Origin of the sequence: Pseudotabrizicola sp., from assembly GCF_030684215.1 — a bacterium.
Lineage (GTDB): Bacteria > Pseudomonadota > Alphaproteobacteria > Rhodobacterales > Rhodobacteraceae > Pseudotabrizicola.
Map to the genome: position 1 here is coordinate 280,118 of NZ_JAUXOV010000070.1, position 55,141 is coordinate 335,258.

60 protein-coding genes and 1 pseudogene (2 of these 61 cut by a window edge) are annotated in these 55,141 nt (G+C 60.7%); 38 read left to right on the forward strand and 23 right to left on the reverse strand.

The annotated features are described in order from the left end of the window. Window positions 1–2,784 carry the 3' portion of a chromosome segregation protein SMC gene (smc, locus tag Q8K08_RS15485; RefSeq protein WP_305250714.1) on the forward strand. It extends 672 nt beyond the left edge of the window, so 2,784 of the gene's 3,456 nt are visible here — the last part of the coding sequence; its start codon lies off the left edge, out of view; it ends in the stop codon at window positions 2,782–2,784. Beyond that, window positions 2,781–3,131, forward strand: a complete 351-nt coding sequence (locus tag Q8K08_RS15490; RefSeq protein WP_304798553.1) for a hypothetical protein — start codon at window positions 2,781–2,783, stop codon at window positions 3,129–3,131. Before smc ends, Q8K08_RS15490 begins: the two co-directional genes overlap by 4 nt. Before the next feature lie 149 nt (window positions 3,132–3,280). Here Q8K08_RS15490 and Q8K08_RS15495 read toward each other — a convergent pair whose 3' ends face one another. Together Q8K08_RS15495 and cbiB are read right to left on the reverse strand one after the other, a co-directional pair. Beyond that, entirely contained in the window at window positions 3,281–4,408 is a 1,128-nt protein-coding gene (locus tag Q8K08_RS15495) for a lytic murein transglycosylase (protein ID WP_370870555.1), read from the reverse strand. 36 nt (window positions 4,409–4,444) lie between these two features. Beyond that, a complete protein-coding gene (gene cbiB / locus Q8K08_RS15500; RefSeq protein WP_305250645.1) occupies window positions 4,445–5,344 on the reverse strand; it encodes an adenosylcobinamide-phosphate synthase CbiB in 900 nt (299 codons plus the stop codon). Window positions 5,345–5,566: 222 nt separating this feature from the next. On the opposite strand from cbiB, the gene Q8K08_RS15505 reads away from it, so the two are divergent. Next, complete coding sequence (locus tag Q8K08_RS15505) at window positions 5,567–5,917, forward strand: hypothetical protein (RefSeq protein ID WP_304800162.1); 351 nt, start codon at window positions 5,567–5,569, stop codon at window positions 5,915–5,917. 40 nt (window positions 5,918–5,957) lie between these two features. Here the strand turns inward: Q8K08_RS15505 and Q8K08_RS15510 are convergent, their stop codons facing one another. Further along, window positions 5,958–7,130: a MalY/PatB family protein gene (locus Q8K08_RS15510; RefSeq protein ID WP_305250646.1), complete on the reverse strand. Its 1,173-nt coding sequence runs from the start codon at window positions 7,128–7,130 to the stop codon at window positions 5,958–5,960. Between the two features lie 172 nt (window positions 7,131–7,302). Between Q8K08_RS15510 and def (Q8K08_RS15515) the strand changes: the two genes are divergently transcribed. The 5 genes from def (Q8K08_RS15515) to Q8K08_RS15535 are packed head-to-tail and all read left to right on the forward strand — an operon-like array spanning window position 7,303 to window position 9,993. Further along, window positions 7,303–7,818, forward strand: coding sequence for a peptide deformylase (gene def / locus Q8K08_RS15515; protein WP_305250647.1), 516 nt, complete (start codon window positions 7,303–7,305; stop codon window positions 7,816–7,818). Between the two features lie 2 nt (window positions 7,819–7,820). Next, complete coding sequence (gene def / locus Q8K08_RS15520) at window positions 7,821–8,321, forward strand: peptide deformylase (RefSeq protein WP_305250648.1); 501 nt, start codon at window positions 7,821–7,823, stop codon at window positions 8,319–8,321. Next, complete coding sequence (def, locus tag Q8K08_RS15525) at window positions 8,318–8,818, forward strand: peptide deformylase (RefSeq protein ID WP_304800154.1); 501 nt, start codon at window positions 8,318–8,320, stop codon at window positions 8,816–8,818. Before def (Q8K08_RS15520) ends, def (Q8K08_RS15525) begins: the two co-directional genes overlap by 4 nt. Further along, window positions 8,815–9,708: a methionyl-tRNA formyltransferase gene (gene fmt, locus Q8K08_RS15530; RefSeq protein WP_304800152.1), complete on the forward strand. Its 894-nt coding sequence runs from the start codon at window positions 8,815–8,817 to the stop codon at window positions 9,706–9,708. Before def (Q8K08_RS15525) ends, fmt begins: the two co-directional genes overlap by 4 nt. Window positions 9,709–9,756: 48 nt before the next feature. Further along, window positions 9,757–9,993 carry a GlsB/YeaQ/YmgE family stress response membrane protein gene (locus Q8K08_RS15535; protein ID WP_305250649.1) on the forward strand — a complete coding sequence of 79 codons (237 nt, stop codon included), beginning with the start codon at window positions 9,757–9,759 and terminating at the stop codon, window positions 9,991–9,993. Here Q8K08_RS15535 and Q8K08_RS15540 read toward each other — a convergent pair. The 8 genes from Q8K08_RS15540 to Q8K08_RS15575 form a co-directional block, all read right to left on the reverse strand. Next, window positions 9,986–10,507: a transcriptional regulator gene (locus Q8K08_RS15540; RefSeq protein ID WP_304804756.1), complete on the reverse strand. Its 522-nt coding sequence runs from the start codon at window positions 10,505–10,507 to the stop codon at window positions 9,986–9,988. The two genes, Q8K08_RS15535 and Q8K08_RS15540, sit on opposite strands and share 8 nt — an antisense overlap. 39 nt (window positions 10,508–10,546) lie before the next feature. Continuing rightward, window positions 10,547–11,203, reverse strand: coding sequence for a trimeric intracellular cation channel family protein (locus Q8K08_RS15545; protein ID WP_304804759.1), 657 nt, complete (start codon window positions 11,201–11,203; stop codon window positions 10,547–10,549). Next, entirely contained in the window at window positions 11,200–11,661 is a 462-nt protein-coding gene (gene rnhA / locus Q8K08_RS15550) for a ribonuclease HI (protein WP_304804761.1), read from the reverse strand. Before rnhA ends, Q8K08_RS15545 begins: the two co-directional genes overlap by 4 nt. Before the next feature lie 58 nt (window positions 11,662–11,719). Then, the gene (locus Q8K08_RS15555; RefSeq protein WP_305250715.1) at window positions 11,720–12,172 is read right to left on the reverse strand and encodes a DUF3429 domain-containing protein; all 453 of its coding nucleotides are present in this window, start codon (window positions 12,170–12,172) and stop codon (window positions 11,720–11,722) included. A gap of 106 nt (window positions 12,173–12,278) precedes the next feature. Continuing rightward, window positions 12,279–12,887 carry a LysE family translocator gene (locus tag Q8K08_RS15560; protein WP_304804766.1) on the reverse strand — a complete coding sequence of 203 codons (609 nt, stop codon included), beginning with the start codon at window positions 12,885–12,887 and terminating at the stop codon, window positions 12,279–12,281. 18 nt (window positions 12,888–12,905) lie between these two features. Beyond that, window positions 12,906–13,859 (reverse strand): 4-hydroxy-3-methylbut-2-enyl diphosphate reductase, encoded by a 954-nt coding sequence (gene ispH, locus Q8K08_RS15565; protein ID WP_305250651.1) that lies wholly within the window; start codon window positions 13,857–13,859, stop codon window positions 12,906–12,908. A 72-nt stretch (window positions 13,860–13,931) separates the two neighbouring features. After that, the gene (locus Q8K08_RS15570) at window positions 13,932–14,369 is read right to left on the reverse strand and encodes a YqaA family protein (RefSeq protein ID WP_305250652.1); all 438 of its coding nucleotides are present in this window, start codon (window positions 14,367–14,369) and stop codon (window positions 13,932–13,934) included. Window positions 14,370–14,480: 111 nt separating this feature from the next. Beyond that, window positions 14,481–15,059 carry an NYN domain-containing protein gene (locus Q8K08_RS15575; RefSeq protein ID WP_304804774.1) on the reverse strand — a complete coding sequence of 193 codons (579 nt, stop codon included), beginning with the start codon at window positions 15,057–15,059 and terminating at the stop codon, window positions 14,481–14,483. A gap of 161 nt (window positions 15,060–15,220) precedes the next feature. On the opposite strand from Q8K08_RS15575, the gene folK reads away from it, so the two are divergent. The 12 genes from folK (at window position 15,221) to Q8K08_RS15635 (ending at window position 24,502) form a co-directional block, all read left to right on the forward strand. Continuing rightward, on the forward strand, window positions 15,221–15,784 hold the full coding sequence (gene folK / locus Q8K08_RS15580) for a 2-amino-4-hydroxy-6-hydroxymethyldihydropteridine diphosphokinase (protein ID WP_305250656.1): 564 nt from the start codon (window positions 15,221–15,223) through the stop codon (window positions 15,782–15,784). Window positions 15,785–15,859: 75 nt separating this feature from the next. After that, window positions 15,860–16,213, forward strand: a complete 354-nt coding sequence (gene rpoZ, locus Q8K08_RS15585) for a DNA-directed RNA polymerase subunit omega (RefSeq protein ID WP_118150331.1) — start codon at window positions 15,860–15,862, stop codon at window positions 16,211–16,213. Window positions 16,214–16,243: 30 nt separating this feature from the next. Continuing rightward, the gene (locus tag Q8K08_RS15590; RefSeq protein ID WP_304804782.1) at window positions 16,244–18,361 is read left to right on the forward strand and encodes a bifunctional (p)ppGpp synthetase/guanosine-3',5'-bis(diphosphate) 3'-pyrophosphohydrolase; all 2,118 of its coding nucleotides are present in this window, start codon (window positions 16,244–16,246) and stop codon (window positions 18,359–18,361) included. 42 nt (window positions 18,362–18,403) lie between these two features. After that, complete coding sequence (locus Q8K08_RS15595; RefSeq protein WP_305250659.1) at window positions 18,404–19,081, forward strand: DUF2062 domain-containing protein; 678 nt, start codon at window positions 18,404–18,406, stop codon at window positions 19,079–19,081. Between the two features lie 214 nt (window positions 19,082–19,295). Continuing rightward, a complete protein-coding gene (locus tag Q8K08_RS15600; protein ID WP_304804037.1) occupies window positions 19,296–19,970 on the forward strand; it encodes a DUF2062 domain-containing protein in 675 nt (224 codons plus the stop codon). 32 nt (window positions 19,971–20,002) lie between these two features. Next, on the forward strand, window positions 20,003–20,755 hold the full coding sequence (locus Q8K08_RS15605) for a pyridoxine 5'-phosphate synthase (protein ID WP_304804035.1): 753 nt from the start codon (window positions 20,003–20,005) through the stop codon (window positions 20,753–20,755). A gap of 66 nt (window positions 20,756–20,821) precedes the next feature. After that, window positions 20,822–21,268, forward strand: coding sequence for a hypothetical protein (locus tag Q8K08_RS15610; protein WP_304803544.1), 447 nt, complete (start codon window positions 20,822–20,824; stop codon window positions 21,266–21,268). Between the two features lie 4 nt (window positions 21,269–21,272). Continuing rightward, window positions 21,273–21,683 carry a holo-ACP synthase gene (gene acpS / locus Q8K08_RS15615; protein WP_304803546.1) on the forward strand — a complete coding sequence of 137 codons (411 nt, stop codon included), beginning with the start codon at window positions 21,273–21,275 and terminating at the stop codon, window positions 21,681–21,683. Window positions 21,684–21,769: 86 nt separating this feature from the next. Then, a complete protein-coding gene (lepB, locus tag Q8K08_RS15620; RefSeq protein WP_304803549.1) occupies window positions 21,770–22,558 on the forward strand; it encodes a signal peptidase I in 789 nt (262 codons plus the stop codon). Continuing rightward, complete coding sequence (gene rnc / locus Q8K08_RS15625; protein ID WP_304803552.1) at window positions 22,555–23,241, forward strand: ribonuclease III; 687 nt, start codon at window positions 22,555–22,557, stop codon at window positions 23,239–23,241. Before lepB ends, rnc begins: the two co-directional genes overlap by 4 nt. Beyond that, window positions 23,238–24,155: a GTPase Era gene (era, locus tag Q8K08_RS15630; protein WP_305250661.1), complete on the forward strand. Its 918-nt coding sequence runs from the start codon at window positions 23,238–23,240 to the stop codon at window positions 24,153–24,155. The genes rnc and era overlap by 4 nt, the downstream gene beginning before the upstream one ends. Window positions 24,156–24,157: 2 nt before the next feature. Next, window positions 24,158–24,502 (forward strand): DUF1491 family protein, encoded by a 345-nt coding sequence (locus tag Q8K08_RS15635; protein WP_304801022.1) that lies wholly within the window; start codon window positions 24,158–24,160, stop codon window positions 24,500–24,502. Here the strand turns inward: Q8K08_RS15635 and Q8K08_RS15640 are convergent. Further along, entirely contained in the window at window positions 24,494–25,099 is a 606-nt protein-coding gene (locus Q8K08_RS15640; RefSeq protein WP_304801019.1) for a Pr6Pr family membrane protein, read from the reverse strand. The genes Q8K08_RS15635 and Q8K08_RS15640 overlap by 9 nt on opposite strands. Window positions 25,100–25,186: 87 nt before the next feature. Here Q8K08_RS15640 and recO point away from each other — a divergent pair, with 87 nt between their 5' ends. Together recO and Q8K08_RS15650 are read left to right on the forward strand one after the other, a co-directional pair. Further along, a complete protein-coding gene (gene recO, locus Q8K08_RS15645) occupies window positions 25,187–25,912 on the forward strand; it encodes a DNA repair protein RecO (protein ID WP_304801016.1) in 726 nt (241 codons plus the stop codon). Between the two features lie 74 nt (window positions 25,913–25,986). Next, window positions 25,987–27,207 carry an MFS transporter gene (locus Q8K08_RS15650; protein WP_304801014.1) on the forward strand — a complete coding sequence of 407 codons (1,221 nt, stop codon included), beginning with the start codon at window positions 25,987–25,989 and terminating at the stop codon, window positions 27,205–27,207. Between the two features lie 169 nt (window positions 27,208–27,376). Here the strand turns inward: Q8K08_RS15650 and Q8K08_RS15655 are convergent, their stop codons facing one another. After that, the gene (locus Q8K08_RS15655) at window positions 27,377–29,044 is read right to left on the reverse strand and encodes an acyl-CoA dehydrogenase family protein (protein WP_305250664.1); all 1,668 of its coding nucleotides are present in this window, start codon (window positions 29,042–29,044) and stop codon (window positions 27,377–27,379) included. A gap of 203 nt (window positions 29,045–29,247) precedes the next feature. On the opposite strand from Q8K08_RS15655, the gene Q8K08_RS15660 reads away from it, so the two are divergent. Continuing rightward, window positions 29,248–30,033, forward strand: a complete 786-nt coding sequence (locus Q8K08_RS15660; protein WP_304801010.1) for a sulfite exporter TauE/SafE family protein — start codon at window positions 29,248–29,250, stop codon at window positions 30,031–30,033. 91 nt (window positions 30,034–30,124) lie between these two features. Here Q8K08_RS15660 and Q8K08_RS15665 read toward each other — a convergent pair whose 3' ends face one another. Next, a complete protein-coding gene (locus tag Q8K08_RS15665; RefSeq protein ID WP_304801008.1) occupies window positions 30,125–31,723 on the reverse strand; it encodes a phosphoenolpyruvate carboxykinase in 1,599 nt (532 codons plus the stop codon). A 360-nt stretch (window positions 31,724–32,083) separates the two neighbouring features. On the opposite strand from Q8K08_RS15665, the pseudogene Q8K08_RS15670 reads away from it, so the two are divergent. The 7 genes and pseudogenes from Q8K08_RS15670 (at window position 32,084) to Q8K08_RS15700 (ending at window position 37,447) form a co-directional block, all read left to right on the forward strand. Then, window positions 32,084–32,785: pseudogene (locus Q8K08_RS15670) on the forward strand (response regulator transcription factor). Next, the gene (locus Q8K08_RS15675; RefSeq protein ID WP_304801004.1) at window positions 32,782–34,488 is read left to right on the forward strand and encodes a sensor histidine kinase; all 1,707 of its coding nucleotides are present in this window, start codon (window positions 32,782–32,784) and stop codon (window positions 34,486–34,488) included. Before Q8K08_RS15670 ends, Q8K08_RS15675 begins: the two are co-directional and overlap by 4 nt. 9 nt (window positions 34,489–34,497) lie before the next feature. Continuing rightward, entirely contained in the window at window positions 34,498–34,920 is a 423-nt protein-coding gene (locus tag Q8K08_RS15680) for an HPr kinase/phosphorylase (RefSeq protein WP_304801002.1), read from the forward strand. Between the two features lies 1 nt (window position 34,921). Further along, window positions 34,922–35,869 carry an RNase adapter RapZ gene (gene rapZ, locus Q8K08_RS15685; RefSeq protein WP_304801000.1) on the forward strand — a complete coding sequence of 316 codons (948 nt, stop codon included), beginning with the start codon at window positions 34,922–34,924 and terminating at the stop codon, window positions 35,867–35,869. After that, on the forward strand, window positions 35,866–36,261 hold the full coding sequence (locus Q8K08_RS15690) for a PTS sugar transporter subunit IIA (protein ID WP_304800997.1): 396 nt from the start codon (window positions 35,866–35,868) through the stop codon (window positions 36,259–36,261). The genes rapZ and Q8K08_RS15690 overlap by 4 nt, the downstream gene beginning before the upstream one ends. Before the next feature lie 2 nt (window positions 36,262–36,263). Then, on the forward strand, window positions 36,264–36,533 hold the full coding sequence (locus tag Q8K08_RS15695) for an HPr family phosphocarrier protein (RefSeq protein ID WP_304800995.1): 270 nt from the start codon (window positions 36,264–36,266) through the stop codon (window positions 36,531–36,533). Window positions 36,534–36,565: 32 nt separating this feature from the next. Beyond that, window positions 36,566–37,447 carry a lysophospholipid acyltransferase family protein gene (locus Q8K08_RS15700; RefSeq protein ID WP_304800993.1) on the forward strand — a complete coding sequence of 294 codons (882 nt, stop codon included), beginning with the start codon at window positions 36,566–36,568 and terminating at the stop codon, window positions 37,445–37,447. On the opposite strand, the gene Q8K08_RS15705 is transcribed toward Q8K08_RS15700, so the two are convergent. Then, window positions 37,444–38,319, reverse strand: coding sequence for a 3-hydroxybutyryl-CoA dehydrogenase (locus Q8K08_RS15705; protein ID WP_304800991.1), 876 nt, complete (start codon window positions 38,317–38,319; stop codon window positions 37,444–37,446). The two genes, Q8K08_RS15700 and Q8K08_RS15705, sit on opposite strands and share 4 nt — an antisense overlap. Before the next feature lie 187 nt (window positions 38,320–38,506). Between Q8K08_RS15705 and Q8K08_RS15710 the strand changes: the two genes are divergently transcribed. Further along, window positions 38,507–39,334: a DUF6473 family protein gene (locus Q8K08_RS15710; protein ID WP_304800989.1), complete on the forward strand. Its 828-nt coding sequence runs from the start codon at window positions 38,507–38,509 to the stop codon at window positions 39,332–39,334. A gap of 52 nt (window positions 39,335–39,386) precedes the next feature. Here Q8K08_RS15710 and Q8K08_RS15715 read toward each other — a convergent pair whose 3' ends face one another. The 5 genes from Q8K08_RS15715 to Q8K08_RS15735 all read right to left on the reverse strand — a co-directional run bounded on the left by Q8K08_RS15715 (window position 39,387) and on the right by Q8K08_RS15735 (window position 42,899). Then, window positions 39,387–40,310 (reverse strand): electron transfer flavoprotein subunit alpha/FixB family protein, encoded by a 924-nt coding sequence (locus Q8K08_RS15715; RefSeq protein ID WP_305250666.1) that lies wholly within the window; start codon window positions 40,308–40,310, stop codon window positions 39,387–39,389. Then, complete coding sequence (locus Q8K08_RS15720; RefSeq protein ID WP_304800985.1) at window positions 40,310–41,071, reverse strand: electron transfer flavoprotein subunit beta/FixA family protein; 762 nt, start codon at window positions 41,069–41,071, stop codon at window positions 40,310–40,312. Before Q8K08_RS15720 ends, Q8K08_RS15715 begins: the two co-directional genes overlap by 1 nt. Before the next feature lie 125 nt (window positions 41,072–41,196). Next, window positions 41,197–41,772, reverse strand: a complete 576-nt coding sequence (locus Q8K08_RS15725) for a cob(I)yrinic acid a,c-diamide adenosyltransferase (protein WP_304800984.1) — start codon at window positions 41,770–41,772, stop codon at window positions 41,197–41,199. Window positions 41,773–41,775: 3 nt separating this feature from the next. Continuing rightward, window positions 41,776–41,982, reverse strand: a complete 207-nt coding sequence (locus tag Q8K08_RS15730; protein WP_304800981.1) for a twin transmembrane helix small protein — start codon at window positions 41,980–41,982, stop codon at window positions 41,776–41,778. A 92-nt stretch (window positions 41,983–42,074) separates the two neighbouring features. Then, window positions 42,075–42,899: an SDR family NAD(P)-dependent oxidoreductase gene (locus Q8K08_RS15735; protein WP_370654140.1), complete on the reverse strand. Its 825-nt coding sequence runs from the start codon at window positions 42,897–42,899 to the stop codon at window positions 42,075–42,077. A gap of 263 nt (window positions 42,900–43,162) precedes the next feature. Between Q8K08_RS15735 and Q8K08_RS15740 the strand changes: the two genes are divergently transcribed. Next, window positions 43,163–45,397, forward strand: coding sequence for a glycosyltransferase family 2 protein (locus Q8K08_RS15740; protein WP_305250670.1), 2,235 nt, complete (start codon window positions 43,163–43,165; stop codon window positions 45,395–45,397). A 27-nt stretch (window positions 45,398–45,424) separates the two neighbouring features. On the opposite strand, the gene Q8K08_RS15745 is transcribed toward Q8K08_RS15740, so the two are convergent. Continuing rightward, window positions 45,425–45,919 (reverse strand): SH3 domain-containing protein, encoded by a 495-nt coding sequence (locus Q8K08_RS15745; protein WP_304797547.1) that lies wholly within the window; start codon window positions 45,917–45,919, stop codon window positions 45,425–45,427. Between the two features lie 142 nt (window positions 45,920–46,061). Here Q8K08_RS15745 and Q8K08_RS15750 point away from each other — a divergent pair, with 142 nt between their 5' ends. Then, window positions 46,062–48,365 carry a DNA topoisomerase IV subunit A gene (locus Q8K08_RS15750; RefSeq protein WP_305250671.1) on the forward strand — a complete coding sequence of 768 codons (2,304 nt, stop codon included), beginning with the start codon at window positions 46,062–46,064 and terminating at the stop codon, window positions 48,363–48,365. A gap of 18 nt (window positions 48,366–48,383) precedes the next feature. Here the strand turns inward: Q8K08_RS15750 and bhcR are convergent, their stop codons facing one another. Beyond that, window positions 48,384–49,199: an HTH-type transcriptional regulator BhcR gene (gene bhcR, locus Q8K08_RS15755; protein WP_305250673.1), complete on the reverse strand. Its 816-nt coding sequence runs from the start codon at window positions 49,197–49,199 to the stop codon at window positions 48,384–48,386. Between the two features lie 151 nt (window positions 49,200–49,350). On the opposite strand from bhcR, the gene bhcA reads away from it, so the two are divergent. From bhcA to Q8K08_RS15780, 5 genes are all read left to right on the forward strand, one after another. Next, window positions 49,351–50,541, forward strand: coding sequence for an L-aspartate--glyoxylate aminotransferase BhcA (gene bhcA / locus Q8K08_RS15760; protein ID WP_304797381.1), 1,191 nt, complete (start codon window positions 49,351–49,353; stop codon window positions 50,539–50,541). 102 nt (window positions 50,542–50,643) lie between these two features. After that, complete coding sequence (gene bhcB, locus Q8K08_RS15765; RefSeq protein ID WP_305250674.1) at window positions 50,644–51,615, forward strand: beta-hydroxyaspartate dehydratase BhcB; 972 nt, start codon at window positions 50,644–50,646, stop codon at window positions 51,613–51,615. 4 nt (window positions 51,616–51,619) lie between these two features. Beyond that, a complete protein-coding gene (gene bhcC, locus Q8K08_RS15770; protein WP_305250675.1) occupies window positions 51,620–52,783 on the forward strand; it encodes a 3-hydroxy-D-aspartate aldolase BhcC in 1,164 nt (387 codons plus the stop codon). Window positions 52,784–52,876: 93 nt separating this feature from the next. After that, window positions 52,877–53,836 carry an iminosuccinate reductase BhcD gene (gene bhcD, locus Q8K08_RS15775; protein WP_304804147.1) on the forward strand — a complete coding sequence of 320 codons (960 nt, stop codon included), beginning with the start codon at window positions 52,877–52,879 and terminating at the stop codon, window positions 53,834–53,836. Between the two features lie 85 nt (window positions 53,837–53,921). Further along, window positions 53,922–54,896, forward strand: coding sequence for a type I glyceraldehyde-3-phosphate dehydrogenase (locus Q8K08_RS15780; RefSeq protein ID WP_305250678.1), 975 nt, complete (start codon window positions 53,922–53,924; stop codon window positions 54,894–54,896). A 91-nt stretch (window positions 54,897–54,987) separates the two neighbouring features. On the opposite strand, the gene Q8K08_RS15785 is transcribed toward Q8K08_RS15780, so the two are convergent. After that, window positions 54,988–55,141, reverse strand: the final stretch of a protein-coding gene (locus Q8K08_RS15785; RefSeq protein ID WP_305250680.1) for a Coenzyme F420 hydrogenase/dehydrogenase, beta subunit C-terminal domain. The gene runs 1,082 nt beyond the window's last position; only the last 154 of its 1,236 coding nucleotides appear in the window; its start codon lies beyond the right edge, outside the window; the stop codon is at window positions 54,988–54,990.

Genomic DNA, 55,141 nt, shown 5'->3' on the forward strand with positions numbered 1-55,141 from the left:
CTGCGCCGGTCAGAGGGCATGCTGTTGTTCCGCCGCTGGCGCGAGGCCGAACAGGCCCGCGCCGAAGCGGAAGCCCAGCTGCGCGACCGGCTGATGGCCGCGGGCAAGGCCGACATGGCCGCCCGCGCAAGTGCCAAGGCGCGCGAGGCCCGCGAAGACGCCCTGCCGCCCAAGCGCGAGGAAGAAGCGGTCGCCGCCGCCATCCTGCAACGCCTTGTCCTGCAACGTGACGCATTGGGTGACCAAGAGGCGCGCGCCATGCAGCTGATTGAAACCCTGCGCGGCCGCATTACCCAGCTTGACCGCGATATGGAGCGTGAGGCTGGGCTGAACCGAGATGCGATTGACACCATCAGCCGTCTGGACTGGGAGATCGAGCAACTGCTGCGTGCCCATGATGGTCATGACGACCGTCTGACTGAAGCCGCAGATGCCGCGCGTGATGCGGGGGCGATCCTGTCAGACCGCGAAACCCTGCTGTCACAGGCCACCGAAGATTCTGCCCGTCTCGCCGCCCGCCATCAGTCAGTGCAGCGCTTGCTATCCGATACCCGTGCGACCGTAGACCGCGCCGAGGCCGAGGCCGCACGTGCCCGTGATATGGTCGCTGCTGCCGACTCCGCCCGCGAAACTGCCGTTGAGGCATACGCCGCTGCAACCGAGGGTCAGGAAGACGCCGCCGCCTTGGCCGAAGCGGCAGAAGAGGCGCTGGAGCAAACCGAAACCGCCCGCGCCGAAGCGCAAGGCCGCGAGGCCGAAGCCCGCGCCGCGCGTGGCGAAGCCGAAGGCGAGGCCAACGCCCTGCGTGCCGAAGTCGCCGCCTTGGCCCGGCTGGTCGACCGCGAATCGCAAGCTGGCCACCAGCTGCTTGACCGCCTGACAGTCGAACCGGGGTATGAAAAAGCCCTCGGTGCTGCCCTGTCAGATGACCTGCGCGCGCCCGAGGTCGGGGCCGAGGCGCCCTCTGGCTGGGCGGTGCTGCCCGGCTATGACGATACTGCGCCGCTGCCCGCAGGTGCGCAACCGCTCGCCAGCCATGTCGGTGCGCCGGGTGTGCTGGACCGCAGGCTTTCCCAGATTGGCCTCGTCGACCGTGCGCTGGGTGCCAGACTGCAACCCATGCTGCAACCCGGCCAACGCCTTGTCAGCCTTGAAGGCGACCTCTGGCGCTGGGACGGGTTTCGCGCCTCTGCCGAAGATGCGCCCTCTGCCGCCGCGGCCCGCCTGCAACAGCTTAACCGGCTTGTGCAACTCAAACTTGATCTTGAACAGGTAGCCGCCCGTGCCGAAGGCGCCAAGCGCGCGCATGAGGCGTTGCAGACCCGTCTTGCCGATCTTGCCCGCGCTGATCAGATGGCCCGCGACGCGCGCCGCGCCGCCGATGCCCGCGTGACAGAAGCCAACCGGGCCGCAAGCCGCGCCGAAGCTGAAGCCTCGATCGCCGGGGGCAAGCTGGAGTCGGCCAGACTGGCTGTGGCCCGCTATGAAGACGAGGCGATGGCCGCCCGCACCCGCCTGCGTGAAGCCGAAGGCTCAAGCACTGACCTGCCCGACCTTGACGCCGCCCGCGACCGGGTCGAAGCCGCCAAGGTCGCGGTCGAGGCCGCGCGTCTGGCCATGCTCACCCGCCGCTCTGCCCATGACGAGCTGCGCCGCGAAGGCGAAGCCCGAGTGCGCCGCCGCCAAGAGGCAACCAAGGAATTGTCCGGCTGGCGTCACCGTCTGGACACTGCCGAAAAGCGCAGCACCGAACTGGCTGAACGCCGCGCGCAAACCGAGGAGGAGTTGGACGAGGCCAGCGCCGCCCCTGAAGAAATCGCTGCAAAGCGCGAGGAACTCTCCGACGCCATTGACACCGCCGAAGCCCGCCGCCGCAAAGCCGCCGATGCGTTGACCGAGGCCGAAACCGCTCTGCGAGAGGCGCAACTTGCCGAACGCGACGCTGAACGCCAGAACGGCGAGGCCCGCGAGGCCCGTGCCCGTGCCGAGGCCCGCAACGATGCGGCCCGCGAGACCGTGGCCTATGCCGCTGAACGTATCGCAGAAGACGCTGACTGCAACCCGGCAGAGCTTTTGGCCTCATTGGCGGTTGATCCTGACAAAATGCCAGATGCAGAAACCCTTGATGTCGAAGTGCAGCGCCTGAAGCGTCAGCGCGAAGCGCTTGGTGCGGTCAACCTGCGCGCCGAAGAAGACATGGCCACAGTCGCAGGTGAACATGCGACGCTGCTCAAGGAAAAAACTGATCTGGAGGAGGCCATCAAGAAACTACGTGCCGGAATTTCGGGGCTGAACAAAGAGGGCCGCGAACGCCTGCTGACCGCATTCGAACAGGTCAACCAGAACTTCGCCACCCTGTTCACCCACCTCTTTGGCGGCGGAGAGGCGCGCCTCGTTCTGGTCGAATCCGATGATCCGCTAGAGGCTGGGCTGGAAATCATGTGCCAGCCCCCCGGCAAGAAACTTGCTACCCTGTCGCTCTTGTCCGGGGGGGAACAGACCCTGACCGCGCTCGCCCTGATCTTCGGCGTCTTCCTCGCCAATCCTGCCCCGATCTGCGTGCTGGACGAGGTGGATGCGCCCTTGGATGATGCCAACGTTACCCGCTTCTGCGACCTCCTTGATGAAATGGCCCGCCGCACAGAAACCCGGTTCCTGATCATCACCCACCACGCTGTCACCATGGCCCGGATGGACCGGCTGTTCGGCGTCACCATGGCTGAACAGGGCGTCAGCCAGCTGGTCAGCGTCGATCTCAAGAAAGCCGAGGCGCTGGTCGCATGATTGACGCGCTGCGGCAGGCGGGCTTTCTGGCCGTAGAGGCCGAAGGTGGCACAATTCACGCCCGCCTCTGGTCCGGTTCGGTCGATTTTACCGCCACGCGTGCTGGCGATCAGTGGCAGCTCGCCCTGCACTGGCCGGTCCGCGCGTCTAAGGCGCAACGCGAAAGCTGGAACGCCAGTCACCCGCATGCCCTGATGGACATCCATCAAGGCGAAACCCGGCTGTTGATGCGCGTGCCCTGTGACAGCCTGCACGCCCTCCACCTCTGGGCCGCCCTCGCCGAACAGGCCGTGGCCCGCCTCACCCGCTGGCGCCGCATGCAACGTCAACCGGGCGAAGGCTACTGAAACTCTGCCGGATTGCTGCTTTCAAAATACTCCGGGGGCGTCCGAAGGACGGGGGCAGCGCCCCCCACGCCCGAGGCAAAGGCCTCTTGGCCGTCGCCGAGGTGACTCCGTGCGGCGTAGCCGCTCCGCCAGATCAATGCGTGCTCAGATCAAAGCGCGTTCAGCAGTGCCATGGTCGGCCAGGCATCGGCAGGGAGGCCAAGGCGCTGTTGTTCCTTCTGCACGGCAGCACGGGTGCCAGAGCCCAGAATGCCGTCGATCTTTCCCACATCATGTCCCCGCGCCGCCAGCTTTTCCTGTAATCGCATCATTTGCGCGTCATCCAACCCCGGCTCTGGATTGCCCGCATCATAGACTGGTGCACCGTCCAGCCTTGTGGCGAAATAGGCGCCGGTCAGCACATAGGTAAAGCTCTGGTTCCAGTCGAACAGCGTGTGAAAGTTTGGATAGGCAAGGAACGCCGGGCCAAACCGTCCCTGTGGCAGGATCAGCGATGCTTCGCCCCCGGCCAGCGCGCCGCTGCGCCCTGTAACCCCCATCGCTTGCCATTGTGCCACCGGCAGTCGCACCTCCAGCCCCGACAGCGCCCAATCCATCTGCGCGGGCACCGCAACCTCGGCCAGCCAAGGCTGCCCCGCCTGCCAGTTGTGGTGCTGCAATAGCCGCGCGCCTGACAGCAGCGCATCGGCAACGGATGTTTTCAGCGTCACATGCCCGTCACCGTCGCCATCCACCCCGCGCGCCAGAATATCGGCGGGCAACATCTGCACCATGCCGATCTCTCCGGCCCAGGCACCCGTGGTGTCGGTGGGCAGATCGCCCTTTGCGTGCAGGGCTATCGCCGCCAGAATTTGCGGCTGAAACAGGTCTGGCCGCCGGCAATCATGGCCCAGCGTCACCAGCGCATCGCGGGTGTTGAAATCACCCTGCACCGCGCCGTAATCGGTCTCAAACGCCCAGAACGCCAACAAGATGCCCTTTGGCACTCCGTATTCTGCCGCTGCACGGTCAAAGATCGCCGCATGTTGCACGGCCAGTGCGCGCCCCTTTTCCAGCCGGTTCTGTGAAATCAGCCGTCGCGAAAAGTCGATGAAATTCATCCGGAACACGCCTTGTGACCGATCCGCCTTAAGCACACGATCATCAATCTGCGCACCCAGCAGATAGCTGCGCGCGGCCTCTACCGGTAGACCGGCGGCGACCGCTTCAGCGGTCATCGCGGCGGCGAAATCCGACAATCGCCCCCCACAGGGGGCAGCAAGGGCGGGGCTGCTCATCAGCAGCAGGGCAAGGGCACAGCGCATCCGGGCAGCCTAGATCAGCGCGACCACGGCAACAAGCGCCAGCATCATCGCCCATGCCCGCCACAGGGCACGGCAGGCGGCGTCCACATCATGCGGCCCCGCATCCCGCCGCCCTTCAGGCCAGACCCATGGAAAATCTGACATCACCCCATGATAGGCGCGCGGCCCGGACAGGGCGATATTCAGCACAACCGCCATCGCCGCCTCGGGCCAGCCTGCGTTCGGGCTGCGGTGCAAGGGCGCGTCGCGCAGAATGGGGCGTGCATTGATATGGCCATGCGAGACTGCGATCAAAAGCGCCGTCAGCCGCGCGGGGATCAGATTCAACAGATCGTCAAACCTCGCAGAGGCCCAGCCGAATTCCTCGTGACGGGGCGTGCGATGGCCGATCATGCTGTCGGCAGTGTTGGTGATTTTATAGACCAGCATAAGCGGCAGCCCCCCGATCAGGAACCAGAACGCGGGCGCGATTACCCCGTCTGACAGGTTCTCGGCAGCGCTTTCAATCGCGGCGCGAGAAACGGCGGCTTCGTTCATTGCCGCTGTGTCGCGCCCGACGATCATTGCCACAGTGCGCCGACCTTCCGTCAAGGAAATACGCAGTGCGTCAGCCACTGATCGGACATGATCGACCAGTGATTTTTGCGCAAGCAGGATCGCGGCCAGAATACCCTCGAGCAGCCCGAAGTCGGGGATCAACGCGATGGCATGACCCAGAGCGTAGGCCCCCAGCACCATCATGGCCAGCGCCGCCACGCCCTTGGCCCGGCGGTGCCTTCCTGCGTTCAGGCGCAGGTCCAATCCCCCAACCACGCTGCCCATCAGCACCGCCGGATGCGGGATGCGGTCCCAGATTGCGCGGGGCTCTCCAAAGGCTGCGTCCAGCAGCATCGCAAGAAACAGGATCATCGCGCTTGTCCCCCCCCTAAGGCAGGGCAAGCCTGCTATCCCAAGGCTTTACACCTCTGATTCGCGGGGCAACAGAGGGTCTGGCCTGCGCGAGTGTTGCAAAATGCGATAAAATCGGCACGTGCGACTGGGATTTGTGATCTTGCGTCTGCATGTCACGCGATTGACTTGATTTTAACCGAATGTGGATCAGAATTTCGAATGTGGGAGCAGGAGGTCGACGTGCTGGAATTTTTGCCGCAAGAGATTCGTGACGGGCTGGATGCCGCGCGCAAGCGTGAGGCAAGGCGCAAATCCCGTCTGCGGGTTCAGGTCGGCGAAGCAGTGTTTCCGGTCCTGCGCTTCTGGCATGACGGTTTTGTGCTTGATGGCGAACTTACCCCGCATCTGCGTGGTCTGGTCGATGTGTACGATGGTGCCAACCACATCTTTCAATGCCTGATCGTTGCCTCAACCATGGAAAACGGCGATCTGGTGTGTGAGTTCAAACGATCAACCGCTGTGCAGGACAAGGCCCCGCTGGATTTCTGGCGTGATGAAAACGCACCCGTAGCCTATCTGCCGCGCGCTTGATCTGTGGCCGGGCAGGGGCCTGATCGGCCCCCGCCAGCTGCTATTGCAAATCGCCAAACGCCGTCTGCAAGCGCGCCACCGCATCCTCAATCCGCGCGCGGGGGGTGGCGATGTTGAACCGCAGATAGCTTTCGCCCCCGGTTCCGAACGTCTCGCCGTGATTGGCGCAAATCTGCGCCGCCTTTTCCACGCGCGCCTTGAATTCAGCAGGTGCCATGCCTGTTCCGGTGAAATCCACCCATGACAGATAGGTCGCCTCCAGCGGCATCGACCGCAGACCGGGAATGGCATTCACGCCTGCGTCAAAGATCTGCCGGTTGCCATCCAGATAGGTCACCAACGCATCAACCCAGACCGCCCCTTCAGGCGAATAGGCGGCTTCGGCCATATGCATCCCGAACGAGTTGCCCGAAATCCCCATCGCCATGATTTTCGACGCAAACTTCGCCCGCAGCGCATCATCTGCAATGATCACATTGCCGATATGCGCGCCCGCGATGTTGAAAGTTTTGGTCGTGGCGGTCAGCATCACCAGCCGATCCGCAATGTCGGGCGCGGCCAGCGGCATGGCAATATGGCGGTGACCCGGCATCACCAGATCATGATGGATCTCATCCGACACCAGAATCAGATCGTGGCGGGTGCAGAAATCAGCCACGCCGCGCAATTCCTCGGCTTTCCAGACCCGTCCGCCCGGATTGTGCGGTGAACACAGGATCAGCATGGATTCGCCCCCGGTCATCCGCGAATCCCAGGCCGCAAAATCTATCTCATAGCGCTCATCCACCAGCGCAAGCGGGCATTCCACCACCACACGCCCCGCCGCTTTGATGGTGCGCGCGAATGCGTGATAGACCGGGGTCATCAGCAAGATCCCGTCCCCCGGCGCTGTATAGGCATCCACCACCAGCCCGGTCGCGTTGACCAGCCCATGTGTGGTGAAAATATGGTCGGGGTTCAGCGCCCAGCCGTGCCGGGTCTGCATCCACCAGCGGATCGACTCGCGGTAGGCCGCATCATCGCCATAATAGCCATAGACTCCATGTGCGGCCATTTTCTCTACCGCTGCCTGGACGCAGGCGGGTGGGCGGAAATCCATATCCGCCACCCACATTGACAGACCTTTGTCTGCGGGCACGCCATACAGACGCTCCATCATATCCCATTTCACGGAATGGGTACCAAAGCGGTTGATCTGGTCGTCAAACTGCATGGTCAGCCTTTTTTCAGAGTGTTCGGAGCAATTACAGGATAATAGGCGCGAAGTCGCTTTGAAAGTGCCGGCCTGATATATGCGGTATCTTGCAGTGGATTGGCCGGGCCGAGACAGCCGCCCGCCCTATCGCCCCCTTGCGCGAATACCCCTTGCGCCGTAAATCATGCCCATGATCCGCCCCATCCTGATCCACCCCGACCCGCGCCTCAAGAAGCCCTGTGACACAGTGGCGGTCTTTGACGGCGATTTGCGTAAACTCGCCGAAGACATGTTCGAGACGATGTATGACGCGCCCGGCATCGGCCTTGCCGCTCCGCAGATCGGTGTGATGCAACGCGTGCTGGTGATGGATTGCATCAAGGATGGCCCGCCGCGCCCGATGGCGCTGATCAATCCGCGTGTGGTCTGGGCGTCGGAAGACCTGTCCAGCTATGAGGAAGGGTGCCTGTCGATCCCCGACCAATACGCCGAGGTGCGCCGCCCTGCCGAGGTGCGCGTCGCGTGGCACGCCCTAGATGGCTCTGAGCAGGAAGAACAGTTCGCGGGCCTTTGGGCAACCTGCGTGCAGCACGAGATTGACCATCTGGAGGGCAAGCTGTTCATCGACTATCTTGGCCCGTTGAAGCGCCAGATGATCACCCGCAAGATGGAAAAGCTGAAGCGTGAACGCGCGCGGCAGGGTTGAGTATGGCGGTTCTCCCCATCCTGCGCTGGCCCGATCCGCGCCTTGCCACGCCTTGTGCACCCGTGGGGGCCGAGGATGTGTCACTTCTTGCCGCTGACATGCTGGAAACGATGTATGCCGCCCCCGGTCGCGGGCTTGCGGCACCGCAGATTGGCGTGCTCAAACGCTTGTTTGTGATGGATGTGGCGTGGAAAGGCGGCCTGCCCGCGCCGCGTGTCGTGATCGATCCGCAAATTCTGTGGCGCTCGGATGACACTGCCACGGGGTCCGAGGGCTGCCTTTCGATTCCCGGCATCACCACTGATATCACCCGCGCCACGCAAATCCGCATGGCATGGACCGACCAGAACGGCCAGCTACATGAGGAAATCCTGACCGGATTTGCCGCGATCTGCGCCCAGCACGAATACGACCACCTTGACGGCGTCGTGACCTTTGACCGCATGGCCCCCGACCTGAGCGCTGCGGTGCAAGCAGCTTATCTGGACCAAACCCCCACATGACCCGCTCCTGTATTCCATGGCCGCACCCGGTGTTGCGCACAAAGGCCGCCGAAGTGGCCGAGATTACCGACGAGATCCGCGCCCTTTGGGCCGAGATGATCGAGGTAATGGATGCCATGCCCGGCTATGGCCTTGCCGCCGTGCAGATCGGTGTGCCGTTGCGGCTGGCGGTTGTCGATTGCTCTGACGCGCGGGGGCAGGCCATCTGCATGGCCAACCCCGAAATCCTGCATGCCAGCGGACAGTTGCGCGAGCATGAGGAAGCCAGCCCGAACCTTCCCGGTGTGTCCGCTGTCATCAAGCGCCCGCGCGCGGTCACGGTGCGCTATCTTAACGATCAGGGCGTGGTCGAAGACCGCGATTTTGTGAACCTCTGGGCGACATCGGTTCAGCACCAGATCGATCATCTGGCTGGCAAGATGTATTTCGACCGTCTGTCGGCGCTGAAACGCAAGATGCTGATTGCAAAGGCGGAAAAGGCGCGCAAACGGCTATGAAACTTATCTTTATGGGCACGCCAGACTTTTCGGTTCCGGTGCTGGAGGCGCTGGCGGCACAGCATGACATCGTTGCCGTCTACACCCAGCCCCCGCGCCCTGCCGGGCGTGGCAAGGCAGACCGCCCCAGCCCGGTGCATCAAAAGGCGCTTGCCCTTGGCTTGTCCGTTCGCCACCCCGCCCGGTTGACAGATCCCGTTGACCAAGCCGAGTTTGCCGCGTTGCACGCGGATATCGCCGTGGTAGTCGCCTATGGCCTGATCTTACCGCAAGCGGTGCTGGATGCGCCGCGTCTTGGCTGTCTGAACATCCACGCAAGCCTTTTGCCGCGCTGGCGCGGGGCCGCGCCCATCCACCGCGCCATCATGGCTGGCGACAGCCACACCGGCATCTGCATCATGCAGATGGAGGCGGGGCTGGACTCCGGCCCGGTGCTGTTGCGGCAGGAAACCCCGATCAACCCGCAGGAAACCACCGCCGATCTGCACGACCGTCTGTCTGCCATGGGTGCTGCGCTGATCGTGCAGGCGCTGGACCAGTTGCCCTTGACCCCGCAGCTGCAACCCAAGCAGGGCATCACCTACGCCACGAAAATCGACAAGGCCGAGGCGCGGATCGACTTCACCCAAACCGCCGAAACCGTTGATCGCCAGATCCGTGGCCTGTCGCCATTCCCCGGTGCATGGGTGCAGATCGGGCCAGAGCGGGTCAAACTTCTCCGCTCCCGCCTAGCCGAAGGCCGCGGCACACCGGGCCAGGTGCTGCACGGCTTTACCATCGCCTGCGGCACCGGCGCCGTGGAGATCACCGAGGCACAACGCGAGGGCAAACGCCCGATGCCCGCCGCCGAAATCCTTAAAGGTCTGCGCCTGCCCACGCATCTGGCCTAGCCAAGCCCGCCCCGGCCCCCCATATTGGCCCCAACAATGGAGGCCACCATGCCCATCATCGCCCTGATCATCATTGGTGCCGCTGCGGGTTTCATCGCCACGCGGATGATGAAACTTGAAACCGATGTGCTGACCACCATTGCCATCGGCGTCTTCGGCGCGCTGATCGGCGGCTTTGCGCTACGCTTCCTGATCACCATCACCGGCTGGATGGCGGGGTTTGTCGGCGCGGTGCTAGGGGCCATGGTGCTGATCTGGCTGTGGAAAACCTATATTGCTAAGTAAGCCGCTTGATCGCGTCTTTCAGCCTGAAGCCTTTGTCGCCCGCCGCCTGCCACAGCATTTGCCCCTGCCATGCCGCAAACAGCAGCGCGGCCGCCTCGCGCCCCTTGGCACCGCCGCCCAAGCGCACAGCCAGTGCTTGTTCGACCCGCACCCGCCATGCCATTGCACGCAGGCGAAGGGTTGGGTCGTCCAGATGCGCGACCAGCAGCGGCAGATCCGCAGCGTCGCCGCTGGTTTCGCTTAGCGCCTTGATCAGCATTTGCGCGCCCTTGACCGACATATCAGACTGCCCTTCGGCCGCATCCGTTGCCCGGTCCAGTGCGTCCCAGCCAGCCAGCAATGCTTCGCGCACCATCCCGTCCTGACTGCCATAGCGTTGCACGAGCGTTGGCGCTGCCAAACCGGTGGCACGCGAGACCATGGCAAAACTTGCCCCCCGCTCGCCCGATTGGGCCAACAGAGTACGGATGGCTGAAAAAACGACGGGATCGGGAATGATTTTTGTTCGTGGCATCGCCTGATTGTAAACGATCGTTCGTCTGTTGGGCAAGCCTTAGCGTTTCGGGGGCAGGGTCCGGGGCGGGCGGGGGCGATATACCGGCAAACGCCAGCCAAACACCAGACTGCCCGCGCGCAGCGTCAGCGTCACCAACGCACAAGTCAGAAGCGCAAATCCGCCCTCTACGCCTGCCAGCCCGGCCAGAACAGCAGCCACACCCCCGGCAAAGGCGCAGGATACATACAGCTCACCCTGCTTCAGCACCAACGGCACCTCGTTGCACACCACGTCGCGCAACAGCCCGCCCATGCAGCCTGTTACCATCCCCATGATCAAGACCACTGGCCAGCCCATGCCTTGACCCAAGGCCGCCGCCACCCCGGCAGGCACAGCGACCGCCAAAGCAAACGCATCCAGCCACAGAATCGCGCGGTAGCGGCTTTCCAGCAGATGCGCTGCAAAGAACACGATCACAGCGGCAAGCGTGGCCACGCCCAGCATCATCGGGTCAACGATCCAGAATACATCGCGGTCCAGCATCACATCGCGCAGCGTGCCGCCGCCCGTGGCTGTAAGGCTGGCAATGAAGATAAAGCCCACGATATCAAGCTGCGCCCGGCTTGCGACCAGCGCCCCGGTCAGCGCGAATACCGCGACGGACGCGTAATCCAAAAAGGGCAAAAGCCATAAAAGGCCCTGCGCCGTGGTCATGGTTTGCCCGGCTTGAAAGGAGCCATTCCGGCGCGGGCCAGCGCATCGGCGCGTTCATTTTCGACGTGTCCGGCGTGGCCCTTGATCCAGCGCCATTCTACCTTGTGCCGCGCCTGCGCCGCCTCCAGCCTTTGCCACAGCTCAATGTTTTTCACTGGCTTGTTGTCTGCGGTTTTCCAGCCCCTGCGCTTCCAGCCGTGGATCCATGTGGTCACGCCGTTTTTCACATAGGCGCTGTCGGTTACGATGATCAGATCTGATGCGCGCGACAACGCCTCCAGTGCGGAAATCGCGGCCATCAGCTCCATCCGGTTATTGGTGGTATCCGGCTCGCCGCCTTGCAATTCGCGTTCTTTGACCACCGCGTCGCCGTCGCGGGCGATCATCAGCACCCCCCAGCCCCCCGGACCGGGATTGCCGGAACAGGCACCGTCAGTATAGGCGAAAAGTTGCGGCATAGGGCCTCCCGTTGCTGCGCAGGGGATAGGCTGCGGGCGCGCAGGGGTCAACGCCCGATCAGCTTGCAATCGGCACGATCAGACAGGCCAGCACCACCAGTGTCAGCCCGGCGCGAAACCGCAGCCACCAATCCGGGGCCGTTCCCATCTTCCAGAAGTGCCAGTCCAGCATGACGAGCCCGACAAAGCCGGCAAAAAGGTTTACCGCCGCGTCGCCGGGGCTGCCGTTAACCATGAAATACGCCCAAAGCGCCGGGGCGACCGACAGGATATAGCCCACTGCCGCCTCTGGCCCATCCGCCTTGGTGGCAAAGCCCCACAACACGCCCGACATGAAAGACAAGATCACCGTGCCATAGGTCAGGCTGACATATGTGCCTATGAACAATGGCCCCACGAACCGACCGCCCCAAGCGGCCAATCCGGGTGACAGCGCGGTTGATGCCCCCCAGACAAAGGGGATCAATCCTGCAATCCCTAGAATAAGCGCCGTTCTGGGAATAGGCTCCAACATATCACCTTCAAAAATCTATCAGGCGGCAAGTGATAGGTTGCTCTGCGACGGGGTCCAGTCATTGAGGGGAAAATGACGGCGCTGTTGCCTCCCTGCCATGCGGTCAGGCGCGCTCCATCGCCAACCGCGCGCCCAGTGCCGCAAAAGATGCGGCAAAGGCCCGACGCATTCCGGTCATCAGGCGGGGCGAGGCCAGCACCGCATCGCGCCCCGACGCGGCAAGCCCGACATACAGCGCAAAGGTCACAAAGGTCATCGCGGTAAACCCGGCCCCCAACTCGACCATGGCCGCCAGACTGGTGGAATCCCCGGCAGGCATGAACTGCGGCAGGAAGGCTACGAAGAACAGCGGCAGCTTCGGGTTCAGAAGGTTCAGCACAATCCCGCGCCAGACCAGTTGACGCGCATTGCCCCCGTGTGACGCCTGCACCGCCATTGATCCGGTCGATTGCAACACCGCGTAGGCCATCCACAAAAGATAGGCTACGCCCGCATATTTGATGGTCTGGAACAAAAGCGCCGAGGTATGCAGCACCGCCGCCAGCCCCGCCATTGCGATGCCCAGGTGAAACACCGTTGCCAAAGTGCATCCACCCGCCGCCCAAAGCCCCGACCGAAACCCGCCTCCCAAGGTGACCGACAGGGTATAGACCACGCCAATGCCGGGGGTGATGCAAACGACAAAGGCGGTCAGCAGAAACTCTGGGCTCATCTGATCACCTTTACGGGCTTATGCAGGCTCGCGCAGGATGCGCGGGACCTTGAATTCGATATTTTCCTGCGCAGTTTCCACCAATTCCACCTTTGTTGTAAACCGCGCGCGGAAGGCGTCGATGACCTCATCCACCAGCACTTCGGGCGCGCTTGCCCCCGCAGTGATGCCAACCGACCGGATGCCCTCCAGCGCGCGCCAGTCGATATCTGTGGCCCGCTGGATCAGTTGCGCATAAGCGCAACCCGCCGCCGACCCGACCTCAACCAGCCGTTTCGAGTTCGACGAATTCGGTGCGCCGATCACCAGCAGCGCATCAATGCGCGGTGCAATCGCCTTGACCGCCATCTGACGGTTCGTGGTGGCGTAGCAGATGTCTTCATGCGCGGGGGCATTGATTGCCGGAAACCGCGTCTTCAGCGCCGCTGCGATATCCGCCGTGTCATCGACTGACAGCGTGGTCTGGGTGATGAACGCCAGCTTGGCAGGGTCGCGCACGACCAGCCCGGCCACATCGGCCACCGTTTCCACCAGCAGCACTTCGCCGGTGGGCAATTGGCCCATGGTGCCCACGGTTTCCGGGTGGCCTTCATGGCCGATCATGATCATCTGCAACCCGTTTTCGTGATGTCGCGCGGCCTCGTTATGCACCTTTGTCACCAAGGGGCAGGTGGCATCTACTGCGATCATCTCGCGCCGCGCGGCCTCGGCTGGTACCGCCTTTGGCACACCATGGGCGGAAAACACCACTGGGCGATCTTGCGGGCAATCGTCGAGTTCTTCGACAAACACGGCCCCTTGGGCGCGCAAAGCATCGACCACGAATTTGTTGTGCACGATCTCGTGACGCACATAAACCGGCGCGCCCCATTTTTGCAGCGCCAGTTCCACGATTTTTATCGCACGGTCCACACCGGCGCAAAACCCGCGCGGGGCGGCCAGATACAGGTGCAGAGGGGGCAGATCGGTCATGGCGGGCCTGTGGTTTGCTCTGCCCCAGAGGTAAGGCGATATGGGCCGCAGGTCCAGCCCCCGCAGCCGCTTTCAGCCCCAGATGCCCAGCCCGATCAGCGCCACCACTGCGTAGCGCGCTATCTTTGCAATCGTGACCAGAACCAAAAAGCGGGGCAGGGGCACCCGCAACGCCCCCGACAGCGCCACGATCAGATCACCCCCCGGTGCCCAACTGAAAAGCAGCGCCCAGACACCCCAACGCCCGAACCAGCCTTCGGCTTTTGCCTGCCGTTCTGGTGTAAGCCCCAGCCAGCGTGCGCCCCTGTCACCCCCCAGGCCCCGCCCCAAGGCATAGGTCACACAAGACCCAAGGATATTGCCCACAGAGGCCACAGCAACCAGCGCCCATACCGACAGCGTGCCCTGCGCCATCAGCGCAAGAAAAACCACTTCGGACTGAAAGGGCACCGGCGTTGCTGCCAGAAAAGCCGCTACAAAAAGCCCTGCAAGCGAGGTTCCGGTCAGCACGGCTGGAAAAAGGGGAAACAAAGGTTCATGCGCGCGGCTATCGCAAAGAAAGTGGTGCGATGCAAACCGGATTGCCCGAATAAAACCGGGGCGCCGTAGCGCCCCGCTGTCTTACTTGACCATTTCCACAGCGTCTTCGCGCTCGCCAAACGGGCGCGGATCACGGGGTGGGCGGCCGATCACATCGCGCAGCTCTTCCAGTTCGATGAAATTGTCACACTGGCGGCGCAGCTCGTCTGCGATCATCGGTGGCTGGCTGCGGATGGTAGACACAACTGACACGCGCACACCCTGCCGTTGCAGACTCTCGATCAGCGGCCGGAAATCCCCATCCCCGGAAAACAGAACGATATGATCCACATGCGGCGCAAGTTCCATGGCATTGACGGCAAGTTCAATATCCATGTTCCCCTTGACCTTCCGCCGGCCCTGGCTGTCGGTGTATTCCTTGGCCGGCTTGGTCACCATGGTAAAGCCGTTGTAATGCAGCCAGTCTACCAGTGGGCGGATCGGTGAATATTCGTCATTTTCCAAAAGCGCAGTGTAGTAGAACGCCCGCAACAGCTTGCCACGGCGCATGAATTCCTGCCGAAGCAGCTTGTAGTCGATATCAAACCCCAGCGCTTTGGCCGCAGCATAAAGGTTTGACCCGTCAATGAACAACGCAAGTCGTTCGTCCTTGTAAAACATTTGTAAATCCCCTCGAAAATCCTGACTTTGTCGCACCAAAATGTGAGTGGTGTGGTGGCTTTGACAATCGGCGCGATGTAAAGACAATGCCAAGTATCAGGTCGAAACTTGGTGCCGCAAGTTGGTCTATACGAAAGTGTAATACTGCCATGAACGACAAGATGCGCGCTTTGATTGCATTCGGCGCCAATCTGCCATTCGGCGCGTCTTTGCCTGCACAAACAATCGCCGATGCTGTCGCGTGTCTTGATGCTCGTGCAGTTAATGTAAAAGCCTGTAGCCGCCTGTTCAAGACGCCCTGCTTTCCAAAAGGCGCTGGTCCCGACTATGTGAACGCTGCGGCAGTGCTGGAGGTGTCGGCAGATATGACACCATTTGCCCTGCTCCAGCATCTGCACGCGGTTGAGGCCCGATTTGGCCGCAGCCGCAATACGCGCTGGGGGATGCGCACGCTGGATATCGATTTGCTCGCGCTGGACAGTCTGGTGTTGCCCGATCCCGCAGGACAAGCGCATTGGCGTGACCTGTCGCCGGATGATCAGGCCCGGCTGTCGCCTGACGAGTTGATCTTGCCGCATCCCAGGCTTCAGGACCGCGCTTTTGTGCTGGTGCCCCTTGCGGATATCGCACCGGATTGGGTTCACCCGATCCTGCAGCGCAGCGTGGTGCAGATGCTGGAGGCACTTTCCGCTAAAGATCGCGCCGAAGTCCGGGTGTTTGCCTGAATCCGGGGTTGTCAAGGCCGGGCATCGCGCGTAAGTACACGCTTTCCATGCCCCCAAGACCAACTGGAGTCGTCCATGGCCCGCGTGACGGTTGAAGACTGCGTTGACAAGGTTCCGAACCGGTTCGAACTGGTGATGCTTGCCGCCCATCGGGCGCGCGAAATCCAGTCCGGCTCGCCGCTGACCATTGATCGCGATAATGATAAGAACCCGGTTGTCGCCCTGCGCGAGATCGCGGATGAAACCCAATCGGCAGAATCTCTGCGCGAACGGATGATCGAAAGCCATCAGACCCAGATTGAGGTTGATGAGCCCGAAGATGACCAGATGGCTTTGCTGATGTCGGGCGAAATTGACCGCCCAATGCAGGACGACATGTCCGAAGAAAAGCTGTTGCGCGCCCTGATGGAAGCACAGGGCGAACTCTAAACCGGGGGGAACCCCGCTTCAGGGGCGATGATGATCGACGTAGAAGACCTCATCGCCCTTGTCCGGAATTACAATCCGCGAACCAATGCCGATCTGATCCGCCGCGCCTACGCGTACGGCATGCAGATGCATGAAGGTCAGATGCGCAAATCGGGTGAGCCGTATTTCACCCACCCCGTCGCCGTTGCCGCCATTCTGACGGAACAGCGGCTTGATGATGCGACCATCGTGACGGCGCTGCTGCATGACACGATCGAAGACACCAAGTCCACCTATACCGAGGTTGAACGCCAGTTCGGTCAAGAGGTGGCCGAGTTGGTCGATGGCGTCACCAAGCTGACCAACCTGCAATTGTCATCGACCGAAACCCAGCAGGCGGAAAACTTCCGCAAGCTGTTCATGGCGATGTCCAAAGACCTGCGGGTGATTCTGGTCAAACTGGCCGACCGTTTGCATAATATGCGCACGATCAAATCGATGCGGGTGGAAAAGCAGGCGCAAAAAGCCCGCGAAACCATGGAAATCTATGCCCCGCTTGCCGGGCGCATGGGCATGCAATGGATGCGTGAAGAGTTGGAGGATCTGTCCTTCAAGGTTCTGAACCCTGATGCGCGCAATTCTATCATCCGCCGATTCCTGACCCTGCAACGCGAAGCAGGCGATGTGGTTCACAAGATCACGGCCGATATCCGGCATGAATTGGAAAAGGTCGAGATAGAGGCCACCGTATATGGGCGCGCGAAAAAGCCGTTTTCAATCTGGCGCAAGATGCAGGAAAAGGATTTGGCGTTTTCGCGCCTGTCCGACATTTACGGTTTTCGCATCATTTGCGCCAATGTGGCAGAATGCTACACCATCCTTGGCGTGATTCATCAGCGCTGGCGCTCGGTGCCGGGCCGCTTCAAGGATTACATTAGCCAACCAAAAACCAACGGCTACCGCTCTATCCACACCACGGTATCGGGCCGCGACGGTAAACGGGTAGAGGTGCAGATCCGCACGCGCGAGATGCACGAAGTAGCCGAGGCGGGCGTCGCAGCGCACTGGTCTTACCGCGAAGGCGTGCGCGCCCAGAACCCCTTTGCCATTGATCCCGGCAAGTGGATTGCGTCGATGACCGAACGGTTCGACGAAGGCGATCACGACGAGTTTCTCGAACACGTCAAGCTTGAGATGTATTCGGATCAGGTATTTTGCTTCACGCCCAAGGGCGATGTGGTGCAGCTTCCCCGCGGGGCAACCCCCTTGGATTACGCCTATTCGATCCACACCCGCATTGGGAATTCCTGCGTGTCGGCCAAGGTTGACGGCATTCGCGTGCCGTTGTGGACACGGCTGAAAAACGGCCAATCGGTCGAGATCATCACCGCCGAAGGTCAACGCCCGCAGGCCAGCTGGATCGACATTGTGACAACGGGTCGCGCTAAGGCAGCGATCCGCAAGTCACTGCGCGAAGAAGACCGGGGTCGCTTTATCAAGCTGGGGCAGGAACTTGCCCGCGCGGCCTTTGATCACGTTGGCAAGAAGGCTAGCGAAAAGGCGTTGCGCACCGCCGCCAAAATGTTGGGCCTGCATGACGAAGAAGACCTGCTTGCCCGCCTTGGGTCTGCCGAACTGACTGCGCGCCGCGTGGTTGAGACGCTTTATCCCGAACTTGCGCGCGCCGATCTGGAGGTGGTGGACGCCGCTCGCCCGGTTCTGGGCCTGTCCGATGATCAGGCTTTCCGCCGCGCGCCATGCTGCCAACCGGTGCCGGGTGAGCGCATTGTCGGCATCACTTACCGGGGCAAGGGCGTTGTGGCTCATGCCATCGACTGCCCGGCGCTGGAAGAGTTTGAGGAACAGACCGAACGCTGGGTTGATCTGGCCTGGCACTCTGGTCGCCACGCTGCGGTGCATACCGTGACGATGGAAATGACGATTGCCAACGATGCGGGCGTCCTTGGTCGCATTTGCACCTTGATTGGCGAGCAGCGCGCCAATATCTCTGACTTGAGGTTTACAGATCGCAAGCCAGACTTTTATCGTCTGATTGTGGACGTTGATCTTCGTGATGTCGAACATCTGCATATGGTTATGACGGCGCTTGAGGCCGAAACCGATGTTGCGCAGGTGTCGCGGTATCGTGATAAAACCCGCAAGCCATAGCGTAGGCAGGCACGGGTCGAGTGGTAAGAAGGGGACTGAGGCGTGGTGTTTCGTCGCCGCAACAAACGGTCATGGCCGGAACGGCTTAAGGCGCTGGTCTATCCGCAAGGCGGATGGATGCGTGCGGGCTATTATGTCTGGCACCGTCTGACGCGACTGCCGGACCCGCCGCACCGAATTGCACGGGGCATCTTTGCTGGTGTGTTCATTTCGTTTACGCCTTTGTTCGGCCTGCATTTCTTTGCCTCGGCTTTTCTGGCCTTTCTGATGCGCGGCAATATCATCGCGGCAATTTTTGCGACGTTCTTCGGCAATCCGATTACCTTTCCCATCATTGCCGTAAGCTCGGTGCAACTTGGGCACTGGCTTTTGGGTACGGGTGTTGATGCTGTCCCCGCCCGTCTTATCCTGACTGCGTTCACCAATGCGGGGGGGGAGATATGGTCAAACATTCTGGCCACATTCACGGGTGATCCAACACAATGGGGCAAATTGCGTCATTTTTATTATGGCCTGTTCAAACCCTATTTCGTGGGAGGAATCATTCCGGGCCTGATTGTTGCGACGGTGTGTTATTATGTCAGTCTGCCGATTATTCTTGGCTATCAGAAGCTGCGTCAAAAAAGACGGCGCGAGCGTGCAGAGAATCTGCGCGAGCGGGCGGCCGCACGTTTGCGCGCCCGGTCTTCGGTCGATGACGGAGCATCCGGGGGAAGCTGAGGCTGTGACGCCCTTCACAATTTGCGTTGGGGTGTTCACGAAACGCTGTTGGGCCGCCTCTATTTCTGGCGTGTCAGTCACATCGAAGTCATGTATTGCGGCTTCTGTCAGGCTATGGTGTCCGCCCAGATCGGGCGCGCCGAAGGCCTAAGCGAGGAACGACGTGGTTTTTAAAAGGCGTGACCGGCGGGGTTGGCTGGCTTGGGTGCGGGAGATGTTCTACCCAACCGGGGGCTTTCGTCGTGCGACCCGCTATGTCATCCACCGCATGCAGCGTTTGCCCGACCGCCCGCACCGTATTGCGCGCGGGGTGTTTGCAGGCAGTCTGATCGGTTTTCTTCCTCTGCCGGGGTTGCAGTTTCTGGGAGCGTGGGGGCTGGCCTTTCTGATGCGTGGCAACATTCTTGCGGCGCTGCTGGCCACGTTCAACTCCAACCCGATCACCACGCCCTTTTTTGCAGTGGGGGCAATCTCGCTGGGGCATTGGATGCTGGGCATCGACACGCCGCTGACCGCCGAGGCCATCGGTGACGGCTTCGGCCGCGCGGGCACAGAGCTTTGGCATAATTTTCTGGCGATCTTTGGTCCCGAACATATGCATTGGGATGGGTTGGCGCAGTTCTGGTCTGATATCTACCTGCCCTATTTCATCGGCGCGCTGGGGCCGGGCATTCTGCTGAGTTTGATCTTTTACTACATCACCATTCCGCTGGTCGAAGCCTATCAGAACGCCCGCAGTGTCAAATTCAAGGAACAGAGTGAAAAGCGCCTGCTGTTGCGCGAAAAGCTGGCGGCGCTGGGCTTGCGCGGTGAGCCGAAGAAGGGCCCTGTGAGAGACCCTGTGACCGATACAAAACAAGGGGATGACGTGCCCCCACCAGCGCCCTAATCTTTACTGGGTGACGACAAGAGGATACGGCCATGACACACAGCGGCAAACTTCGACTTGGGGTCAACATTGACCATGTGGCGACCCTGCGCAATGCACGCGGTTCGGCATGGCCTGACCCGCTGCGAGCGGCGCTGCTGGCCGAGGCGGCCGGGGCCGATGGGATCACTGCCCACTTGCGCGAAGATCGCCGCCATATCCGCGACGGCGATATGGCCGCTCTGAAAGATGGGATCGGCATTCCGCTGAACTTTGAATGCGGCGCAACGGATGAGATGCAGGCAATCTGTCTTGCGACGCGCCCTCATGCCGTGTGTCTTGTGCCAGAACGTCGAGAGGAGCGCACGACAGAAGGCGGGCTGGATGTGGCAGGCGACACCAACCGGCTGGCGGCCTTTGTCGCGCCGCTGCGGGACGCAGGGGCGCGTGTCAGCATGTTTATCAGCCATGACGCGCGCCAGATCGAAGCCTCGGCCCGGATTGGCGCGGCTGTGGTCGAACTGCACACGGGGCTTTATTCCGATCTGCACGCAGAGGGCCGGCTTGAGGCGGCGGAAGCCGAACTTGAGGCGTTGCGCAAGGGGGCGGCCTTGGCCCATAGTCTTGGACTGGAGGTTCATGCGGGGCATGGGCTGACCTTTGACAACGTGGCCCCCGTCGCCGCGATCCCGCAAGTGGTAGAGCTGAACATCGGGCATTTTCTGATCGGCGAGGCGGTATTTATGGGTCTTGGTCCGGCAATCCTGGAGATGCGGCGCTTGATGGATGCGGCGCGGGGTCTGTGAACGGGTCGCTTGGGGCAGAGGGCGAAAGATGAGTATTTGGAAAGCAGCAATTGTCAGAGGCGCGTCATGCGCCTGAGCGGTGGTGCTCTGATGATGTTGCTGGGGACAGCTTTGCCCACAACGGCGCAAGAGGTCGCGGAGTGTGATTGGCGCAGTGCGGCGCAGGCGATTGCCGAGCCGTGGGAGGACAACACGGTGACCTTTGCCAATGGCAGGGTCCGGTTGGCGGTGATGGATGTAATGGAACCTGCTGCCGGAGCCTTTCATTTGTTGATCCTGTCGCCGCCATACGCCGAGTTGGGCGAGCGTCAGTGCCGGATCATGTCGGCTCGGGGCAGCTTTGGCTTTGCCGGGTTGTCACTTGCGGGGGCCACTGCCAGCTATGACCCCGCCACCGGGCTGACCGTCAGTCTGGCGGCAAAGCGTTGGTCTGAGGGGGATGTGTTCAGCGACACAAGGTTGCTTGTCGCCATCAATCAGGCGACAGGTGTTATCAACGGGTTTCTGGAATAGCGACATGATCCTTGGAATCGGCAGTGATCTGGCCAATATCGAGCGGATCGAGGCAACGCTCGCGCGATTTGGCGACCGTTTTCGCAACCGTGTCTTTACCGACACCGAGCAGCGCAAGGCTGGCAGTCGCCCGCATGGGGTTGCGGCAACTTATGCCAAACGCTGGGCCGCGAAAGAGGCCTGTTCCAAGGCGCTGGGCACTGGTCTGCGAATGGGAATTTCCTGGAAAGACATGGCCGTGACCAATCTGGAGACCGGCCAGCCCGTGATGCATGTGACCGGGTGGGCGGCAGAGCGCCTGAACACCATGACGCCTGTCGGGCATAGCGCAGTCATTCACGTCACACTGACCGACGATCATCCATGGGCACAGGCATTTGTCGTGATCGAGGCCCGGCCCGTGACGAAAGGGTGAAGCGCATGCCGCACCACGGGCTGAACTTGACTCGGGCCGGATGCGGGCGCATGTAGCGGCCCGTAGAGCAGCAAGGTGGATGCAGGATGGCCAGCAAGGCGAAAGAAGACGGCGGTATCGTCGAGACGATCAAAACAGTGGTCTATGCATTGTTGATTGCAGGCGTGTTCCGCACCTTGTTTTTTCAGCCGTTCTGGATTCCGTCGGGCAGCATGAAAGACACCCTGCTGATTGGTGATTTTCTGTTCGTGAACAAGATGGCCTATGGCTACAGCCGCTATTCCTGCCCGTTTTCGGCTTGTCCGTTTGACGGACGACTGCTGTTTGGCGAACCAGAGCGCGGCGATGTGGTTGTGTTCCGTCATCCGGTGAACGGGTCGGATTTCATCAAGCGCCTGATTGGCATGCCGGGAGATACAGTGCAGATGCGTGGTGGCATGGTCTATCTGAACGGGGTAGAGGTGCCACAAGAAGCTGCAGGCGTGTTCAGCGAAGTTTATGAGCAACAAGGCCCGATGGGTCATCTTCCGCGCTGTGAGAACGGACCCGTGGGGCAGGGCGATACCTGCACCAAATCGCGCAGCCGAGAGACGCTTCCGGGGGGCCGAACCCATGATGTGCTGAACATCGACACCAATGGCGCGGGTGACAACACCGATGTGTTCACCGTGCCTGCGGGCCACTACTTTTTTATGGGCGACAACCGCGATAACAGCCAGGATAGCCGCTTTGTGCAGGCCGTGGGCGGTGTTGGCTTTGTGCCAGCCGACCATCTGATCGGGCGGGCCGACAGGATCATGTTCTCGTCAGCGGGCCGGTCGATGCTGTACTTCTGGACGTGGCGGTCTGACCGCTTCTTCAAGGCGGTGGAATGAGGCTGTCTGCGGACCTTAAGGCCTTTGAGGGCCGGATCGGGCACCAGTTTGCAACGCCTGAGCTGTTGGTCCGCGCCGTCACCCACGCCTCACTTTCATCGCAGACCCGGCCAGACAATCAGCGGCTGGAGTTTTTGGGCGACCGGGTGCTGGGCCTTGTGATGGCCGAGGCCCTGCTGGGCGCCGATGTCGCCGCATCCGAAGGGCAGTTGGCCCCGCGCTTTAACGCTATGGTGCGCAAGGAAACCTGCGCCGATGTCGCCCGTGCGATTGATCTGGGCGAGGTGATGAAGCTGGGCCGCTCTGAGATGCTGTCGGGTGGCCGGCGCAAAGAGGCGCTCTTGGGCGATGCAATGGAGGCGCTGATTGCCGCCGTCTATCTTGACGGCGGCTTTGATGCCGCCAGGGCGTTGGTCTTGCGGCTTTGGGCCGACCGTATCGGCGCGGTGGACCGCGACGCCCGCGACCCAAAGACCGCGCTGCAGGAATGGGCGCAGGCCCGTGGCATGACCCCGCCATGCTATACACAGACCGGGCGCACTGGCCCGGATCATCAACCGATTTTCACCGTCGAAGTGGTTCTGGACAATGGCGCGCGCGAAACCGCTCGCGCAGGCTCCAAGCGCATCGCCGAACAACAGGCCGCCCGCGCTTTGCTGGCAAGGCTGGAGCAAGAGATATGACAGACGCACCCACCCGCGCGGGCTTTGTTGCCCTGATTGGCGAACCCAATGCCGGCAAATCCACCCTTCTGAACCGCATGGTCGGGGCCAAGATCTCGATTGTGACACACAAGGTTCAGACCACCCGCACCCGTATTCGGGGTGTGGCGATCGAAGGGCCGGCGCAGATCGTCTTTGTCGATACCCCGGGCCTGTTCCGCCCTCGCCGCCGTCTGGACCGTGCGATGGTCAAAGCGGCATGGGGTGGCGCATCGGATGCCGATGTGATCGTGCTGATGATCGAGGCGCACCGTGGCCTGACCGAAGGCGTGCAGGCCATCATCGACCGGATGCGCGATCAGTTGCCGCAGGGTCAGCCGGTAGCTTTGGCGATCAACAAGATCGACCGCGTGAAAGCCGAGGTGCTGCTGGCGCTGGCCGAAAAGCTGAACGAAGCCTTTTCCTTTGCCAAAACCTTCATGATCAGCGCTGAAAAAGGCTATGGTGTCAAAGATCTGCGCGAATGGCTGGCCGAACAACTGCCTGCGGGTCCGTGGTTCTATCCCGAAGATCAAATCGCCGATCTGCCGATGCGGATGATCGCTGCCGAGATGACGCGCGAAAAGCTGACCCTGCGCCTGCATGAAGAACTGCCCTATCAGCTGACGGTCGAGACCGAAAAATGGGAAGACAAGCCCGACGGATCGACGCGTATCGACCAGATCGTTTATGTCATGCGTGATGGTCACAAGGGCATCGTTCTGGGCAACAAGGGTGAGACGATCAAGGCCATCGGCTCTGCCGCGCGGGCGGATATTTCAGAGTTTCTTGACCGCACTGTGCATCTGTTCTTGCAGGTCAAGGTTCGCCCCAACTGGCTGGACGAACCCGAGCGCTATTCCGAAATGGGGCTGGATTTCAAAGACGGCGACTGACCATGCCAGCGCCTGATATCCGCCTGCAAGCGAACCTTTGGGTCTCGGCCTATCTGAACCGTCTGCGGCTGGCCGATATTCCTGCCTATGTCACCCGCAAGGGTGATCCCACCGCCGGCACCGTGCTGGTCAAGGTGGCGCTGCTGGACGGTACTGCCCGCGCCTTTGAGCGTGGTTATGACATGGCGACTGGCTCGCGGGTGTGGCGGCAGATGGCCGATGGACCAGAACCCGAGGTTGACGCCATGCTCACCCGTGCCGGACAGCGCGACCCTGACCTGTGGGTGATCGAACTGGAAAGCAGAACCGGGCGCACCTTGCTGGATGAGGACGGGTTGTCATCCTAATCGCCGCTTTGCCGTGATCAGTATTGCCGAGACGGCCACAAAAGCCAGCACCATCCCGGCGCAATTTAGCGAGACAGACAACCACCCCAAGCGCCCCACATCCAGAAACGGATAGGGCCAGAACCCGGTCAGCGCCCCGCGTGTGAGCGCATAGGTCAGATAGGCCAGCGGCCAGATCAGCGCTGTGCCATGGACCCCTTTGCCCGGCTCAGGCGCAAACAGCAGCCACCAGACCAGAGTCAGCGCTGGCACCGCCGTATGCAATCCCTGATCCGCCCACCACGCCATGCCGACCGGATCGACCAGTCCCGCCAACAGGGTGTGATACACCAGCCCTACCATCACAATCGCCACAGTCACAGCAAAGGCCAGCCGCCCCGGAACCTGCCAACGCATCGCCACCAGCGCCATCATCACCGCCACCACCAGATTGGTCAGCACGGTGAAATATCCGGCCATCGCCCAAAGTGTTGCCGATACCGAAATGCTGCGCATCTCAACATGGCTGGCATCGAACTGCAACCGCAGCGACACGATAGCCAAGGCAAAGATGAAGGCCGCGCTCAGTCGTGGCGGCAAGGGCAGGTCATTGGTCATTTGGAGAGTATCTGGCGCAACGCATTGGGGCTTCAAGCGGAAATGCAGTGCTTGAAGCCCCACGCCGCGCCTGCAAAGATCAGCCCTATGGAATGGCGCGAAGACGGGGTGCTTTTGTCCATGCGACCGCATGGCGAAGGCTCTGCAATCATCGAGGTGTTTACCAGCGGCCATGGCCGTCATTTCGGCGTGGTCCGGGGCGGGGCGTCGCGCAAACGCGCGCCGCTGCTGCAACCCGGCGCGCAGCTTGACCTGACATGGCGGGCGCGTCTGGATGATCAGATCGGCGTGTTTCTGGCCGAACCCGTGCAATCACGCGCCGCCGTGCTGGAAAGCCCGCTGGCTCTGGCGGGTCTCACGGCGGCTTGCGCGCTGTTGCACATCAGCATGCCCGAGCGCGACCCCCACCCGATTTTGTATCGCAGCACGGTGTCGTTGATGGATGCCATGGCAGGCGGAACCGATTGGGTGGGCGATTATCTGCGGTGGGAAATGCTGCTGCTTGATGAGATCGGCTTTGGCCTGGATCTGTCGCGCTGTGCCATAACCGGGCAGCGCGATGATCTGGGCTACGTCAGCCCGCGCACCGGGCGCGCGGTGTCACGCAACGCTGCTGGCGATTGGGTCCCCAGGCTGCTGCCTTTGCCACAGGCGCTGATGGGGCAGGGTCCGGTTACCCTCGCCGACGCGGCGCAGGCGCTGGCCATCACCGGCCATTTCCTTGGCCGGGAACTGGCGTCTGATATGCGGCCAAGCCCGTTACCCGAGTCCCGCGCTCGCTTGCTTGCGCGGATCAATCGCAGTTCGGGCTGACAAACGACGCAAAGTGTCGCGCCCGGATCAGACCTGCCGCCCAATCCTTGGGCAAATGGCAGGCGAGATATGACATGGCCAATAAATTCATTCCCCTTCACCTGAAGCATGCTCCGGCCCCAAAGGTGCAAAGTTTTGCCCTTTTGTCGGGGCTGGAGGCAGCCGTGCGCGGCACCTTGGTTTCGGCCATGCCGCTGGCGGTCTATGACGCACTTGGCAGCGCCGAGGCAACCTCATCGGCCTATTTCGTTGCCGGCATCGTCTCGTTGATCTGGGGCCTCATGGTGCCATGGGCCACGCGGCACATTCCGCGGCGCTGGATGTATACGCTGGGTTGCGGCCTCTACCTGATTGGCATGAGCATTGCGATTGTGGGCACCGGCTGGCTGATGCCCGTTGCGCTGACCTGCCTTGCGATGGCCACGGCGACCACCTTTGTCTGCCTGAACGCCTATATTCTCGACTATATTGACCGCCAGAACCTTGGCCGCAGTCAGTCTATGCAGATGGTCTTTGCCGCCGGGCCATGGGCGATCGGACCGCTTCTGGGAGTCTGGTTGCGCAGCATCTGGGCACCCTTGCCTTTTGTGGTAGCCGGGGCCTGCGCGATTTTGCTGCTGACAGTTTTTTGGGTGCTGCGATTGGGCAATGGCAAACAGATCAGCCGTGCCAAGGGGCCTGCCGCCAACCCGCTGGCCTATCTGGGCCGGTTCTTCGCGCAACCCCGGCTGATTGCAGGATGGCTGTTTGCGGTCATGCGCTCCTGCGGCTGGTGGGTCTATGTGGTCTACCTGCCGATCTTTTGCATCGAGGCAGGCTTGGGCGACAAGGTTGGCGGCGTGGCCCTGTCGCTGTCCAACGCGCTTCTGTTCGCCTCACCGGTGATGCTGCGCTATGCCCGGTCTGCCAGCGTGCGCCGCACGGTGCGCTTCGCTTTTGGCGCCGGTGGCATGTTGTTCCTTGCTGCCGCCGCTGTATCGCCACTGCCTTGGGCCACGGTGCTGTGCTGCATGGCTGCGGCGGTGTTTCTGGTGCTATTGGACATCGTTGGCGGCCTGCCGTTTCTGATGGCTGTGAAGCCGTCCGAGCGAACCGAGATGTCAGCAGTCTACTCCAGCTTTCGCGATGTCTCGGGCATCCTGACCCCAGGGGCTGCATGGTTGGTGCTGTTGGTGGCCCCTTTGCCGGGGATCTTCGCGGCGTCTGGGGTCGGTCTTGTGATAGCTTGGGCGATCTCAGGCCGATTGCACCCCCGCCTTGGTGTGCAGCGCGTGGTGCAGCAGGTGGAAAGATGAGTATTTACGCCAAGATGAAATCAAAAGCGCAGTTCGCCGCCGTTTCATCTTGGTGAAAGTACTCATATTACGACCTTGAGGCCCAAACACGCCAGATGTCCAAGGCCCGATGCCGTTTGCGGAGGCGGCTTCGGGCGCAGTATGAGACCTTTTCAGGCGCGTCGCACGATTAATCCAGCAATCGCCGGGCAATCACCTGCGCTTGAATCTCGGCGGCCCCTTCAAAGATGTTCAGGATGCGGGCATCACACAGGATACGGCTGATCTGATACTCCAGTGCAAAGCCGTTGCCGCCGTGGATCTGCAAGGCATTGTCGGCCGCTGCCCAGGCCACACGCGCGCCAAGCAGTTTGGCCATCCCTGCTTCCAGATCGCAGCGCTTGTCATGGTCCTTTTGCCAAGCACTGAAGTAAGTCAGCTGACGTGCCACCATGATCTCTACCGCCATCATCGCCAGCTTGCTGGCCACGCGAGGGAATTCGATCAGAGCCTGGCCGAACTGCTTGCGGTCCTCGGCATAGCTCAGCCCCACATCGAGCGCGTTCTGCGCGACACCGATGGCGCGGGCAGCGGTCTGGATGCGGGCAGATTCGAAGGTCTGCATCAATTGCTTGAACCCCTGACCCTCTACCCCGCCCAGCAGGTTTTCGCCCTTTACCTTGAAGTCATCAAAGTTGACGGTGTATTCCTTCATGCCGCGGTAGCCCAACACCTCGATCTCGCCACCCGACAGGCCGGGGTCGACAAAGGGCGTCTCGTCCGTGCCGGGGGTCTTTTCGGCCAGAAACATCGACAGCCCACGATAGTCGCTGGTCGCATCCACGCTGCGGGCCAGCACGGTCATCACATGGGTGCGCGCCGCATGGGTGATCCAGGTCTTGTTGCCGGTGATGGTCCAACTGTCGCCTTCGCGCCGCGCCCGCGTGCGCAAAGAGCCGAGATCCGATCCGGTGTTGGGCTCGGTGAACACCGCCGTCGGCAGGATTTCCCCGCTTGCCAGTTTGGGCAACCAATGCGCCTTTTGCTCGGGCGTGCCGCCGCACAGGATCAGCTCCGCGGCAATCTCTGACCGGGTGGCGAGGGAGCCCACGCCGATATAGCCGCGCGACAGTTCCTCGGACACCACGACCATGCTGGCCTTGGACAGGCCAAAGCCGCCGAATTCCTCTGGGATGGTCAGGCCAAACACACCCATTTCCGCCAGCTGGTCGATCACCGACATCGGGATCAGCGCATCCTTGAGGTGCCATTCATGGGCAAAAGGCGTGACCTGTTCGCCAGCAAAGCGGCGGAACTGGTCGCGGATCATCTCCAACTCGTCATCCAGCCCGGTTGCGCCAAAGGTTGCATTGGCGCGGGTGTCACGCATCAGCGCCACAAGGCGTGCGCGGGCGGCGGCGGTGTTTCCTTGGGCCATAAGGGTCTGTGCCGCCGCACCGCAGGCTGCCGGGGAAAGGTTCAGGTCCTGCAAGCGCGCGACCTCTCCCTGGCTCATGGGGATGCCCCCATGAATCTGGTTCAGATACTCGCCGAAAGTGATCTGGAGGATCAGTGCTTCCATTTCGCCAAACTTGCCATCCGCCGTCAGCCGGGTCGCCCAAGCCTGCATCTGGCGCAGGGCTTCGGTATAGGTTGCAAGCCATGCCATCGCATGGGCGGCGTATTGGTGTTCTTCCATCGCGACAGCAGAGATCTTTCCCGAGATGCTGACCATGTCGCGCAGGTTTTCGCGGCCAGCGTTGAACAGTGCCTCGGTTTCGGGCAGCGCTTGCGCCGTCAGCGCCAGCAGGTCTGCCAGCAGCGGCGAAGTGGGGGTCGTCTGTCCGTCATGGGCCATGGCGCGCTTCCTGTCTTTGGATTCTGCGAGTGCTTTTGAGCTAATCACTTTGCAAGTGCAGCGCAACTTAATTTCAATGCAAAGCCATTGGTATGATCGAAAATGTCGCAGGCAATCCTGGCGCGAGCGGTAGGCAGACTGGTTTTGCGGCTGACGCGCAAACTGGGCTTTCCATTTTCGTCGGCGCGCGCAATGCAGGGCACATGATTGAAAACGCCGTCCTTTATGTCTCGGTTGATCAGGGGTTTTGGCCTTTGACTGCTGCTGTTGTCGTTACCTTGCTGGCGGGCTTCGTCAAGGGAGCGGTTGGTTTTGCGATGCCGCTGATCATGATCTCGGCCTTCTCGGCCTTTTTGCCGCCCGAGGTGGCACTTGCAGGGCTGATCTTGCCCACATTAGTCACAAACCTGAGTCAGGCATTCCGGCAAGGGTTTGGTCCGGCAAAGACCACCGCATGGCAATTCAGGCGCTTTTTGATCGGAACGGTGGTATTCATCGCCATTGCTGCGCAGTTTTTCGATCACATTCCACGTGTCGCCTATCTACTGCTTTTGGGCGTGCCAGTCACCGCCTTTGCCGCGCTGCAGCTTGCAGGCGTGCCGCTGGCCCTGCGGCTGGAGCATCGCAGCCGTGCGGAGTGGGGGCTGGGGGTGATTGGCGGGCTTTATGGTGGCGTGTCGGGCATCTGGGGGCCGCCCTTGCTGGTCTATCTCTTGTCGATCAATGCCAGCAAGCTTGATGCGGTGCGTGCGCAGGGTGTGGTGTTTCTGATTGGCGCAGTGGCGCTGCTGGCAGCTCACCTGGGCACGGGGCTTGCCAATGCACATACGATGGCTTTTTCGGCGGCGCTGATTGTGCCCGCGCAACTCGGGATGGTGCTGGGCTATCGTCTGCAGGACCGTCTGCCACAGGCGCGGTTCCGGCGCTGGACCCAGGCGCTTTTGGTGGTGACGGGGCTGAACCTGATTGTGCAGGCACTGGTGGCCTAGGGTAAATGCGCTCTGCGCGGGAGTATTTGGAAAGCAGCAAACGCAAAGCGCCCGCGCATCTGAGGCGCGGGCGCTGTCAGGTCAGGCAGGATCAGCCAATCGCGGCGGCTTTGATGTCGTCGTCGATGTAGGGCACGTACTGGCCGAAGTTTTTCGAGAACATATCAACCAGCTTTTTCGCCTGCGCATCATAGGCAGCAGGGTCAGCCCAGGTGGTGCGGGGATTGAGCAGGGTGCAGTCGACGCCCGTGACAGCCACAGGCACATCAAATCCGAAGTTCGGATCGCGCCGGAATTCGACGCCTGCAAGCGATCCGTCCAGTGCGGCGCTGAGCAGGGCGCGCGTGGCCTTGATCGGCATGCGCTTGCCGGTGCCATAGGCCCCGCCGGTCCAGCCGGTGTTGACCAGCCAGCAGGTCGCGCCCTGTTTCAGGATCTTTTCCTGCAACAGTTTGCCGTAGATCTCGGGGCGGCGCGGCATGAAGGGTGCGCCAAAACAGGTCGAGAAGGTGGGTTGCGGTTCTGTGATCCCCCTCTCGGTTCCCGCTGCCTTTGATGTGAAGCCCGACAGGAAGTGATACATCGCCTGCGCCGGGGACAGCCGCGCGATGGGCGGCAGCACGCCAAAGGCGTCACAGGTCAGCATCACCACATGCTTGGGCGACCCGCCAAGGCCAGTGGTCGAAGCGTTGGAGATCGCCTCCAGCGGATAGGCGCAGCGGGTGTTTTCGGTCAGGGATTTGTCGGCGAAATCAAGATCAAACGTCTCGGGGTCATAGACCATGTTTTCGACCACGGTGCCAAAGCGCGATGTGGTGGCGTAGATTTCAGGCTCGGCCTTTGGGTCGAGGTTGATGGTCTTTGCATAGCAGCCGCCTTCAAAGTTGAAGATGCCGCGGTCGGACCAGCCGTGTTCATCATCGCCGATCAGCGTGCGGTCGGGGGCGGCGGACAGGGTGGTCTTGCCGGTGCCCGACAGGCCAAAGAACACCGCCGCATCGACCGGGTTGCCGATGGCATGGTTGGCGCTGCAATGCATCGCCATCACGCCCTTGCCTGGCAGCAGATAGTTCAGAATCGTGAAGACCGACTTCTTGTTTTCGCCCGCATAGGCGGTGTTGCCGATCAGCACGGTTTTTTCGTCAAAGTTCAGCGCGATCACGGTTTCCGACCGGCAGCCATGCCGTACCGGATCAGCCTTGAAACTGGGGACGTTGATGATCGTCCATTCTGGGGTGAAGCCGTCCAACTCTTCCCGCGCGGGGCGGCGAAGCAGGTGCCTGATGAACAGGCCATGCCACGCCAGTTCGGTGACCACCCGCACATCCAGACGGTGCAGCGGATCGGCCCCGGCGTAAAGGTCTTGCACGAACATGTCGCGGCCCGTCAGATGCGCCAGCATGTCTGCTTTCAGCACGGCGTAAGCATCAGGTGCCATCGGCGCGTTGTTGTCCCACCAGATCGAATCTTCAACCGACGGGGTGCGGACCACGAATTTATCTTTGGGAGAACGGCCGGTAAACTGACCGGTAGAGCACAGGAACGCGCCACCTTTGCCCAGACGCCCTTCGCCACGCGAGACTGCGGCTTCGACAAGGGCAGGCTCTATTTGGTTATAATAGACGTTGCCCAAACCGGTGATGCCGTGTGCGTCAAGGGTCTGATTGGGGTTCACGCGTCCGTGGTTCATCCTGCAAGCTCCCGTTGTCCACGCTGATGTGCGGACTGAATGTCGGTCAGAATTCGGTATCCGGGCCAATAGGATACCGGCAGCCCCCAGGGCCATTGGGGTGCCACAAGCCGCCTATAACACAGGGATGACAGATCGGAACAGGATGCAATGGCACAGTTAGCGCAACCATTGTGAGGTTAGCGCAACCATTTTGGCCCGTTTGGTTGAAGTGAGGCATATTAGCCATTCATTCGCAATTTTCTTGCCAGATAGGAGACGAATGGCTGGTGATTCGTACTTCACTGTTGATTCCGTGACCAGTTCCACAGATCATGGTAGAAAATATAAGAGTTCGGGCAGTCACAAGGAAACTCAATCATGGCAAGGATCGCCCTTGTTGACGACGACAGGAATATCCTGACGTCGGTCGCAATGACACTTGAAGCCGAAGGTTTCGAGGTTGAAACCTACAACGACGGCTAGTCAGCCTATGATGCGTTTACGCGCAAGATGCCTGACATGGCTGTGCTTGACATCAAGATGCCGCGTATGGACGGTATGGATCTGTTGCAGCGCATCCGTCAGAAAACGTCGATGCCGGTAATCTTTCTCACATCCAAAGATGATGAGATCGACGAAGTGCTGGGCCTTCGGATGGGGGCCGACGACTATGTTAAAAAGCCCTTCAGCCAACGCCTGCTGGTTGAACGCATCCGGGCACTTTTGCGGCGGCAAGAAGCGATTGCCACGGGCGAAGTGGCCGTCACCGAAGAAACCAAGATCATGGAGCGCGGCCAGTTGCGGATGGACCCGCTGCGCCACTCTGTGACATGGAAGGGTCTTGATGTTTCCTTGACTGTCACTGAATTCATGCTGCTTCAGGCACTTGCCCAGCGACCTGGTTTTGTTAAGTCGCGCGACCAGCTGATGGACGTGGCCTATGACGATCAGGTCTATGTTGACGACCGCACGATCGACAGCCACATCAAGCGGCTGCGCAAGAAGATGCGATCGGTGGATGATGAGTTTTCCGCCATCGAAACCCTGTATGGCATTGGCTATCGTTACAACGAAGCATGACTGCGATGCCTCATATCGGTCTCAGGGAGACGCAGAAACCAAAGGGCGGTGATGTCCTGTTGAGTGAGGATTGGGTCTCGCCCGAGGGCGATGACCCTGCCTTGCGCAACAGCCGGAACAAGCGGGGGCTTGTGTCTCTCAACCGCTCACCGCTTGCACGCAAGATCATCATTTTCAATCTGATGGCTTTGCTGGTGCTGGTTGCGGGCGTGCTGTTTCTGAACCCCTTCCGCGACAGCCTTGTTATTCAGCGCGAACAGGCGTTTGTGACCGAAGCGCAATTAGTCGCAGATATCTTTGAATCGCGCCTTCCCGCAGAAGGGATAGTCGATATGGGTGAGGACAGCGTGTTTGCGCGGTCCATCGGTGACATCAGTCTAAGCGCCGGAACCTCGATCTATGTCATCGACAAAGATGGCCGTGTGGTTGGCAACGCTACAGGCGCGATCCGCGGGCAGGAGGGGGCGGTGTCCGGCCAATCCACGCTGATTACTGATTTTCTGAATTCCGTCTGGGAAAATTCATCAAAACTGTTCTCGTCAGGCCGCGGGCGTGGGGCGGTTGTTGACCCCGAAAGTCTGGCGCGGGCCTTGTTTCAAAGGGCGATGTCCGGGGAAACCGTGATCAATCTAGGCAAAGGGGCAGAGGGCGGGGCGCTGTTTTCAGTCGTAAGCCCGGTTGAGCGCGCCGGTGAAGTCCTGGCCGTTGTTGCCCTGATCAGCGCCGAGGGCGAGATTGACGCGCTGGTGCGCAACGAACGCGAACAGATCTTGCAGATGTTCCTGTTAGCACTGCTGGTGTCGATCGGGCTAAGCCTTGTGTTGGCCTCGACTATTGCAAATCCCTTGTCCGATCTTGCGGCGGCGGCCGAACTGGGCCACGACCGCGATGCGAGAAAGATGCAGCCGGGGCGTATCAGAATACCGGATCTTGCCGGGCGTCCCGACGAAATCGGGCGGCTGTCTGTCGCAGTGCGCGGCATGGTCGCAGCACTGTATGACCGCATCGACGCCAATGAACAATTCGCCGCAGATGTTGCCCATGAAATCAAGAACCCGCTGGCCAGCCTTCGCTCGGCTGTCGCCTCGCTGCATATGGCAAAGCGCGATGACCAGCGTACCCGGTTGCTGGAAGTGATTGACCATGACGTCCGCCGTCTGGATCGGCTTGTCAGCGATATTTCCAACGCCTCAAGGCTCGACAGCGAATTGGTGAAGGAAGAGGAAGAACAGTTTAACCTTACCAAAACACTGACCAATCTGTGCGAATATCTGGGGCAGCAGGCGGGTGAGAAGGGTGTTGAACTGATCACCGACTTCCCGACGACCCCGATCATGATATCCGGGCTGGAGGCGCGCTTGGCGCAGGTGTTTGTCAACCTGATCACCAACGCGGTTTCGTTCTGCGAAGACGGAGATGCCGTTCGGGTCTGGATGCGCGAGCGTGACAATCGTGTGCTGGTGGTGGTCGAAGACACCGGTCCAGGCATTCCCGAAGAGGCGCTTACGAAGGTGTTCAAGCGGTTTTACTCTGAACGGCCACAAGGGCAGTTTGGCAACAATTCCGGCCTTGGCCTGTCTATCTCGAAGCAGATTGTTGAGGCTCATGGCGGCGTGATCTGGGCAGAAAACATTCGGCCGACCCACGCCGATGCCACATCGGACCCACTAGGCGCGCGGTTCATTGTTGGTCTGCCGGTCTGATCCTGCGCCATGACGGCGCCGCTCACCCTGCACGCGACGACGGTGGCCTTTGACGGGTGCGCGGTCCTGTTGACCGGGGCGTCGGGCCGGGGCAAATCATCGTTGGCACTGCAACTGATGGCTATCGGGGCGCAGCTTGTGGCCGATGATCAGACAGTGCTGAATTTGCAAAGTGGCCAGATCACCGCATCCTGTCCGCCGCCCCTTGCGGGGCTGATTGAAGCGCGCGGTCTCGGCTTGTTGAATGCGCCATACTTGCCCCAAGCGCGCTTGTGTCTTGTGGTCGATCTTGACCACACAGAAGCGGACCGTTTGCCCGATCACCGCCAGATCACGTTATTGGGACAGCGGCTTTCGCTTGTGTATGGCAATAATTCAGCCCATTTTCCTTCTTCGCTTAAATACTATGTTCTGTTTGGGCGCCGGGAATAACATGTTGGATACTGTGGAAGATCACACCACGCTTCATCGTCAGGATCATCAGGTGGTTCTGGTCACCGGGCCCTCGGGCGCCGGGCGCTCTACCGCGGTCAATGCGCTTGAGGATCTTGGCTACGAGGTGATCGACAATCTGCCGTTGTCTCTTGTCCCCCGCTTGGTCGAGGGGCCAGTCACTTCGCATCCCATTGCGCTTGGCCTCGATGTGCGCAACCGTGATTTCGCAGCCTCCAGTCTGATAGAGTTGATTGACCGCCTGACGCGTGATCCGCGCGTTAATCTGACCGTGCTTTACCTTGATTGTCAGCCCGCCGTTCTGGTCCAGCGCTACAGTGAAACCCGCCGCCGCCACCCACTTGCCCCCAGTGAAAGCCCGGAGCAAGGCATCGAGCGTGAGATTGATTTGCTCGCCCCCATAAAGGCCCGCGCAGATCATCTGATCGACACCACGGATTTGACCGTGCATGGCCTCAAGGCTGAAGTGACGCGCTGGTTTGGGCAGGGGCAAGGGCCGACGCTTGCGGTTTCGGTGCAAAGCTTCAGTTACAAACGCGGTGTGCCGCGCGGGGTCGACATGGTGTTCGACTGCCGCTTCTTACGCAATCCGCACTGGGAGCCTGCCTTGCAGGCGCTGAACGGCCGCGATTCGCAGGTGGTTGATCACATTCGAACCGACCCGCGATTTGACGAATTCATTCTGAGGATGAGTGAACTTATCGCGTTTCTACTCCCGGCCCATGTTGCCGAGGGGCGGTCCCATGTCAGCATTGCTTTTGGGTGTACCGGAGGGCAACACAGGTCTGTTGCCGTTGCGGAATTGATGGCTGATACCCTTGCGCAGAGCGGCTGGGCGGTGTCAAAACGACACCGGGAACTGGAGCGACGGGCAGCTGCCGATCTGGCAGGCACAATCCATCAGGCAACAAAGGCGGACGGCGTGTGATCGGAATCGTGATCGTGGCACATGGGGGCCTTGCGCGCGAATACCTCGCCGCGGTCGAGCATGTCGTGGGCCCGCAATCCGCAATGTGTGCAATCTCGATCGAGGACGATCACGACCGCGCCGGAAAACAGGCCGAGATTTGCAGGGCCGCAGACGCGGTTGATATGGGGGCGGGCGTGGTGGTGGTCACGGATATGTTTGGCGGATCGCCGTCAAATCTGTCGCTGATGGCGTGTTGTGGTCCAGACCGCCGGATCATCTACGGCGCAAACTTGCCGATGCTGATTAAGCTCACAAAATCGCGTGAGGTGCCTGTTGCTGAAGCCGTGGCCGCGGCGCTGGATGCGGGGCGCAAGTATATCAACAGCCTTGATCTGGGCGGAGGTGCCTGAAATTGGCTGACAAAACTCTGAATATCATTAATGAAAAGGGCCTGCACGCCCGCGCCAGCGCCAAGTTCGTCGAAGTGGTCGAAGCCCATGACGCACAGGCAGAGGTCAGCAAAGATGGCATGACGGTCTCGGGCGACTCGATCATGGGGCTTTTGATGTTGGCAGCCTCTCGTGGAACCTCTATTGAGATACGAACGACTGGGGCCGAGGCGGACCCTTTGGCAGAGGCGCTGTCTGTGCTGGTGAAAAATCGCTTCGGAGAAGATTACTGAGCCACAAAGTGGTGCAGAAAGGCCGACGGATCGTGACTGAGCATCCGCAAATCGACACAAGCATCAGCACTGGCGCTCAGGGCAAGTCGCCAGACCGGCCCTATGACATGCGCCGTCTGTCCTATGCTGGCAGCTTTTCCAACCCTGTGAAGGCCGGGGCAATCCGCGCTATCGAATGGGTTACTGCCAAAATCACTCTGTTGCGCCTGATCCGCGAATTTGAACGCGCGGGCGCACCCTTTGGTCCTCCTTTTTGGCCCAAGGCATTGCGCCATATGGGCATTCGGATTGACACGCCACCGGAAGAAGTCGCGCATATCCCGCCAGCTGGACCTGTTGTGGTGGTGTCAAACCATCCGCACGGCCTTGTCGATGGCATGATTCTTGCCGAAATCGTCAACCGGGTGCGGTCCGATTTCAAGATCCTGACCCGGTCTTTGCTGACCGGCATTCCTGAGGTCGAGCAGTTCATGATCCCGGTGCCGTTCCCCCATGAGGAAAACGCGCGCGAGGCTGGGTTGGTGATGCGCAACCTGACGATGGACCATCTGAAGCGCGGCGGCGTCATCATCCTGTTTCCGGCGGGCAAGGTTGCCATGTCGGAAGACTTTTTCGGGCCCGCGATTGAGGCGGAATGGAATGTGTTTACCCACAAAATGATTCAGCGGTCGGGGGCGACAATCGTTCCCGTGCATTTTACCGGGCAGAACAGCCGCTTGTTTCTGATTGCAAACAAGCTGTCAGACACACTGCGTCAGGGTCTGCTGCTGTATGAAATCAAACGCGCGCTGTTCAAATCGCAGCGCCCGTTCATTGGCGCGGCCATCCCTGCGACCGAGTTGCAGAAATGGGAAGGCAACCCTCGCGGCTTTCTGGCGTGGTTGCGTCAGCATACACTCGATCTGGGGCGTTAGCGGGTCGGGACCGGCGTTTCGCCGCGATAGTCGTAAAACCCACGCTGAGTTTTGCGCCCCAGCCATCCGGCTTCGACATATTTCGTCAAAAGCGGGCAGGGGCGGTATTTGGTATCGGCCAGCCCATCATGCAACACGTTCATGATGGCAAGACAGGTATCCAGCCCGATGAAATCGGCCAGTTCCAGTGGCCCCATTGGGTGATTGGCCCCCAGTTTCAGCGATTGATCAATCGACTGCACTGATCCGACGCCTTCATACAGCGTGTAGACTGCTTCGTTGATCATCGGCATCAGGATGCGGTTAACGATAAAAGCCGGGAAATCTTCAGCGCTCGCGGCGGTTTTGCCCAGTTTGCGCACAACTTCATGCATCGCGTCCCACGTTTCCTGATCTGTGGCGATACCCCGGATCAGCTCTACCAATTGCATCACCGGCACCGGGTTCATGAAGTGGAACCCCATGAACTTTTCAGGACGGTCAGTGCGGCTTGCCAACCGGGTGATAGAGATGGACGAGGTGTTGGACGTCAGGATCGTGTGCGGCTTCAAGTGCGGCAGCAGGTCTTCAAAGATCGCCTGTTTGACAGTCTCGCGCTCTGTCGCGGCTTCGATGATCATATCGGTGGGACCAACATCGGCAAGTGTCATGGTCGTCGTGATCCGGGCCATAGCAGCGGCCTTGTCTTCTGCGCTGACCTTGCCACGGCTGACCTGCCGTTCAATGTTGCGGTCGATGATGTCGATGGCATTTTTCAGTGCAGACTCGTTAACATCGGTGAGGATCACGTCATACCCGGCAAGGGCAAAGACATGCGCAATGCCATTCCCCATCTGCCCGGCCCCGACCACGCCCACGCTGCGAATGTCCATCTTTGGTTTCCTTCGTTGTCGTCGGCTCCAACCTTATGCGCGGGGCCGCGGCGGAGCAAGGGCGCTGCGTTGCGGCGCTGTTGGAGTCAGCCGATACGGCGGGATTTTTAGGCAAATTCGGCGTTTAGATATTTGGTAACGTGTATCGGCGACTCTGGCCACGGGTGTCTAAACTGTGGTGGGTGGAATGGCCTTTGCATATCCGGGCGATGGGTCGCTCGATTATTTTCCATGCCGATATGGCATGTCGCGCGTTGCCTTCAGGGGGCCGCGTCGTGATCTGTTACGCCCCTATGTGGCGGTGTTGGGGGGAACGGAAACCTATGGGAAATTTGTGCCGGACCCTTATCCGGCATTGGTCGAGGCGGCGACAGGTTTGCGGCTGATCAACCTTGGCGTGGTCAATGCCGGGCTTGACTTATATCTGAGAGATCCTGACGTGCTGGAAACAGCTGCGCGGGCACGTCTGGCGGTGGTGCAGGTCATGGGCGCACAGAATTTGACGAACCGCTTTTATGCGGTTCACCCCCGTCGCAATGACCGATTTTTATATGCGACACCGCTGTTGCGCAACATCTACCGCGAGGTGGATTTTACGGAGTTTAGCTTCACTCGGCACATGCTGCACACGCTGCACAGCGTATCGGTTGATCGGTTCGAAGTGCTGGTGGAAGAACTGCGCACGGCTTGGGTAACGCGGATGAAAGCACTGCTTGCATCGCTGCCATGCAAGACGGTCCTGCTTTGGGTCGCAAACAATCCGCCGCCGACGCCTGATCGGCAGTCTTATCTTATGGCTGACCCGATGTTTGTCGATTCAGAGATGATTCGGGCGCTGCGGTCAAGCGTGGCCCGCTACATCGAAATCGTGGCCTCAGCCGAGGCGCAGTCGCAAGGCACGGCGGGTATGGCTTTTGCCTATCTGGACGAGCCTGCGGCGCAAACCTTGCCAGGTCCCGCCGTTCATCGGCAGATTGCTAGTCAGTTGGGGCCAGAATTGGTGAACCTGCTGTAACGCGAACGGGCGCCCCACTGGGGCGCCCGACACATATGTGTGGACACTGATCTCAGAGCTTTTCAGTCAGCTCAGGCACGAGGGCGAACAGATCGCCCACTAGCCCGTAATCGGCCACCTGAAAGATCGGCGCTTCTTCGTCTTTGTTGATGGCGACGATAACCTTCGAATCCTTCATTCCCGCAAGGTGCTGAATCGCGCCGGAAATCCCGACAGCAACATATAGCTTTGGTGCCACAACCTTACCGGTCTGCCCCACTTGCCAGTCGTTCGGCGCATAGCCCGAATCGACCGCAGCACGCGACGCGCCCACGGCCGCGCCCAGCTTGTCCGCCAGACCTTCGATCAGTTTGAAATCGGCTTCCGATCCCACGCCGCGCCCGCCAGACACCACTATCCCGGCGCTTGTCAGGTCTGGCCGGTCGCTGGACGCCACCCTGTCTTCAACCCAGGATGACAACGTCTCGACCGGGCCGCTTACAGGCTCTATCGCAGCCAAGCCGCCCATGCCCACACCTGCAAAGTTGGCGGTGCGGATGGTCATCACCTTGGTCGCATCTGACGATTTGACCGTCTGGATCGCGTTTCCGGCATAGATCGGGCGCTCAAACGTGTCGGCGTCGACCACGGCGGTCACGTCCGACAGCACCATCACATCCAAGAGCGCGGCCACGCGGGGCATCACGTTTTTGCAAAACGCGGTCGAGGCCCCGGCGATGTGGCTGTAGCCACCCGCTAACGACACGATCAGTGCGGCAGTCGATTCTGCAAGGCCGTGGCAATAGGCGTGGTCGCCGGCAAACAGCACCTTAGCAACGCCGTCCAGCTTGGCGGCCTCGGCCGCAGCGGCGTCGCCGCCCTGACCCGCCACCAGCACATGCACGTCACCCAGCGACTGCACTGCAGATACCGTTTTGGCAACTGCATCAGTGGCAAGCTGCCCGTCATTCACATCGGCCAGAAGGAGAACAGCCATCAGATCACCCCCGCTTCGTCTTTGAGTTTTGCAATCAGTTCGTCGACCGAACCCACCTTGATCCCGGCCTTGCGGCCTGCGGGTTCAACGGTTTTCATCACCGACAGGCGCGGGGTTACATCCACGCCGTAATCGGCGGGGGTTTTGGCAGCCAAAGGTTTTGCCTTGGCCTTCATGATGTTGGGAAGCGATGCATAGCGCGGCTCGTTCAGGCGCAAATCGACTGTGACAATCGTTGGCATCTTCACCGAGATGGTCTGCAACCCGCCGTCCACTTCGCGCGTCACCTTTGCGGTGTCGCCGTCAATCACCAGTTCGCTGGCGAATGTGGCCTGCGACCAGCCCAGCAGCGCCGACAACATCTGCCCGGTGGCGTTCATGTCATTGTCGATGGCCTGCTTGCCACACAGCACCAGACCGGGTGCTTCTTCCTTGACCACAGCAGCGAGCAGCTTGGCCACGGCCAGCGGCTCTATGTCATTCTGCACGTTATCGGTCGCCTCGATCAGGATGGCGCGGTCCGCACCCATGGCAAGCGCGGTGCGCAGGGTTTCCTGGCTTTGCTTGACGCCGATCGACACCACGACGATCTCGGTCGCGATGCCCTTTTCCTTCAGCCGGATCGCCTCTTCGACGGCAATCTCGTCGAACGGGTTCATCGACATTTTCACATTGGCCAGATCGACACCGCTACCGTCCGCTTTCACGCGCACCTTCACGTTGTAGTCGATCACACGTTTGACAGGCACAAGCACCTTCATCGACGCAAATCTCCCATAAGTTCAAGCTCTCTGGTCTGGGTAACTAGCCCGTCTTGCCTGCCCATGACAGTGCAAAATCGACGCGGCACAGGGCGGGAACGCCACGTTTCGTACAGATCACCCGATCAAGCGCGAGTCAGGCCTGGCACCCAGAGCACGTCGGCCTTGCCATCGTCATTGGCGATCCGGCCGGCCACAAAGAACCAATCCGACAAACGGTTCAGATACTTGACTGCTTCGGTATTCACTTCTTCCAGCGTGCCCAGTTCCACCACCAGACGTTCTGCCCGGCGGCATACCGTGCGGCACAGGTGCAACTGCGCCGCCAAGGCGCTGCCACCTGGCAAGATAAAGCTGCGCAGCGGGGTCAGCCTTGCGTTATAGGCATCAATCTCGCGCTCCAGCCGCAGCACTTGGCTCTCGATCATGCGCAAGGGCGTGTAGGGCAGATCTTTGTCATTATGCATGTCGGGAGTGCAAAGATCGGCCCCCAGATCGAACAGATCGTTGGAAATCCGCGCCAGTGCCGCGTCCAGATCGGGGTCGGCATGCTGACGGGCAAGACCCACGGTCGCATTGGTTTCATCCACCGTGCCATAGGCCGACACGCGCAACGAATGTTTTGCCACCCGTGCCCCATTGCCCAGTGCAGTTTCCCCGGCATCTCCGGTCTTGGTGTAGATTTTCGACAGAACAACCATTGCTTAGCCCCCTTTGCTACGCAGGAAGGCGAAGCCGACAATCAAAAGTACCGCCAACGCCTGCGCCGCAATGCGGTATCGCATCAGGCGGTTGGCGTGTTTGCGGTTGAAATCGCCACCTTTGGCAAAGCCCCCGATCCCGATCATCAGAATGACCAGAACCCCAAGGCTGGCAAGAGCAGCAATAATGAACAGCGGATCGTTAAGCATGGGTATCCCCTTCCTGTGCGCATGACTTAGGCGGCAATCTCGCAAAAGCGAAGGCGAATTTTACACTATGCGCTTTACGCCGCAGGGATGCATCATCCCTTGGCGATAAGCCAGTCCAGCGTGCGCGTCGGCAAGATCCGGCGCAAGGCTCCCATCAGATAGGTCGGCGTGGTCACATAATAGCGCGCGCGGGGTTTGCGGCTTTCCAGCGCGTGAACCAGCTTTTTCGTCACGGATGCGGCGGGCAGTTCAAACCTGTCGGGGCCTCGGTCCTCATACAGCCGTTCACGCAGGCTGGCATATTCGGGCGCGCGGGCCGAGTTTTCCCAGTCGATCCACTTCTCGAAATGCGGGATCGCATTGGCGCGGATGCGGCTTGTGACCGGGCCGGGTTCAATCAGGCAAATGTGTATCCCGGTGCCCCGCATCTCGATCCGCAGAACATCGGTCAGCCCTTCCAAGGCGAATTTCGTCGCCACATAAGCTCCGCGCCATTTCATGCCGACCAGACCAAGCACGGACGAACAGTTCACGATCCGCCCATGCCCTTGCGCCCGCATGACCGGAATCACCCGGCACGTCAGATCCTGATAGCCGAACAGGTTGGTCTCGAAAATCTCACGCAAGGCGCCTCGCGGCAGATCCTCGACGGCACCGGGGCAGCCAAAGGCCCCGTTGTTATAAAGCGCATCAAGCGTGCCGCCCGTAGCCTCCAGCACCTGTGCCAATGCGTCGGCAATGCTAGATTCATCGGCGTAATCCAGTCTCGGGCTGTCAAACCCTTCGGCGATCAGGCGGTCACAATCAGCCTGCTGTCTGCAACTTGCAAACACTCGCCATCCCCGCGCCCGCAAACCCCGTGCGGCATCAAGGCCGATTCCCGACGAACAGCCGGTGATAAGCACACTGCGTTGCATAATAAGTCCTGCCTGCCCGTATTGTTTCATTATTGGATGAAATGCTCATCTTAGCGTCCACATTGTCGCCTTGGCGCCATGCTCAGATTGACATGCAGACGGGAATTCTTCAAGTTTTAGGAGTTGTGTATTTAAGGGTGTGCCGTCGTGGAAGTTATTGTTGTTCTTTTGGGCCTGCTTGGACTTTTGGGAGCTGGTTTTTCCACTTCGACCGAACCGGATGAGGAAGACTCTCCCGAAAGCATGTAGTCTGGCATCCTGTCGTGTCAGACGCACGCATAGCAGTCATTGTCCCGTTCTACGATGAGACGGCCTATATCGGGCTGGCGCTGAATTCTATCTTGGCGCAGGGCATTCCGAACACTGACATTATCGTGGTCAATGATAACCCCGAACAGTTCAGCGCAGATGCGTTTGCTCAGATGGGTGTGCCAAGCTTTGTTCGCGTTTTGCAGCATCCGAAGAACCTTGGCCTTTCCGCTGCCCGCAACACCGGCATAGTGGCGACAGAGGCGCGGCGCATCGCGTTTCTGGACGCGGATGACTACTATCTTGCCGAAGGCCTGGCCGCGCAACTGGCTTTTGCCGAACAAACCGGCGCCGATGTGACCCATGCCAATTGCTGCCTTAGCAACATCGGATCACCTGCTTTGACGCTGCTTGGGCGTGACAAGGCGCTGTTTGCCGATCAAAAGATTGGGGCAGGACTTAGGGGCGTGGAACATGCGCAGTTCATCACCTCGTCATGGTCCTCGATTTACCGCCGTGATTTCCTGACCGCGAGGGAATTGGGTTTTGATGAGGAACAGGTAAAATTCGAAGATCGGTTGTTCGTGCTGCAAACTGTTACGGCGGCAGAGCGAATCGCCTGTCTGGGCAAACCGGTCCGGGTCTGGCGTCGGCGCTCAGGTTCGATCTCGGTGACAAAGCCCGATTTGTTCATTCATCGGCTTCAGGTCCAATTGCTTGAAAAATGCATGGCCCACATGCGTGCCCATGGGGCGCAACCCGATGTGTTGCCTCGATTTTTGCGCCGTGAGGTGTTCAATACCGTGTCTCGTCTGATCTGGGATGTGGATCTGATGCCCTGTGTCGCCGCTGCGGATTCAGAGGCCGAAGGCTACGCTGATCTGGGCCAACGGATCACGGCTCTTTTGGGCGACGACCGGTTTGGCCAGCAGATTTTTGATGATCCCGTGGTAAAGCTGGTGTCACGGGTCGGAATGAACACGCGCAAAATGAACGTGCGGCGCGTGGATTTCTTCGACATCCACCGGCAATTGCGTGAAGGCGACTTTGCGGGCGCTGTGGCCACGGTGCAGGCGCGCAGGACGGTTCAGCCTGCGCCAGCGCGATTGTCTGGCGGGCGGTCTGGTACAATGGGCCGCCATCTGGTGCTGCACATCGGGATGCACAAGACGGGGTCCACTTTTCTGCAGGGCGCGCTTCTTGCGCGGCAAAACCGTCTGCGCACCGCCGGAGTGCTGTTTCCGAAAACCGGTCTTGCCGGCGATGATTTCTTTGCCGTGCGCAAAGGCGGGTTTCCCGGTCACCTTGGCTTGCTGGTTGCGGCGCGCAACAAGCAGGGTGAGATCTGGAACACGCTATCCCGCGAGATTGCGGGGGCGAAACCCAATACGGTCATCTTGTCGTGTGAAAACATGCTGGCGCCGATCACCGATGACCGGGACGCGCTGCTGAATGCGCTGTTTCATCGGCTGTCGGATTTCGACACCTGCCAAGTTGTCGCTTTTGCCCGCCGTCCTGATCGCTGGGCTGAGATGTTCTACCGCGAGTTGGTGTGCAACGGGCAGCGTCGCGGTGCCCGCAGTCTGTCCGAGTTTCTGGTGGACTTCGGTGACAACCTTACAGACTTTCCTGCCCTTTTCGCGCCCTTTGAGGCATTCTCGGGACGGCCGGTCATCTTGCTTGATCACGATAAACTGGTCCGCACCAATGGGCATTGGTCGGCGTTTTTGTCGGCGGCCGGATTGGGGGCGATGCCGCTCGCGTCACCTGACCTGCCGTCCGGCCAGTCCTATCCAACGCCAGACCGTGATCAGGTTGCCGCGGCACGTCTGCTGAACAGCATGCTGACATCGGAAGAGCAGCGCATGCTTGTGTTGCGGGGCTTTTTTGCCAGTCATTCGCCATCTGGCAACACGCAGTCAGCGCTCGCGCCCGTGCAACGGCTTGCGCTGGTTGATCGATTTGCGGAAACCTCGGCCACATGGGCCACCGCGCGCGGATATGCGCCGGACCTTGACGCCATCCGTGGTCAATTGGCCGCAGAGCCATGGCACGGACAAGAGGCGCTTTCCGGTGCCACGCTTGAGCGTCTCTTGCAGGCGCGGCTACAGGTCGAACGCCCGGCACAAGACGCGGGAAGCGCCCCTGCAAACCGGTTCGAACTGAGGGATCGCGGAAATGGTGGACTGACCATCCGCATCAGACCGCGCCCATGGCTGTCGCGTCTGATGGGATGGGTCACGAACTAGGTCGTTTGGCCCCGTCTCGCAGAGGGGTCAGGGAGTGTCGCCCAGAAAAGACATCGACATGAACCCATCAACGCCGTCGCCTTCCAGACGCACACGCGCCCAGCCGTTGGCTTCGACCCAGACCACAGTAACGGCTTCACCACGGGTCAGGCGACCCACCACAGCGTTATTCGTGGACGGGCCAGATCGCACGTTAACGGATCGGCCCTGAACATATTTCACGTCAGCCGGACTGTTAGGCGTATTGGCCGCCGTGGGTTGCATTGGCTGGCTTACAATCGGTTGGGCAGGTGCGAAAACAACCTGCACAATATCGGCGTTTACAGCGGGCAGAACCGGACCACTGTCTGCGGCGCGTGTTGCAGGTTCATCAATCACCACGGACGCAGCAGGCGCTGCCGCCATCTGCATGGCTTCACGCTCTGCCTCCATGAGTCCAAAGCGAAGCTGACCACGATCTTGCCCTCCGATTTGAAGGGTGAGGAAAAGGCCTGCACTCAGCAGCAGCAGAAGACGGATCATTTGGACACCTGATTCACCATTACGACGTTGCGTTTATCATAATCCAAAAACGGAGTTAGGGGAAAAACGTTCCACACCTCCCCGGCGATTTTGTAAAAATTTCGGTCTGGACCGACAGCGTCCCGCGCATTACACCACATCCATGTCAGACAACACCGATCCCCCCAAGATAGAGCCTATCGAAGTGGCCGAACCCCTGTCGCGCGCCATTGGTGAGCGGTATCTGACCTATGCGCTGTCGACGATCATGCACCGTGCGTTGCCCGACGCCCGTGATGGGCTAAAGCCGGTTCATCGCCGTATTCTCTATGCCATGCGCGAATTGCGGTTGTCGGCTACAAGTGCTTTCCGCAAATCCGCCAAGATTGCGGGCGACGTGATGGGCAACTATCACCCGCATGGCGACGCCGCGATTTATGATGCGATGGCCCGTCTGGCGCAGGATTTCAACGTGCGCTACCCGCTGGTGGACGGGCAGGGCAACTTTGGCAACATCGACGGCGATAACCCGGCCGCGAGCCGCTATACCGAGGCCCGTCTGACGGCAATTGCCGAAACCCTGATGGAGGGGCTGACCGAAAACGCGGTCGACTATCGCCCTAACTACGATGGCACGCTGGACGAGCCTGTCGTAATGCCCGCCGCCTTCCCGAACCTGCTGGCCAATGGTTCCAGCGGCATCGCGGTTGGCATGGCCACCAATATCCCGCCGCACAATCTGGATGAGCTTATCCAAGGTTGCCACGCCATGCTGCGCAACCCCGAGATCACTACTTCGGAACTGGTCGATCTGATTCCCGGCCCAGATTTCCCGACAGGTGGCGTGATGGTAGAGCCGCGCTCCGTGATCCTTGACGCCTACGAGTCGGGCCGTGGGTCATTCCGCACCCGCGCCAAGTGGGAAATCGAGGATCTGGGTCGCGGCACATGGCAGATCGTCGTGACCGAAATCCCATATCAGGTCGCCAAATCCAAGCTGATCGAAAAGCTGGCTGAACTCATCCAGACCAAGAAAATCCCGCTGCTGGCCGATGTGCGCGACGAATCGACCGAAGATGTCCGGATCGTGCTGGAGCCTCGCGCCAAAACGGTGGAGCCCGACGTGCTGATGGGCACCCTGTTCCGTAACTCCGATCTGGAAACCCGGTTCAGCCTGAACATGAACGTGCTGATCGACGGCAAGGTGCCAAAGGTTTGCAGCCTGAAAGAGGTGTTGAAAGCTTTTCTCGATCACCGCCGCAACGTGCTGCGCCGCCGGTCTGAACACCGATTGGAAAAGATCGACCACCGGCTTGAAATTCTCGAAGGTTTTATCATCACCTTCCTGAACCTTGACCGGGTCATCGATATCATCCGCTATGACGCCGAGCCAAAGACAGCCCTGATGCGCGAAGACTGGGGTAAGCCGCATGCCCGCGCGATGTCGGAAAAGGATTATATCTCGCCTGCGCCGGGTGAGGGCGAGCTGACAGAAGTGCAGGCTGAAGCCATCCTCAACATGCGCTTGCGGTCTTTGCGCAAGCTGGAAGAGATGGAGCTGATCGCCGAACGTGACGCGCTGATGAAAGAGCGCGCGGGGCTGGCTGACCTGTTGGAAAGCGACCGTCTGCAATGGAAGCAGATCGGGGTGGAACTGGAGGCGATCCGCAAGCAGTTTGGCAAAGGCACCAAGCTGGGCGACCGCCGCACGGCATTCGCCGAGGCAGGCGTAATCGAAGATGTGCCCTATGAGGCGATGATCGAACGCGAGCCCATCACTGTGATCTGCTCTAAAATGGGCTGGATCCGGGCGATGAAGGGCCATGTCGATCTGACCGCCGAGCAGAAATTCAAAGACGGTGATGGCCCGCGCTTTGCCTTCCATGCCGAGACGACGGACAAAATACTGCTCATAGCCGCCAATGGCCGCTTCTACACGCTGATCGGTGCCAACCTGCCCGGTGGGCGCGGCATGGGCGAACCGGTGCGGCTGATGGTCGATCTGCCCAATGATGCAGAAATTGTTTATCTGACCGTGTTCCAGACGGGTCAGAAACTTCTTGTGGCTTCTACTGCCGGAGATGGCTTTATCGTGCCGTCCGAGGAAGTTCTTGCCCAGACCCGCACCGGCAAACAGGTGCTGACCGTGCGCGAAGGCGTCACCACTGCCGTGGTCACGGTGGCGCGCGGCGACCATGTCGCTGTGGTCGGCGAAAATCGCAAGGTGCTGGTGTTCCCGCTGGCTGAGTTGCCGGAAATGGCGCGCGGCAAAGGTGTGCGGTTGCAAAAATACAAGGATGGCGGCTTGTCAGATGCCATCACCTTTTCGCTTGCCGATGGGCTTGCGTGGAAGGATCCTGCAGGCCGCACGCGCACGGAAAGTGATCTTGGCGAATGGCTTGGCCCCCGTGCCGGGGCGGGCAAGATGGCGCCGCGCGGCTTCCCTCGCGACAACAAGTTTACCTGACCTGCGGCTCATCGCGCTTCAGGGCTGCACGCCACCCGTTGCCTCTGTCACCCGGTCTGCTGCTGCGCGAACCAAAGCACCGATGCGTGTGGTCTCTTCCAACGCGATGCGAAAAGCCGGACCAGACACCGAAAGTCCGGCCACTGGCTCGCCGTGGCTGTTGAAAATCGGGGCCGCGACACAGCGCATGCCTGTCGCGCGTTCCTGATCGTCGATCGCATAGCCGCGCACGCGTGTGCGGGCCAGATCGTCGAGCAAGGCGCTTTCGGTCACATGCGTCGCCGGGGTGGATCGCTCCAGCCCCTTGCGGTCAATGATGCGGCGTATCCGGGTTTCAGGATACCACGCCAACAGCGCCTTTCCGATGCCCGACACATGCATGGGGGCCTTGGTGCCGGGTGGGAAGAAGGCGCGGATCGCCTCGTGGGTTTCGACCTGTGACAGGAACAGAACCTCGTCTCCCGCCTCGATCCCCAGATTGGCGGTTTCCCCGGTGTCTCGCATCAGCATATCCATCGGGTTTCGTGCCCGCTCCACCACCTTGGTTCGGCGCAAAAAGGCATTTCCCACCCGGAACGCACCCGGGCCGACCTGCCAAAGCTGCCCAGCTTCCTCGGCCTCGACCATGTCATGCCCTTGCAGCGTGACCAGTGCGCGGAACACCGTCGCTACCGCCTCGCCGCTTTCCGCCGCCAGTTCCGACAGGGACAGGCCGGGCCGCAAAGCGACCAGTTCCAGCAGGGACAGGCCCCTGTCCAGCGCCTGCACCGTGTTCTGATCGGTCTTGTCGGCAAAGGCCTTTGGCCGCCCACGCGGTCGCGGTGAATTTGCCATCTGTTGCATCTCCGGATTTGTGAAAAACACTTATCGTATGATTTCTATGGAAAATAGCACGGCTTTCTTAAAGTGAAAAACCTTTTCGAAAAAATTGTCTGGACGGGCTGAATATCCTACATTCGCTAGATCAGAGCTTGGAGGAGCCGCCATGTATTCCCAGAACCCCGTCTTTATCCCAGGCCCGACAAACATGCCCGAGGTTATCCGCAAGGCGTGCGACATGCCGACCCTTGACCACCGCTCTCCGGCCTTTGCGCGGATGTTCAAACCAGCGGTGGCAGGGGTGCGGCGGGTGCTGAAGATGGATCAGGGTGAGGTGATCATCTTGCCATCCACCGGAACCGGCGGCTGGGAGGCGGCGATCAGCAATACGCTGTCGCCCGGTGATACCGTGCTGGCAGCGCGGTTCGGTATGTTCAGCCATCGCTGGATTGATATGTGCCAGCGGCATGGCCTGAATGTGCAGATCATTGAAACTCCATGGGGGCAGGGTGCGCCGCTGGACAAGATCGAAGCCGCTCTGAAGGCCGACACCGGCGGTACGATCAAGGCTGTTTTGGCCACCCATAATGAGACCGCTACCGGCGTCCGGTCCGACATTGCAGGCATTCGCCGTGCGATGGATGCGGCAGGCCATGGCGCGTTGTTTTTTGTGGATGGCGTCTCGTCCATCGGCTCTATGCCATTCGAGATGAGCGCATGGGGCGTTGATATCGCGGTGGCGGGTAGCCAGAAGGGCTTTATGCTTCCGGCTGGTCTTGCCATTCTTGGCGTCGGACCAAGGGCGCTCGCAGCAATGGAAACCGCGACCCTGCCGCGCACCTTTTTCGACTTCCGCGACATGCTGAAAAGCTATGCTGCTGGCGGGTATCCCTATACGCCTTCGGTTGGCCTGATTGCGGGCCTTGCCCGCGCCATTGAGGTGCTGGAGGATGAGGGGCTGGAGGCGGTCTATGCCCGCCATCACCGTCTTGCAGAAGGGGTGCGCCGGGCTGTGGCGGCGTGGGGCATGACGCCTTGCGCTGTGTCGCCGGACCTGTATTCCGATACGATCACCGCTGTGGTTGTGCCCGAGGGCTGCAACGGCACCGATCTGGTGAAGTTGGCAGCGGACAAATACGGCGTGGCCTTCGGAGTGGGCTTGGGCGAAGTGGCGGGCAAAGTGTTTCGCATCGGACATCTGGGGATGCTGACCGATGTGATGGTCTTGTCTGGTCTCGCCACTGCCGAGATGTGCATGGCCGATCTGGGCTGGAATGTCCGGCTGGGGTCGGGTGTGGCAGCGGCGCAGGAATACTATCGCGGATCGGCCACAGCGATGGCCATTGCAGCAGAGTGAGGCGGAACCGCCGGGGGGCTGCCTGCCCCCCAGTCGATTGGTTTCTCGAACCAATGGCGAAACCAACCTCGAGGACACTTGCAAACAGAAAATGGAACCAAGATGAAGGATCTGCCTCCCATGTATGTGCCGACCTTTGACGACGTAATCGCGGCCCATGACCGCATTCGCCCTTATATCCACCGTACTCCGGTTCTGACGTCGAGCTATTTCAACGAAATGACCGGGGCCGAGCTGTTCTTCAAATGCGAGAACTTTCAAAAAGCCGGTGCGTTCAAGGTTCGGGGGGCGTGCAATGCGGTGTTTGGCCTGACCGAGGAGCAGGCGGCGCTGGGCGTTTGCACCCATTCCAGCGGCAATCATGCGCTGAGCCTGTCTTATGCGGCGGGTCGGCGCGGAATTCCCTGCAATGTTGTGATGCCACGCACGGCACCACAGGCCAAGAAAGATGCAGTGCGGGGCTACGGCGGGGTCATCACCGAATGTGAGCCTTCGACCACCAGCCGCGAAGAGGTGTTCGCACAAGTGCAGGCGCGTACAGGCGGCGAGTTTGTACACCCCTACAACGACCCACGCGTGGTGGCCGGGCAGGCGACCTGTTCGCGCGAACTGCTGGAACAGGTCGAGGATCTGGACGCCGTGATTGCGCCTATCGGTGGCGGTGGCATGATCTCGGGCACTTGCCTTACCGTGAGTGCGCTTGCTCCGGGGATCGATGTTTATGCCGCCGAGCCGAAGAATGCGGATGACGCGTATCGCAGTTTCAAGGCGGGCCGGATCATTGCCGATGACGCACCCGAGACGGTGGCGGATGGGTTGAAGGTGCCGCTGAAGGATCTGACATGGCATTTCGTGTCAAACCATGTGGCCGACATCTTTACCGCGACGGAGGAGGAGATCATCGACGCGATGAAGATGACGTGGAAGCGGATGAAGATCGTGATGGAGCCAAGCTGCGCCGTGCCGCTGGCGACCATTCTGAAGAACAAGGATGTTTTCCGGGGACGGCGCGTTGGCGTCATCATCACCGGGGGGAACGTCGATCTGGACTCATTGCCTTGGATGAAAGGGTAACGCTATGAACAAGCATGCTGATTTTGAGGGCCTTGAAGTAGGCTATGACATTCCCGCCCTTCCGGGGATGGATGAAGCAGATATCCAGACGCCTTGCCTTGTGCTGGATCTGGATGCGCTGGAGCGCAACATCAAGAAGATGGGCGACTATGCCCGCGCGCATGGGATGCGTCACCGGGTGCACGGCAAGATGCACAAATCGGTGGACGTGGCCTTGTTGCAGGAAAGCCTTGGCGGGTCGGTCGGGGTGTGCTGCCAGAAGGTCAGCGAGGCCGAGGTTTTTGCCCGCGGCGGTATCAAGGATGTGCTGGTCAGCAATCAGGTGCGTGATCCGGCCAAGATTGACCGTCTGGCGCGGATGCCAAAGCTGGGGGCGCGGACGATCTGCTGCGTGGATATGCTGGACAATGTGGCCGACCTGTCGGCGGCGGCGATGCGGCATGGAACGCAAATCGAGTGTCTGGTAGAGATTGACTGCGGTGCCGGGCGGTGTGGTGTGAAAACAACGCCAGACGTGGTGGCTATTGCCAAGGCTGTGGAAGCCGCCCCGGGATTGAAGTTCGCCGGCATTCAGGCCTATCAGGGGGCCATGCAGCATATGGACTCTTACGCCGACCGCAAGGCCAAGATTGAACTCGCGGTGGCGCAGGTCAAGGATGCGGTGGATACGCTGAAAGCCGAGGGGATCGAGTGTGACATCGTCGGCGGCGGCGGTACCGGCAGCTATTATTTCGAGAGCACTTCGGGCGTTTACAACGAGCTGCAGTGCGGTTCCTATGCTTTCATGGATGCCGATTATGGCCGGATCCTCGACAAGGACGGCAAGCGCATCGATCAGGGCGAATGGGAGAATGCGCTGTTTATCCTGACCAGCGTCATGAGCCACGCCAAGGCTGACAAGGCCATTGTCGATGCCGGGTTGAAGGCGCAATCGGTCGACTCTGGTCTGCCGGTCATCTTTGGCCGCACTGACGTGAAATACGTCAAATGCAGCGACGAACATGGGGTGGTCGAAGATTTGCAGGGCGTGCTGAAGGTGAACGACAAGCTGCGGTTGGTGCCGGGGCATTGTGACCCGACCTGCAACGTCCACGACTGGTATGTGGGCGTGCGTGGCGGCAAGGTTGAAGTGGTCTGGCCGGTCAGCGCGCGTGGCAAGGCCTATTGATCAGCGGCTATTGATCCTGAACGGAGGCTTTGGCGGATCCGTCGGAGCCTCCGGCGGGGATATTTAAGAACAGAAAATGAGGGGGCCTTGCCCATGTTGATCGTGCCTGAAGCGTTGATTGCCGGATTGGTGTCGCCGGAAGATGCCTTTGCGGCGGTGGAGGCGACCTTTGCCGCCATGTCGCGCGGCGAGGCCTATAATTTCGCGGTGGTGCGTGAGGCGCTGGGCGAGGGGCGTCAATACGGGTTCAAATCCGGGCTGGACCGGTCAGCCGGGCAGTTGGGGGTGAAGGCTGGGGGATATTTTCCGGGCAATGCCGCTCGCGGGATCATCAACCACCAGTCCACTGTCTTTCTGTTCGACCCCGAGACCGGCCAGCCAACGGCCATGGTCGGCGGAGGCTTGTTGACCGCGTTGCGCACAGCGGCAGCCAGCGCAATTTCTATAGGCCGGTTGGCGCGCACCGATGCCAAGGTGCTGGGCATGGTGGGGGCAGGCCATCAGGCCGGGTTCCAACTGCGTGCAGCAGCGCGGGTGCGGGCGTTCGAGCGGGTGATCGCATGGAACCTGCACCCTGATATGTTGGGGGGGTTGGCACGGATTGCCGCCGAGCTTGGCCTGCCGTTCGAGGCGGTATCGCTGGAGCGGATGGTGGAGGCTGATGTGATCGTGACGATCACATCTTCGCCCGCCGCCAGCTTGCTGAACGCGCATGTCTCTGACGGCACGCATCTGGCCTGCATGGGCACGGACACAAAGGGCAAGCAAGAAGTGGATCCGGCGCTGCTGGGGCGCGCTTGGGTGTTCACGGATGAGGTCGCGCAATCGGTGTCGATCGGCGAGGCGCAGCATGCGGTGGCCCTGGGCCTACTGGATGCAACGGCGATCACGCCTTTGGGCGATGTGGTGACCGGACGCCATCCGGGACGGCGTTCAGCGGATGAGGTGACACTGTTTGACGGCACAGGCGTCGGTCTGCAGGATCTGGCCGTGGCCGCTATGGCGGTGCGCCGGGCACAAGAGCGCGGGCAGGGCCTGCTGGTTGAGGTCTGAGGCCAAAACCTTGTCCGGGTGACAAAGCGGTGCTTGCCTGCGACGTGGTGGCGTGCTGATCCTGCCGCAGGATATGGGGTGCATCATGCGGGTTTTCATCAACGGCTTTGGCCGGATTGGCCGATCAGTCTTGCGGGCATGGGCCGCGAACCCGGCACAATGGCCGGGGTTGGATGTGGTGGGGGTCAATGACATCGCCCCGCCAGAAATGTGCGCGCATCTGTTTGAATATGACAGCGTATTCGGCCCTTGGCGCGGAACTGTAGCGCTGGATGGCGGGGCTTTGGTCGTGAACGGTCGCGCCATCGCGCTGCACCAGAGCGCGGATCTGTCAGGCCTCGATCTGCGCGGCGTTGATGTGGTGATGGAATGCACCGGGCGGGCTGATTGCGACGATGTTGCCAAAGGCGGCTTGCGTGGTGGCGCGCGGCGGGTGCTGATCTCTGGCCCGTCACAAGCGGCAGAGGTGACGGTGGTGCTGGGCGCAAATGACGATTCCCTGACCAATCAGACGCTTGTCTCAAACGCTTCCTGCACGACCAATGCGCTCGCGCCTCTGGTGCGGTTGATCCACCGGGAATGGGGAGTAGTCACGGGGTCTATGACGACGATCCATTGCTACACCGGCAGCCAGCCGACGGTGGATGCACCCGCTGCCGATTACGCTCGGTCACGCGCGGCGGCCTTGTCGATGGTGCCAACCACCACAAGCGCCTCGCGCCTTTTGGACCGGGTGCTGCCCGAAATTTCCGGCCGGATCGAAGGTTCTGCCGTGCGGGTGCCGGTGGCGAGCGTGTCTTGCGTAGATCTGGTCGTGATGACCGAACGCCGCATGACAGTGCCGCAAGTGAACGCGGCCTTTCATGCGGCGGGGGGCGTTATCGGCGTGACCGACCGCGCATTGGTTTCCACCGATCTTCGCGCACGACCCGAAAGCATAGTGATGGCAATGCCGGAAACGCGGCTGACTGCCGGGGGCTTGCTGCGGGTCTTTGGCTGGTATGATAACGAGTGGGGGTTTTCCAACCGGATGCTGGATGTCGCGCTGCGTATGGCGTGATCGCATGCGGCCCGGTCTCTTCGGCATGTCACAAAGCGACAGACGGATTTGCTGCTTGCCAAGTACTCCCGCCGGAGGCGCGGATCTGACATCAGGGACGGGGGGGGCGTGTCTCGTCTGTGGTGGGGGTCAGCCCATAGCGCGCGGCAAGGCCCCACACATGGGCGGGGATCATGTTTTTCATGCGGGCCGGATGGGTGCGGCGCAGGTGAAGGATGGTCTCGACCGCCTTCATCTCGACCCGT

Bases quoted from the DNA above. Each gene is read 5' to 3' on its own strand.
- Q8K08_RS15490 (WP_304798553.1), top strand. From the start codon at position 2,781: ATGATTGACGCGCTGCGGCAGGCGGGCTTTCTGGCCGTAGAGGCCGAA.
- Q8K08_RS15495 (WP_370870555.1), bottom strand. From the start codon at position 4,408: ATGAGCAGCCCCGCCCTTGCTGCCCCCTGTGGGGGGCGATTGTCGGAT.
- cbiB (WP_305250645.1), bottom strand. From the start codon at position 5,344: ATGATCCTGTTTCTTGCGATGCTGCTGGACGCAGCCTTTGGAGAGCCC.
- Q8K08_RS15510 (WP_305250646.1), bottom strand. From the start codon at position 7,130: ATGCAGTTTGACGACCAGATCAACCGCTTTGGTACCCATTCCGTGAAA.
- def (WP_305250647.1), top strand. From the start codon at position 7,303: ATGATCCGCCCCATCCTGATCCACCCCGACCCGCGCCTCAAGAAGCCC.
- def (WP_305250648.1), top strand. From the start codon at position 7,821: ATGGCGGTTCTCCCCATCCTGCGCTGGCCCGATCCGCGCCTTGCCACG.
- def (WP_304800154.1), top strand. From the start codon at position 8,318: ATGACCCGCTCCTGTATTCCATGGCCGCACCCGGTGTTGCGCACAAAG.
- fmt (WP_304800152.1), top strand. From the start codon at position 8,815: ATGAAACTTATCTTTATGGGCACGCCAGACTTTTCGGTTCCGGTGCTG.
- Q8K08_RS15535 (WP_305250649.1), top strand. From the start codon at position 9,757: ATGCCCATCATCGCCCTGATCATCATTGGTGCCGCTGCGGGTTTCATC.
- Q8K08_RS15540 (WP_304804756.1), bottom strand. From the start codon at position 10,507: ATGCCACGAACAAAAATCATTCCCGATCCCGTCGTTTTTTCAGCCATC.
- Q8K08_RS15545 (WP_304804759.1), bottom strand. From the start codon at position 11,203: ATGACCACGGCGCAGGGCCTTTTATGGCTTTTGCCCTTTTTGGATTAC.
- rnhA (WP_304804761.1), bottom strand. From the start codon at position 11,661: ATGCCGCAACTTTTCGCCTATACTGACGGTGCCTGTTCCGGCAATCCC.
- Q8K08_RS15560 (WP_304804766.1), bottom strand. From the start codon at position 12,887: ATGAGCCCAGAGTTTCTGCTGACCGCCTTTGTCGTTTGCATCACCCCC.
- ispH (WP_305250651.1), bottom strand. From the start codon at position 13,859: ATGACCGATCTGCCCCCTCTGCACCTGTATCTGGCCGCCCCGCGCGGG.
- Q8K08_RS15575 (WP_304804774.1), bottom strand. From the start codon at position 15,059: ATGTTTTACAAGGACGAACGACTTGCGTTGTTCATTGACGGGTCAAAC.
- folK (WP_305250656.1), top strand. From the start codon at position 15,221: ATGCGCGCTTTGATTGCATTCGGCGCCAATCTGCCATTCGGCGCGTCT.
- rpoZ (WP_118150331.1), top strand. From the start codon at position 15,860: ATGGCCCGCGTGACGGTTGAAGACTGCGTTGACAAGGTTCCGAACCGG.
- Q8K08_RS15590 (WP_304804782.1), top strand. From the start codon at position 16,244: ATGATCGACGTAGAAGACCTCATCGCCCTTGTCCGGAATTACAATCCG.
- Q8K08_RS15600 (WP_304804037.1), top strand. From the start codon at position 19,296: ATGTTCTACCCAACCGGGGGCTTTCGTCGTGCGACCCGCTATGTCATC.
- Q8K08_RS15605 (WP_304804035.1), top strand. From the start codon at position 20,003: ATGACACACAGCGGCAAACTTCGACTTGGGGTCAACATTGACCATGTG.
- Q8K08_RS15610 (WP_304803544.1), top strand. From the start codon at position 20,822: ATGCGCCTGAGCGGTGGTGCTCTGATGATGTTGCTGGGGACAGCTTTG.
- acpS (WP_304803546.1), top strand. From the start codon at position 21,273: ATGATCCTTGGAATCGGCAGTGATCTGGCCAATATCGAGCGGATCGAG.
- lepB (WP_304803549.1), top strand. From the start codon at position 21,770: ATGGCCAGCAAGGCGAAAGAAGACGGCGGTATCGTCGAGACGATCAAA.
- rnc (WP_304803552.1), top strand. From the start codon at position 22,555: ATGAGGCTGTCTGCGGACCTTAAGGCCTTTGAGGGCCGGATCGGGCAC.
- era (WP_305250661.1), top strand. From the start codon at position 23,238: ATGACAGACGCACCCACCCGCGCGGGCTTTGTTGCCCTGATTGGCGAA.
- Q8K08_RS15635 (WP_304801022.1), top strand. From the start codon at position 24,158: ATGCCAGCGCCTGATATCCGCCTGCAAGCGAACCTTTGGGTCTCGGCC.
- Q8K08_RS15640 (WP_304801019.1), bottom strand. From the start codon at position 25,099: ATGACCAATGACCTGCCCTTGCCGCCACGACTGAGCGCGGCCTTCATC.
- recO (WP_304801016.1), top strand. From the start codon at position 25,187: ATGGAATGGCGCGAAGACGGGGTGCTTTTGTCCATGCGACCGCATGGC.
- Q8K08_RS15650 (WP_304801014.1), top strand. From the start codon at position 25,987: ATGGCCAATAAATTCATTCCCCTTCACCTGAAGCATGCTCCGGCCCCA.
- Q8K08_RS15655 (WP_305250664.1), bottom strand. From the start codon at position 29,044: ATGGCCCATGACGGACAGACGACCCCCACTTCGCCGCTGCTGGCAGAC.
- Q8K08_RS15660 (WP_304801010.1), top strand. From the start codon at position 29,248: ATGATTGAAAACGCCGTCCTTTATGTCTCGGTTGATCAGGGGTTTTGG.
- Q8K08_RS15665 (WP_304801008.1), bottom strand. From the start codon at position 31,723: ATGAACCACGGACGCGTGAACCCCAATCAGACCCTTGACGCACACGGC.
- Q8K08_RS15675 (WP_304801004.1), top strand. From the start codon at position 32,782: ATGACTGCGATGCCTCATATCGGTCTCAGGGAGACGCAGAAACCAAAG.
- Q8K08_RS15680 (WP_304801002.1), top strand. From the start codon at position 34,498: ATGACGGCGCCGCTCACCCTGCACGCGACGACGGTGGCCTTTGACGGG.
- rapZ (WP_304801000.1), top strand. From the start codon at position 34,922: ATGTTGGATACTGTGGAAGATCACACCACGCTTCATCGTCAGGATCAT.
- Q8K08_RS15705 (WP_304800991.1), bottom strand. From the start codon at position 38,319: ATGGACATTCGCAGCGTGGGCGTGGTCGGGGCCGGGCAGATGGGGAAT.
- Q8K08_RS15710 (WP_304800989.1), top strand. From the start codon at position 38,507: ATGGCCTTTGCATATCCGGGCGATGGGTCGCTCGATTATTTTCCATGC.
- Q8K08_RS15715 (WP_305250666.1), bottom strand. From the start codon at position 40,310: ATGGCTGTTCTCCTTCTGGCCGATGTGAATGACGGGCAGCTTGCCACT.
- Q8K08_RS15720 (WP_304800985.1), bottom strand. From the start codon at position 41,071: ATGAAGGTGCTTGTGCCTGTCAAACGTGTGATCGACTACAACGTGAAG.
- Q8K08_RS15725 (WP_304800984.1), bottom strand. From the start codon at position 41,772: ATGGTTGTTCTGTCGAAAATCTACACCAAGACCGGAGATGCCGGGGAA.
- Q8K08_RS15730 (WP_304800981.1), bottom strand. From the start codon at position 41,982: ATGCTTAACGATCCGCTGTTCATTATTGCTGCTCTTGCCAGCCTTGGG.
- Q8K08_RS15735 (WP_370654140.1), bottom strand. From the start codon at position 42,899: ATGCAACGCAGTGTGCTTATCACCGGCTGTTCGTCGGGAATCGGCCTT.
- Q8K08_RS15745 (WP_304797547.1), bottom strand. From the start codon at position 45,919: ATGATCCGTCTTCTGCTGCTGCTGAGTGCAGGCCTTTTCCTCACCCTT.
- Q8K08_RS15750 (WP_305250671.1), top strand. From the start codon at position 46,062: ATGTCAGACAACACCGATCCCCCCAAGATAGAGCCTATCGAAGTGGCC.
- bhcR (WP_305250673.1), bottom strand. From the start codon at position 49,199: ATGGCAAATTCACCGCGACCGCGTGGGCGGCCAAAGGCCTTTGCCGAC.
- bhcA (WP_304797381.1), top strand. From the start codon at position 49,351: ATGTATTCCCAGAACCCCGTCTTTATCCCAGGCCCGACAAACATGCCC.
- bhcB (WP_305250674.1), top strand. From the start codon at position 50,644: ATGAAGGATCTGCCTCCCATGTATGTGCCGACCTTTGACGACGTAATC.
- bhcC (WP_305250675.1), top strand. From the start codon at position 51,620: ATGAACAAGCATGCTGATTTTGAGGGCCTTGAAGTAGGCTATGACATT.
- bhcD (WP_304804147.1), top strand. From the start codon at position 52,877: ATGTTGATCGTGCCTGAAGCGTTGATTGCCGGATTGGTGTCGCCGGAA.
- Q8K08_RS15780 (WP_305250678.1), top strand. From the start codon at position 53,922: ATGCGGGTTTTCATCAACGGCTTTGGCCGGATTGGCCGATCAGTCTTG.